The organism is Variovorax sp. KBS0712 (assembly GCF_006323185.2).
GTDB classification, from domain to species: Bacteria; Pseudomonadota; Gammaproteobacteria; order Burkholderiales; family Burkholderiaceae_C; genus Variovorax; species Variovorax boronicumulans.
This window is the reverse complement of record NZ_VCCD02000001.1, coordinates 3,537,464-3,591,947: the sequence shown is the minus strand read 5'-3', so window position 1 is coordinate 3,591,947 and position 54,484 is coordinate 3,537,464. Positions and strand designations below refer to the sequence as shown.

Below are 54,484 nucleotides of genomic sequence, written 5' to 3'. Positions count from 1 at the left end.
CTGCCCGCGATGCTGCCGAAGCCGCCGAGGGTGATGACGATCAGTGCCGTCACGGTGTAGGGCTCGCCCATCGAGGGCGAGATCTCGTAGGTCATCGACAGCAGCGCGCCCGCCACGCCCGACAGGCCCAGGCCGATGCCGAACATCAGCGGGTGCAGCCGCCTGGTGTTGATGCCCACGAGCTGCGCGCCGGTGGGCGACTGCATCAGTGCGCGCACCGCCTTGCCCAGCAGCGTGAGCTTGAGCAGCGCGATGAGCACCAGGCTCAGCGCCAGCGCCACGCCGAACAGCACGAGCTTGTTGGCGGTGAAGCGCATCTCGCCCAGCTGCACCGGTTCGGCCAGGTAGTCGTAGCCGCGCAGGTCGCCACCCCACACGAGCAGGGCGGTGTTCTGTACGAAGAACATCAGGCCGAAGCCGACCATCAGGCTGCGCGCCTCGAACACGTCGACGTTCGGCGCGCGCGCCGCCACCTGGCGAAAGCACAGCCAGTGCACCGCCATGCCCAGCGCCATCAGCAGCACGAAGGCCGCCGGCATGAACGCCAGCGGCGAGATGCCCAGCGCCGTGTGCGCCCACCACGTGAGAAAGGCGCCGAGCATCAGGAACTCGCCGTGCGAGATGTTCATGATGCGCATCAGCCCGTACTGCAGGTTCAGCCCGATGGCGACCAGCGCATAGATGCCGCCCGTGATCAATCCGCCGGCCAGGAGCTCGGCCCATCCAGAGAACGACACGCTGTTATTTCCAGGCCGGCTTCGGCATCAGTTGCGCGGTGGCGCGGTCTTTGGGCCACACCACTTCGAAGTCGCCGCCCTGCCACTGCGACACGGTGCCGGGGATCGACGCGTTCTCGCTGCCTTCGAAGCGGATCGGCCCGAGGATGGTCTTGAACTCGTTCTTCGCGATCTGCTCGCGCAGCGCCTTGCGATCGAGGCCCACTTTCTCCACCGCCTGCTGCAGGATCTGCAGGCCCGCCCACGCGTGGCCGCTGGCCCAGCGGTCGGGCTCCTTGCCGAACTTCTTCGTGTGCGCATCGAAGTAGGCCTTGGCCTCGGGGCTGGTCTTGCCGTTCCACGAGCCCATGCCGATCACGCCCTCGGTGTTGGCCGCCATCACGTTCTTGTAGAGCTGGAAGGCCGTGCCCACCGAGGCGTAGAAGTACTTCGGGTTGAAGCCCACCTCGCGCGCCTGCCGGCTCGCCAGGATGGTGTCCGGCGGGTAGGTGATGCCGATGAAGGCGTCGGGGTTCAGGTCCTTCATGGTGCGCAGCACGGGCGCGAGGTCTTTCACGCCCAGCGGGTAGCTCTTGCGGTCGAGCACCTGGATCTGCGTCTTCTTCAGCGCGTTGTTCAGCGCCGCGAAGTTCTCCAGGCCGAACAGGTCGTCCATGTAGACGATGGTGATCGTCTTCACGTTCTGCGCCACCAGCATGTCGACCAGCGCGCCCATCATCTTGTCGGGCTGCTGCAGCAGCGAGAAGAAGAAGGGCAGGCGCATGTCGATGAGCTTGCGCGACAGGGCCGTGGGCGCCAGCAGTGGATAGCCGAAGCGGTTGGCCAGCGGCGCGACCGCGAAGTTGGCGCCCGACCCCCAGGGCGGCAGCACGAGATCGACCTTGTCGCTGCCCATGAGCTTTTCAAACGTGCGCACGCAGGTCTCGGTCTCGCTGCGGTCGTCGTAACCGATGAGCTCGATGGGGCGCTTGGCACCCTTCACCGACAGGCCGCCCGCGGCGTTGACCTGCTCGGCCCACAGCAGGTAGTTGGGTTCCTGGCTCACCTGCGCACCCGCGGCCCAGGGGCCGGTGCGGGCGATGGCGTAGCCGATGCGAACGGGCGCGCTTTGCGCGAACAGCTGCGGCGCGACGGCGGCCGCGCCCAGCGCGGTGGCCGTGCCCTGGATCCAGTGGCGGCGGGTGGGGTGAAGCATGGAGGTCTCCTTCCGGGCGTCGGTATGCGCCCGCTGACCGGGATCGTAGAAACGCACGCCCTTTGCCGCTGTGCCCGCCGCGCACAAAGCACTTGACGCAGCGTGCAGGCGCCTAGTGGTTAACCCGCAAAGGCGAGGGCTTTGCGGGCACTCCACAATGCGCGGCATCCTGCTGCCGTGTTGCAATCTTTCGTCTTCACTGCTTTCGCCCCATGACCGCGTCCCTGCTCCTGTCCACCGACGCCATCCCGCCGAAGGAACGCGGGCCGCTGTGGTGCGAGTGGGTGTGGCGCCACTTCGGCGGCCTCGGCTCCGACCTGTACGGCGACAGCGATTTCGACGGCCACCTCGCGTCCTCGCACGCGGGCGACGTGATCCTCACGCGGCTCGAAGCCAACCGCCATCGCGTGCTGCGAACCCCGCAGATGGCGCGCCTGAGCGATGCGCCCTACCTGAAGATCGTCGCGCCCTGGCAGGGCTCGGCCGAGGTCACGCAGCGCGGGCGCGCGGCGGCGGTGCGCGCGGGCGGCTGGACGCTGTACGACACCACGCTCGACTACACCGTGGCCAACCCCGAGCGCAGCGACCACCTCATCGTGATGCTGCCAAAAGACCAGATCGCCTCGCCCGCGCTGCCGCTGGGCGACCTCGTGGCGCGGCGCATCGGTGGCGACAGCGGCATCTCGCGCGTGGCGCTGGAGACCATGCGCAACACCTACCTGGAGCTGCCCCACATGAGCGAGGCCGCCGCGCGCGGCGCGGGCGAGCTGCTGATCCAGCTGGTGCGCCTGTCGCTCATGGAGCTGGCGGGCCGCAGCACCGCCCAGACCCAGCGCGAGGCGCTCAAAGACCGCATCCACCGCCACGTGGCGCAGAACCTGCGCGACCCGGCGCTGTCGATCGACGGCATGGCGCTGGCCCTGCGTTGCAGCAAGCGCCTGCTGCACCAGGCCTTCGCGGGCGACGACGACACGCTCACCGGCTACATCCAGCACCAGCGGCTGGCCGCCAGCATCCGCGACCTCATCGACCCCGCGAACGCCGCGCGCTCCATCACCGACATCGCGCTGGGCGCGGGCTTCGGCAACCTCTCGCACTTCAGCCGCGTGTTCCGCGCGCACACGGGCGGCAGCCCGAGCGAGTTCAGGCGGCAGGCGACGTTGCCGCGCTGACGATGCGCGCGTGCGCGATGTGCGCCGCGCCGGCCGGCTGCAGGCCGTTGCGCCCGGTCGGGTCGTAGCGCGCCAGTGCTGCGTGGCCGTCGATGTCTTCGAGCAGATCGAGCCCGGTGCCGCGCAGCAGCGCAGCCAGCGTCTTCGGATCGAAGCCCGACAGAAACTCTTCGCCGACCGAGGCCACGTCGCTGCGCAGCTTCTGGAAGGCCTCGGTGCCTGCGGGGCCCGCGTGCAACGTGGCCTCGTCGATGTAGGTGAAGACCAGTTCGCTGCCGGGCGCCGCGCAGGTGGCGATGTCGCGCAGCGCGGCAAGGTTGGCCTCGCGCGTCAGGTACACCGTCACGCCGAGCCATGAGAAGAAGGTCGGCTGCGCGGCGTTGAAGGGCGAACGCGCGAGCGCCGCGCCGAGGCTCTCGGCCGACAGGTCCGCTTCGACGAAATGCACCGATGCGGACGGTGCCACGCCACAGGCCGCGAGGCGCTGGCGCTTCAACGGCTGCGTGGCCGGGTGATCGACCTCGTAGATGGCCAGGCCCTGCGCCCACTCGGGGATGCGGCACACGAAGCTGTCGAAGCCGGCGCCGATCAGCACGTACTGGGCGACGCCGCGCGCGACCGCGTCCTTCAACGCGTCTTCCGTGTAGCGCGAACGCAGGATCACGTCGGGGTAGGCGGCGTTGGCGCGCATCGCGTCGTCGAGCGTTGTGTCGGGCGAGCCCGTCGAGGTGGCGTCGCGCCGTGCCAGCGCGCGTTCGAGGAACGCGGCGCGCACGCTGTCGGGCACCAGGCGCTCGCCCCACGGGTCGTGCAGCAGCGGCGCGGGTGCGCTGCGTGCATGGATGGCGCGCATGAGCGCGGTGGCGAGGGCGGTTCGGCTGGCTTGCGAAGAAGGATTCAAGGGCGGGGCTCCAGTGGTGCGAGGGCGCGAAGTTTCAACCCGCGCGAGGCGTCTGTACAGCATTCGTTCCGCTCACGGGCCACGATGCACGTACGGCACACCGCGCGCTGCTTGCAGAGTTGCCATGAATGCTTAAGCAGCGCTTGTGTCGAAGCGGGCATCAAACTTAAATCTTCTCGGTTAACTGATTTCGCAGCGGGCGTTTTCAGATCAAAAAAAAGATGCTTTAACGCGTGCGCAGCCTCGAGAGCGACGCTTCCCGCTGGTATGGTCGTGCGCGCAATTCAGCTCCACGCCATCACGCCCGTTGTCGACGCATTGGGTACTTGCTTCACATGCCCCTTCGTCACGACCGCATCTTTCCGCGCTACGCGTTCTACTGTGTGCTGGCCGGCCTGGCCGCGATCTATGTCTTCTGCGCCATGGTGCTGGTGCCGGCCAGGATCTACATCCTTCCGTACCTCATCACGCCGGACTTCGTGCGCTACAAGGGCGCCTTCTTCGTGCTGGTGCTGGCGATCCCGGCCGCGATCTATCTGATCGGCTGGAAGGGCAGCGACTTCTTCGCGTGGCTGCGCACCCCGCAGGTGCTGACGCTGACCGCGCACGGCCTGCAGCTGGGCACGCAGACGGTTGCCTTCGCCGACGTGACGCGGCTGCGCCATCGCCACAACCGCAACCACCTGCTGCTCACCACCCGCGACGGCCGCACGCTGCGCCTGCGGCTCGACCTGTGGGACGACCCGTATGCACTCGTCGCCGAAGTGGAAGAGGCCGTGGGCGAGGTGCTGCGCCACGACGTCGAGCGCCGCCTGCATGCGGGCGACACCGTGCCCTTCGGCGCGCTGGCACTGAATGCCGAAGGGCTGGTGCACAAGGGCCAGCTCATCGCGTGGTCGAGCATCGACACCATCCGCACGCAGTCCGATGCCGAAGCGATGGACGTCGACGAGCACCTGCTCATCGTTGCCAACGGCAAGACCCGCAAGATCGATCGCTCCAAGATCGACAACGAACCGGTGCTGATGAGCTGCCTCATGCAGCGCCTGCCGTCGGCCTGAGCCCCTTTTCTTTTTCTTTCTTCAATCTCCAAAGTACAGCGACTCCAAAATGGAAATCTACAGCTCCGCCAGCCAACAGGAAAAAACCCGCCAGGACCGCCCCGTCTTCTATTCCCGCACACGGCTGATCGCCGGTGCCACGCTCTGGGTGGTGGTGGCGGTCGTGCTGGCCGTGCTGTGCATCCGCGCGCAGGACAAGAACATCGGCATCCTCATCGCGGCGGGCTTCGGCCTGCTGGCCGCGTGGCTGGCCGTCAAGTGCATCCGCACGCTGGCCAACATCGCCACGCCCGCCTTCGTCATCGGCCACCAGGGCCTGACTTTCGAGAACGGCCTGCTGCTGCCGTGGCACAACATCGTCGAGAACACCTGGGTCAACCAGGACTACATGGGCATTCCCATCGGCAAGCAGATCCAGATCAAGACCGACCTGCCCAAGCCGAAGGCCCGCGTGCTGCGCCGCGCCACCGCGCTGGAGATTTCGGGCGACGAGTACCTCGCGCTGTGCGACGCCTACGCGGCGTGACGGGCAAACAACCGCGCGTTTGAGCCGCCCGGCACCTGCTGGTAGGCTGGCGGGCCGCCATCCTCCGGGCTCGCTGTCGCGGGCCCCACGCGCATGAACGCCTCCCACCGCCGGCCGGTTCCGTTGAACAAGGCCTACCGTCTCCTGAACCACGGCCCGACCGTCCTCGTGAGCGCCGCGCACGATGGCCGGCGCAACATCATGGCCGCGGCCTGGGCCATGCCGCTGGACTTCGATCCGCCCAAGGTGGCGGTCGTGCTCGACAAGAGCACCTGGACGCGCGTGCTGCTCGAAGGCGCGGGCACCTTTGCACTGCAGGTGCCCACGCGCGCGCAGCTCGACCTGACCGAGGCGCTGGGCAACAGCTCGGGCCGCGAGATCGCCGAGCGCGACGGCAGCGACAAGTTCGCCGCCTACGGCCTCTCGACCTTCGCGGGCGACGCCACCGGCACGCCGCTGCTCGAAGGCTGCGCGGCCTGGCTCGAATGCCGGCTGCTGCCCGAGCCGCAGATCCAGCAGCGCTACGACCTGTTCCTGGGCGAGGTGATCGCGGCGCAGGCCGATGCGCGCGTGTTCTCCGAAGGGCGCTGGCATTTCGAAGGACACGACGAGCTGCGCACGCTGCACCACGTGGCGGGCGGGCATTTCATCGTCGATGGCGAGGCGGTCGATGCGAAGGCGCTGCCGCGGTTGACACCGTAGCCTGCATGCCGGACCTGAACCAGATCATCACCGTCGCCGCCTACAGCCTCATGGGCCTGCTGGCGGCCATGATAGGGTCGCTGGGCCTGGCGGCGCTGTGGACCTGGCGCGACTGGCCCGGTGCCGACCGCCTGACCGGCCTGGCCGCGCGGCTGGCGATCCTCACGTGGATGGTGGGCGGCGTGATGCTGGTCGTCGGCGGGCTGGCGATGGCCGGGCTGGCGGCGTGGGTCATCTTCTGGGCGTCCAAGCCGCTGCCGTCCACGGCGCTCGGCATCGCGGGCTACGTGGCCTCGCGGGCCGTGCTCGTGGTCATGGCGGTGCTGCTGGTGCGCAAGGGCGTGCTGGTCCTCGCCAGCTGGTGGGGCGCGCGCGGCGAGGGCACGGGGACGACGGCAGACAAGCCGTAGCGGTTCAGGCCGCGGCCCGGTGCGGCACCTCGACCGGGGGCGCGCCGAGCCAGTGCGACAGCGGCGCCAGCACCACCTCGCCGGCACCGTCGGCATCCCGCACCGGAAACACCAGGTCGCGCAGCACCGCGTACTCGCGCAGCCGCGCGGGGCCGATCGGGTCGCCCGGCGTCAGGCCGGCGGAGGGGTGGCACATGAGCACGTCGCCCGTCTCGCTCGCCGCGATCCACGCGGTGAGGCGCTGCTGGTGGTCCTGCATGTCGCCCTCGAAGTCGTACACGCCGAGCAGGCGGCGGCTGGTGGGAATGCCGTGGCGGTGGGCCAGCGCCGACAGGCCCGCGGCGCCCAGCGCATGGATGAGGCCGGCCTTCAGCCGCTCGGCGCCCCGGCCCGGGCCCGGCGCCGTGTGGCGCAGCCAGGGCGGCGCCGCGCCGTAGCGCCGCACGATCTCTTCCACCAGCAGCTCGCGCACCATCGGCAGCTGGTGCACGTGGCGGTGCCCGTCGACGAAGGCGGGGGCGCGGTGCATGGCGTCCTCGAAGCGGGTGAACTGGTCGCGGATGTCGGCGCGCAGCCCCGGGGCGAAGGCGGTCCGCGTCCAGGTGCGCGCCACCAGGCCGGTCAGGGCCGGCTCGGGGCCGCCGGAGACCTCGGGCCGCGTGAGGTCCAGGTGCAGGCCGGCGTCGAAGGTGCCAGCGTCGAGGCGCCGCAGCGCCCGTGCGCCGGCCAGCCAGGCGCGGCGGCGCACCATGCCGCTGGTGGCGCAGACGATGCCGCGCTCGACCAGGTCGATGACGGCCGTGTTCACGCCGGCGCTCAGGCCGAAGTCGTCGGCGCAGATGCACAGGCTGCGGGACGAGGCGGTGGGGGTGTGCATGTCGTCAGTCATTGGCGCTGGCCGGGGCCGCCGGCGGGAGGTCGAGGCAGTGCGCGTCGCCCGTGGCGCTGCCCGGGAAGCGCCAGGCCGCGACGGCCGGGGTGAAGGCGACCAGCCGGGCCCGCGCGAGCCACGGGTGGGCAAGCTGCGCGTTGCTCGGGCCCACCAGCCAGGTGGTGCGCGGCGTGCACAGCGCGGCGGCCAGCTGCGTGCGGTCGACCAGCAGGTCGGCGGCGCGCGCGGGGTCGAAGCGGGCCGCGTCCGCGATCTCCTTGCGCCAGTTGTCGCGCGTGTCGGTGGCGGCGGCTTGCCAGTCGTCCGCGATCCGCACCGGCGTGCGCAGCTGCCAGTAGAACGGGATCTCGTAGAGGTAGCTGTCGAGCATCAGCACCTGATCGCCGGCCGCCACGGCCTGGCCCTCGGGCAGCCGCAGCCGCGTGCCCGGCGGCCGGGCGTACAGCGCCAGGCCGGCCACGCAGGCGATGCACACGAGGGCCGACGCCAGGGCCGTCGCGCGGACCTTGGGCAGCAGCGTGTCCAGCACGCGGCCCGCGAGCACGCGCTGCGCGATCAGGCAGGCCAGCGGCGGCAAGGCCGGCAGCACGTAGCCGACCAGCTTGGAGCGCGGCAGCGAGAAGAAGCCCACGATGACCACGAGCCAGATCCACATGAGCCAGTCGATGTCGGAGAAGCGCGTGCGCGGCGCCGCCGCGTCGTGGCCGCGCGGCACCAGGGCCCACGCGAACCACGGCAGCGTGAGGGCTGCCAGCACCGGCAGGTAGAACCACATGCCGTGCTCGTTGTTGAAGCCCGAGGACGCGAAGCGCCGGAAGTGCTGGGTGATCACGAAGTAGTCGAAGAACCCGGGGTACTTCATCTGCATCGCGACGAACCACGGGCCGGCCACCGCGAGCAGGATCGCCCAGCCCGGCAGCCACACGGCCAGGCGCAGCACGACGGCCTTGCGCGTCACCGCGCACCAGGCCAGCAGCACCAGCGTGGGCAGCAGCAGGCCGATGAGCCCCTTGGCCAGCAGCCCCGCCGCCGCCAGCAGGTAGGCGCCCGCCAGCAGGCCGCGCCACGGTTCCTCGCGCTCGCGCGCCAGCACGGCGCCAGCGCCGAACAGCACGGTGCCCGAGATGCAGCCGGCCACCAGCATGTCCAGGTTGGCGAACTGCGCGCCCAGGAAGAAGAAGGGCGTGGTGACGAGCACCACGGTGGACAGCAGCGCCAGCCGCACCGTCGACCAGCGGCGCAGGAACAGGAACAGCGCCGAGGCCGCGATGCCCGCGCCCAGCACGGACGGCAACCGCGCGGCCCATTCCACCGGCCCGGCCACCGCCATCGCGGCGGCGCCGATCCAGTAGAACAGCGGCGGCTTGTGGAAGAAGGGCAGGCCGTCCAGCCGCGGCACCAGCCAGTCGCCGGAGTGCAGCATGCCCAGCGCGATGCCGACGTAGCGGCCTTCGTCGGGCGCCATCAGCGGCCGGGCCCAGGCCGTGATGAGCAGCCAGGCGAAGATGCCCGCGATGAGCCACAGCGGCTGCGGTGCGGTCCACCAGGCGGGCGTGGTCGTGCGCGGTGTCATGGCTGCCCGGCCCCGAGGCCGGTTCCGCGCTCCTGGCGCACCACGTACAGCGGCCGGCCCTTGGCCTCCTCGTAGATGCGTGCGATGTACTCGCCGACGATGCCGGTCGAGATCATCTGGATGCCGATGAAGAACATCAGGCTCACCACGATGGTGGTCCAGCCGGAGACGGCGTTGCCGAACAGCAGGTGGTCGATGGCCACGAAGATGCCGTACGACAGCGCCGGCACCGCGAACAGCAGGCCGACCACGCTCACCATGCGCAGCGGCCAGGTGGTGAAGGCGGTGAGTCCGTCGATCGCCAGGCTCACGAGCCGCCGCGCGTTGAAGCTGCTGGCGCCCTGCGCGCGCGGGGCCGGCGTGTAGGGCAGCGCCACGGCGCGGAACCCGACCCACGCGTACAGGCCCTTCATGAAGCGGCTGCGCTCGGGCAGGCTCTTCAGCGCGTCGACCACCTTGCGGTCCATCAGGCGGAAGTCGCCCGCGTCCTTGGGCACCGAGAAGCGGTCCGAGTCGTTCATGAGCCGGTAGAACAGGCGGCTGCCGAGCTGCTTGAAGCGGCTCTCGTCATGGCGCGCCTCGCGCACCGCGTAGACCACCTCGGCGCCGGCGCGCCACTGCGCGAGCATGTCGTGGATGAGCTCGGGCGCGTGCTGCAGGTCGCCGTCGAGCAGCACCACCGCATCGCCGCCGGCGGCGGCCAGGCCCGCGGTGAGTGCGGCCTCCTTGCCGAAGTTGCGCGACAGCGAGATGCAGCGAAAGCCCGACAGGTCGCACCAGGCCTCGGCCACGGCGGCGGTGTCGTCGGTGCTGCCGTCGTCGACCACGATGATTTCCCAGTGCATCCGCGTGGCCCAGAGCACGTCTTCGAGCAGCGGCAGCAGGTGGCGCAGGTTGGCGCCCTCGTTGAAGCAGGGGATCACGCACGAGAGGCTGTGCGCGCCGGGCGGCGGCGTGTCGGGGTCGACGGTCCGCGGCGAGGGGGCGGCCGTGGCCGTGGCGTCGGTGTCCGGGCGCAGGGTCGAGGCGGTGGTCATGAGGGTCTCCAGGCGGAAGCCGTGGCACGGGTGGCGGCGCGCGCGGCCGCGCGGTGGGCCAGCCACTGCGCGGTGCCCAGCGCACCGACGAGCGCGGCGGCCAGCAGCAGGCCGGCCGCGATGTCGAACGGGAAATGAACCCCGGCGTAGACCCGGCCCCAGCCCGTCGCGGCAGCCAGCAGGAACAGCGGCACGCCGATGGCGCGCAGGCCGGCGCGCGCCAGGAAGGCCAGCGCGACCGTGAACATCACGCTGGCGTGCGTGCTCGGCAGCGAGCCGTTGACCGCGTGCGTGATGTAGGCCGGCACCAGCTCCTGCGTGAAGGGGCGCGGCACGTTCAGCCGCAGCGCGATGGCGTGCGACAGCATCGAGGCCAGCCCGGCCAGCAGCCCGACCGCGGCCAGGTAGGCGCGCTCGTCGGGCCGGCGCCACAGCATCGCAAGCGCGACGGCGGCGCACAGCCAGCTGCCGCCGAGCGCCAGCGTGCGGGCGCACACCAGCACCCATGGCGTGGGCTGCGCGCCGGCGGCGAGCCATTGCAGCAGGGCGAGGTTCAGCGCGTGCATGGCGGCACCTCGCTCGGCACACAGCGAACGGTGGGCGCAGGGCGATGCGCGCACGAAGACAAAGCGGACATGGTCGGACCTTTCGACAAAGACGAGGGGGCGCCGGCCGCGCGCAGGGCGCAGCACAGCCGCTCGGCGCGCGAGGCGCCGCTTCTCAGGTCGCGAAAGGTGGGGCGGCGGGGGGAGGCAGGCGCCGCCAGGGGGCGGACGGCGGCGGCGCGCCGGCATGCCGCGGCACGGGCTCGGGCACCGTGCGCCCGGCAGGGCCGGCATGCCGCATCAGCACCACGGCCAGCGGCAGCAGCGCCAGCAACAGGGCCAGCAGCGTGTCCAGCCCCAGGTTCAATGTGTCGGGCAGATGAATCCCCGCGGGGCCCTGGGCGAACACCGTGGTCTCGCGGTCGGTCGGGTGGTCCGCGCGGTCGTCCGCTTCGAACTGCGTCGTCTCGCCGACGCCGCGCAGCCGCAGCATCGGTTCGTCCTCGAGCCCATCGCAGTTGAAATGCACCGCGATGAAGGGCTGCAGCAGGCTCAGCAGCAGGGCCGCGAACCACCATGCCCGGCGATGGGCACGAGCGAGACGGCGGACGCGTGCGAGCAACATGCGCGAATGCTAGGAGCCTCGCATGAACGGAACCTGATCGTGCAGGTCAGCGTCCCGCAAGGTAGCGGGCGGTGCGCGGAAGGGGAGAAGGCAGGCCGGCGCTACCGGGCCGGCGCCGCGCTTACAGCAGGAACGGAATGAAGCGCCGCGTGCCGCGCATGTACGCGCGGTAGTCGTCGCCGAAATGCGCGAGGCATTCCTTTTCGTCGCGCAGCGCCGTCAGGAACAGGAACAGCGTGGCCATCAGCACCAGCGCCAGCGTGAGCCAGGTGAACTGCTTGAGGAAGGCGCCCCAGGCCAGCAGCATCAGCGCCGTGTACATCGGGTGGCGGATGTAGCGGAAGGCGCCGGTGGTCACCAGCGCCGAGGTCTTTTCAAAGCCGTACAGGGCCGGGTCGTCGTTGCGTGCCTCGCTCGGCTTGCCCTGCGCCTTGAGCAGCCGCACCGCGTGGATCGGCAGCCAGATCGACAGCGCCAGCAGCACGCACGAGAGCAGCTGCGTGAACGAGAGCGGATCGACATGCCACACTGGCAGGTTCAGCACGATCAGCACCAGCATGCATTCCCACGCGAAGAAGCGGTAGAAGCCGTGCGAGCCGGGCTGGCTCAGCGGCCCGCGCGACACGTACAGCAGCGCGGCCGTGCCGGCGACGAAAAGAAAGAGCTGGAACCAGAGGAGCATGGCGGCCGAATTTACACGGCCCGCAAGACTCAGCCGGAGATCGAAAACCCGCCGTCGACCGGGATGGCGGTGCCGGTCACGTAGTCGGAGGCGGCGCTGGCCAGGAACACGGCCGTGCCCGCGATGTCGCCCGGCTGGCCCCAGCGGCCGGCCGCGGCGCGCGCCTTCACGCGCTCGTACAGGCCCGGGATCTGGGTGCGCGCACCGTCGGTCAGCTCGGTCTCGAACCAGCCCGGCAGGATGGCGTTGACCTGGATCTGGTCGACCGCCCACGAGAGCGCGGTCGACTTGGTGAGCTGCACGATGCCGGCCTTGCTCGCGGCGTAGGCCGGGGCGTATGGCGCGCCGAAGATCGACATCATCGAGCCGATGTTGATGATCTTGCCGCCGCCCGCGGCCTTCAGGTGCGGGTGCGCGGCGCGGCTGCACAGGAAGGCGCTGGTGAGGTTGGTGTCCATCACCTGGTGCCACTCGGCCAGCGCGAGCTGGTCGACCGGCTTGCGCACCGTGGTGCCGGCGTTGTTGATGAGGATGTCGAGCCGGCCGCAGCGCGCGGCGACCTCGTCGAAGGCCTTCTGCACCGAGGCTTCGTCGGTCACGTCGAGCGCGAGCGCGAAGCTGTCGCTGCCCAGTGCCTTCAGCGATTCGACCGCGGCGGCCGACTTCTGCGCATTGCGCGCCGCGATGATGACGCGGGCGCCGGCCTTGGCGAGGCCCTGCGCCATGCCGAGGCCGATGCCGCCGTTGCCGCCGGTGACGAGCGCGACTTTTCCTGTGAGATCGAACATCAGGTGGAGCTTAGGTGGTGGTGGGTTTCTTGGAGACGAGCGTCAGGATATCGTAGCTCGCGACCAGCTCGCCGAGCTGGTTGGTCACCTCCACGTCCCAGGCCACCACGCCCTGGCCCTGGCCGCTCGCGTCCTTCTTGTTGCGGTCGATCTTGCGCTTGCAGGTCAGGCGCGCCTGGATGGTGTCGCCGATGCCCACGGGCTTGACGAAGCGCAGCGTGTCCAGGCCGTAGTTGGCCAGCACCGGGCCGGGCGAGGGCGACACGAACAGGCCCGCAGCCGCCGACAGCACGAAGTAGCCGTGCGCGATGCGCTTGCCGAAGGGCGAGGCCTTGGCCGCCTCTTCGTCGAAGTGCATGTAGAAGTAGTCGCCCGAGATGCCGCCGAAGGCGACGATGTCGGCTTCGCCCACCGTGCGGCGGTGCGTGAGCAGCGAGTCGCCGATGCGCAGTTCTTCGAAGTAGCGGCGGAAGGGATGCACCTCGCTCTCGCGCAGCGCGGCGCCGCGCACGTGCTCGCCGGTCACGGCCGCGAGCATGGTGGGCGAGCCCTGCAGCGCGGCGCGTTGCAGGTAGTGCTTCACGGCGCGCAGGCCGCCGAGCTCTTCGCCGCCGCCCGCGCGGCCCGGGCCGCCGTGCTTCAGCACCGGCAGCGGCGAGCCGTGGCCGGTCGATTCGGCGGCGGCCTCGCGGTCGAGCACCAGCAGGCGGCCGTGCCAGGCGGCCGCGACCGGGATGGCCTTGGCCGCGATGGCCGGGTCGCGCGTGACGAGCGTGCCCACGAGGCTGCCCTTGCCGCGCGCGGCCAGTGCCAGCGCTTCGTCGATGCCGTCGTAGGGCATGAGCGTGCTGACGGGGCCGAAGGCCTCGACGTCGTGCGCGGCGTCGTGTTCGAGCGGCTTGCGGCTCAAGAGCAGCGTGGGCGCGAAGAACGCGCCTTCGCCCACACCGTCGCCCACGGGCGCGAAGCCGTCGCGCTCGCCGTACACCAGCTCCGCGCCCTGCAGCAGCGTGGCGACGCGCTCGGCCACGTCGGCCTGCTGGTCGCGCGAGGCGAGGGCGCCCATGCGCACGTCTTCGCGCGAGGGGTCGCCGATGACGGTCTTGGCCAGGCGCGCGCGCAGCTTCTCGGCCACCGCATCGAGATGCTGGCGCGGCACGATCGCGCGGCGGATGGCGGTGCACTTCTGGCCGGCCTTGATGGTCATCTCGCGCGCCACTTCCTTCACGAAGAGATCGAACTCCTCGTCGTCGGGCGTCACGTCGGGCGCGAGGATCGCGCAGTTCAGCGAATCGGCTTCGGCGTTGAACGGGATCGACTGGCGCACCAGGTTCGCGTTCACGCGCAGCTTGGCGGCGGTGTCGGCCGAGCCGGTGAAGGTGACGACGTCGGGCCCTTCGAGGCGGTCGAGCAGGTCGCCCGTGCTGCCGATCACGAGTTGCAGGCTGCCCTCGGGCAGGATGCCCGACTGCACGATGAGCTTCATCAGCGCCTCGGTGAGGTAGCTGGTGGCCGTGGCCGGCTTGCCGATGCAGGGCATGCCCGCCAGGAAGCTGGGCGCGAATTTTTCGAGCAGGCCCCACACCGGGAAGTTGAAGGCGTTGATGTGCACCGCCACGCCGCCGCGCGGCACCAGGATGTGCGTGCCCGCGAAGCCGCCCTTCTTGCCGAGCGGGAAGGCCGGGCCTTCGTGCACGAGGTTGCCCGAGGGCAGCTCGTTGGTGCCGATGCTGGCGTAGGCGCTGAGCGTGCCGGCGCCGCCTTCGATGTCGATCCAGCCGTCGGCGCGCGTGGCACCCGTGTGGGCCGACACGGCATACAGCGCTTCCTTGTTCGCGGCCAGGTACTTGGCCAGCGCCTTCAGGCGCTCGGCGCGCTGCTGGAAGTCGAGCTTCATGAGCGCGGGAATGCCGACGCGGCGCGCATGCGCCAGCGCCTCGGCGAAGTCGATGGCCTCGGCGTGCGTGCTCGCGACGGCCTGGCCGTTGACGGCGCTGCGCAGCGATTGCGCGGCTTCCTGGCCGATCCAGCGGCCGGCGATGTAGCTTTGAAGGGTGGTCATGCGGATGTCCTTTCGAGGTGTTGCTCCTTCCCCCGCTGGGGGAAGGTTGGGATGGGGGCCAGCGGCTTTCGTTCGGCGCAGTGCGCCATCAAGCGCCGCGTGCCCCCACCCCGACCCTCCCCCGGAAGGGGAGGGAGAAAAACAGGGTCATTTCTTGTTCCCGATGCCCAGGTAGGTATCGATGATTCGCTGGTCGTGCAGCAGATCGCCGGCATTGCCTTCGAGCGCCACAGCGCCCATCTCGAGCACGTAGGCGCGGTCGGCCACCTGCAGCGCGGCGCGGGCGTTCTGTTCCACCAGCAGCACCGAGACGCCGTGCTTGCGCAGTTGCGACACCACGCGCAGCACCTCGCGCACCACCAGCGGGGCCAGGCCCAGCGAAGGCTCGTCGAGCATCAGCAGGCGCGGGCGCGCCATGAGCGCGCGGCCGATGGCCAGCATCTGGCGCTCGCCGCCCGAGAGCGTGGACGCCATCTGCGGACGGCGCTCCTTCAGGCGCGGAAAGATCTCGAAGATCTCGTCCATGCGCGCGCGCTGGTCGCGCTGGCCCTTGCGCCACTGGTAGAAGCCGCCGAGCAGCAGGTTGTCTTCGACCGACATCTCGCCGAACAGCTCGCGCCGTTCGGGCACCAGCGCCACGCCGCGCGCGACCATGGTCTCGACGCCGGGGCGCGCGATGCGCTCGCCGTCCAGCGACAGCTTGCCGGTCGACTGGAGCAGGCCCATGGCCGCGCACAGCAGCGTGGTCTTGCCGGCGCCGTTGGGGCCGATCACGGTGACGATCTCGCCCTCGTTCACGTGCAGGCGCACGCTGTGCACCGCCTCGACGGTGCGGTAGGCGACGCAGAAGTCTTCCAGTTGAAGAATCGGATGGCTGTTGCGTGCCCCCACGCTTGCCACTTCGTGTGCTGCGCTGCCCCCCGTGGGGGCTTTCGCTTCTTGGGGCGGCCCTGCGAAGCTCATGGTGCGTCCTCCAGCAATTCATCGTCGGCGCCGCCCAGGTAGGCCTCGAGCACGCGCGGGTTGGCCTGCACTTCGGCCGGCGTGCCGGTGGCGATCACGGTGCCGAACTCGAGCACGGTGATGCGGTCGGCGAGGTTCATCACGAACTCCATGTCGTGCTCCACCACGAGGATGCCCAGGCCTTCGGCGCGCAGCTGGCCCAGCAGCTCGGAGAGCGCGCGCTTTTCCAGGTGGCGCAGGCCGGCGGCGGGTTCGTCCAGCAGCAGCACCGAGGGCTGGCCGGCGAGCGCGCGTGCGATCTCGACCACGCGCTGCTGCCCCAGCGAGAGCGACGCGGCCGGCGTGTCGGCGTGCGCGCCCAGGCCGCAGCGCTCGATCTGCTTGCGGGCTTCGGCCATCAGTGCGGCCTCTTCGGCCCGGTCCAGCCGCAGCATCGCCGCGAGCCAGCCGCGTCTGGCGCGCAGGTGCGCGCCGAGCGCCACGTTCTCGACCACGCTGCGCTGGCCCAGCAGGCGCACGTGCTGGAAGGTGCGGCCCAGGCCGCGCGACGCGAAGGCGCGCGAGGGGCGGCCCGACATGGCATCGCCTTCGAGCCGCACTTGGCCCGAGCTGGGGTCGTCCACGCCCGAGATCATGTTGAAGAAGGTGCTCTTGCCGGCGCCGTTCGGGCCGATCAGCGCGTGGATCTCGCCGGCCTTCAGCGTCATCGAGATGTCGTTGTTGGCGATGAGGCCGCCGAAGCGCTTGCTGACCGCGTCGGCCTGCAAGAGCAGCGTGCCCGCCGCCGGCAGCACGCGCTGTGCGAGCTGCGCCGCCGGTGCGGCTGCGTTGGCTGCGGGCACCTTGGCCACCGGCCGCACCCAGCGGCTCACGAGCCGCGCCAGCGTGGGCCACAGGCCGTCGGCAAAGCGCTGCAGCACGAACAGCATCAGCAGGCCGAACACCACCACCTCGAAGTTGCCGCTGGTGCCCAGCAGCGCGGGCAGGATGTCCTGCAGCTTCTCTTTGAGCAGCGTGATCAGCGTGGCGCCGAGCACCGCGCCCCACAGGTGGCCCGCGCCGCCGACCACCGCCATGAACAGCATCTCGATGCCGATGTTCAGGTTGAAGGGCGTCGGGTTCACGAAGCGCTGCATGTGCGCGTAGAGCCAGCCCGACACGGCCGCCAGCAGCGCGGCCAGCACGAACAGCTTGATGCGGTGGCGCGCCGTGTCCACGCCCATCGACTCGGCCATGAGCCGGCCGCCCTTGAGCGCGCGGATGGCGCGGCCTTCGCGCGAGTCGAGCAGGTTGTGCAGCGCCCACAGCGCCAGCAACAGCACGGCCCAGATCACCACGCCAAGCGCGCGTGGCGAGGCCAGCGAGATGCCCGCGACCACCAGCGGCGGCACGCCTGTGATGCCGGTCTGGCCGCCCAGGAACTCCATGTTGCCGAGCAGGAAGTACAGGCTCAGGCCCCAGGCGATGGTGCACAGCGGCAGGTAGTGGCCCGACAGCTTGAGCGTGACCGCGCCGAGCGCCCAGGCCAGCGCGAAGGTCAGCACCAGACCGAGCAGCAGGCCGAGCCACGGCACCAGCGCCGAACCGGCGATGCCGCCGAGCCAGCCCGCGGCCGTGGGCGAGGTGCAGATCCACGCCGTGGCATACGCGCCCATGCCGACGAACGCGGCCTGGCCGAAGGAGGTCATGCCGCCCACGCCGGTCAGCATGACCAGCCCGGCGGCCACCAGCGCGTACAGGCCGATGTTGCTGAGCACCGCGACGGTGAAGTCGGGCAGCCAGCCCCAGGCCAGCGCGAGCGCCACGATGCACACCAGCGTGAGCGTGCGCGGCGTGATCAGCGGACGGCCCGCGTGCGCGGCGGTGGCGGGCGAAGATGAAGTCGACGGCGCGCTCATTCCTCGTCCTCCACGTGGTGGCTGCGCAGCGAACGCCACCACAGCACCGGAATGATCAAAGTGAACACCAGCACTTCCTTGTAGGCGCTGGCCCAGAACGAAGAGAAGGCCTCCAGCAGACCGACCAGCAACGCGCCCGCGAGCGCCAGCGGGTAGCTCGCGAGCCCGCCGACGATGGCGGCCACGAAGCCCTTCAGGCCGATGAGAAAACCGGTGTCGTAGTAGACCGTGGTGATCGGAGCGATCAGCAAGCCCGACACCGCACCGATGAGCGCCGCGAGCGCAAAGCTCAGGTCGCCCGACAGCTCGGTGGGAATGCCCGAGAGCCGCGCGCCCACGCGGTTGATGGCGGTGGCGCGCAGCGCCTTGCCGACCATGGAGCGGCCGAAGAACCAGAACATGGCGATCACCAAGAGCAGCGTGACGCCGACCACCACGATCGACTGGCCGCTCACGGGGATGCCGCCGATGTCGAAGCGCACGTCGGAGAACGGCGTGGTGCGCGAACCTTCGGCACCGAAGAAGAACAGGCCCAGGCCGACCAGCACGCCGTGCAGCGCGACCGAGACGATCAGCAGCATCAGCACCGTGGCATCGGCCAGCGGGCGGTAGGCCAGGCGATAGAGCAACGGGCCCAGCGGCGCGATCAGCACCAGCGTGGTCACCGCCTGCATGGTCATCGACGTGGGCTTGAGACCCAGCACCAGCACCGCGGCGATCGCGGGGAAGGCCACGCACCAGGTGAAGGCCGAGCGCCAGTCGATGGTCGCGCCGCGCTTCCAGCGCCACACCTCCACGGCCAGCGCCATGACGCCCAGCGCCACCAGCAGCCACAGCGTGGCCGGCGTGCGCCCGCCCTGCAGCGCCGCCATCGAGAGCGCGCCGAAGGCGACGAACTCGCCCTGCGGAATGAAGATCACGCGCGTGACCGAAAACACCAGCACCAGCGCGAGCGCCATCAGTCCGTAGACCGCGCCGTTCACGATGCCGTCCTGCCCCAGCAACAGGGCAATCTGCAAGTCCATATGAAAACCTTCGGGCGGGGCCCGTGCGTCAGATCAGATCAAGAGCGACCGTCGTTGCGGTCGTTGCCACGCACACCAGCGTGGCCTGTTCCAGAAACACCGAGGAACCGGCTTCGCCGGCCCTCAGGTGTTGCCCCTGGAAGGGGGATGGCTCAGGGCTGGAATTTCCAGGCGCCGTTTTCGATCTTGACCATCACGCGGGCGCGCTGGTCCAGGCCCAGGTGGTCAGCAGCCGTCATGTTGAACACGCCGTGCGCGCCCGACACGTCCTTGGTCTGCTCGAGCGCGTCGCGCAGGGCGGCGCGGAACTCGGGCGTGCCCGGCTGGGCCTTCTTCAGCGCGACCGGCACGGCCGAGCTCATCAGGAGGCCCGCGTCCCAGGCGTGCGCGCCGAAGGTCGAGACCGTGCCCTTGCCGTAGGCGGCTTCATAGGCGGCGACGTAGGCGAGCGCAGACTTCTTCACCGGGTTGCTGGCGGGCAGCTGGTCGGCCACGAGCACCGGGCCGGCCGGCAGGAAGGTGCCGTCCACGTCCTTGCCGCCCACGCGCAGGAAGTCGGCGTTGGCCACGCCGTGTGTCTGGTACATCTTGCCGGTGTAGCCGCGCTCCTTGAGCGTCTTTTGCGGCAGCGCGGCCGGCGTGCCGGAGCCGGCGACCAGCACCGCGTCGGGCTTGGCCGACATGAGCTTCAGTGCCTGGCCGGTGACCGAGGTGTCGGAGCGCGCATAGCGTTCGTTGGCCACGATCTTGATCTTCTTCAGCTCGGCGGCTTTCGCGAATTCCTGCGACCAGCCTTCGCCGTACGCGTCGGAGAAGCCGATGAAGCCGACCGTCTTCACGCCGTTGGCGGCCATGTGCTCGGCGATGGCCAGCGACATCATGATGTCGTTCTGCGGCGTCTTGAAGACCCACTTCTTCTTGGCGTCCATCGGCTCGATGATGCGGGCCGAGGCGGCCACCGAGATCATCGGCGTCTGCGCCTCGCTGGCCACGTCGATCATCGCGAGCGAGGCCGGCGTGGTGGTCGAGCCCAGGATCACGTCGACCTTGTTCTCGGCGATCAGCTTGCGCGTGTTGTTCACGGCGGCCGTGGTGTCGGAGGCATCGTCCAGCACGATGTAGTTGATCTTCTGCCCGCCGATCGTCTTGGGCATCAGCGCGATGGTGTTCTTCTCGGGGATGCCGAGCGACGCCGCCGGCCCGGTGGCCGAGATGGTCACGCCGACGTTGACGTCGGCCCAGGCCGAGAGGGCCGTGGCGCACAGGGCGGCGATCAGCAGGGGCTTGAAGAATTTCATGGTTGGTTTGTCTCCGGGTTGAAAGGGGAAAGGCCGAGGGAAAAGCCGTGCGTTCAACGCTCGTCGAAGGACAGCGTGACGCGTTCGGTCAGGGGGTGGGCCTGGCAGGTCAGCACGAATCCCGCGGCCACCTCATTCTTGTCGAGCGCGAAGTTTCTTTCCATGCGGACTTCCCCGTCCACGCACTTCGCGCGGCAGGTGCCGCACACGCCCGAGGTGCACGAGAACGGCACCTCGAGCCCGGCCGCCGACGCCGCATCGAGGATGCTGGGCTGGCCCTCGGTGTAGGTGATCTCGCGCTGCAGGCCGTCGCGCACGATGGTCACGCGCGCCTGCTTGGCGTCGCCCGGCTGCGCCTCGTGCACCACCGCGCCGACCTGGCTGGCCGAAGGCAGCGCGACGCCGAAGCGCTCGATGTGGATGCGGTCCTCGGGCACGCCCGCGGCGAGCAGCGCGGCCTCGGCCTCGTCGTTCATCTGGAACGGGCCGCACACGTACACGTGGTCGATCTGCGCGGCGGGCACGACCGAGGCCAGGAACTCACCGATCTTCTCGCGGTTCATCACGCCGAAGCCCAGCGGCGAATCGGTGTGCTCGTCGGAGAACACGTGCTGCAGCACGAGGCGCGTCATGTAGCGGTTCTTCAGGTCCTCGATCTCTTCCTTGAACATCGTGGACTGCAGCTGGCGGTTGCCGTAGATCAGCGTGAAGCGGCTCTTGGGCTCGCGCGCCAGCACGGTCTTCATGATCGACAGGATCGGCGTGATGCCGCTGCCGCCGGCGATGCCCACGTGGTGGCGCGCGGCCTCGGGCTCGATGGGAACGAAGAAGCGGCCTTGCGGCGCCATCACCTGCAGGCTGTCGCCGGGCTGCAGGTGGGCGTTGATCCAGTTGGAGAACACGCCGCCGCGCACCTTGCGCACGCCGACGCGCAGTTCGCCGTCGTCGAGGCCGGCGCAGATCGAATAGGAACGGCGCAGGTCCTGGCCGTCGATGTCATGGCGCAGCGTGAGGTACTGGCCCTGCGTGAAGCCGAAGACTTCGCGCAGCGCGGGCGGCACCTCGAACGAGACGATGACGGCCTCGTGCGTGTCGGGCTCGATGGCCTTCACGCGCAGGGGATGGAAGAGGGTGCTCATCGTGGGCGTGCCTCAGATAGGCTTGAAATGTTCGAAAGGTTCGCGGCAGGCCATGCAGCGGTACAAGGCCTTGCACGCCGTGGAGCCGAAGGCCGACAGGCGCTCGGTGCGCTCGCTGGCGCAGCGCGGGCAGGCGATGCGCTCGCCGGCCATGCGGCCGAAGAGCCTGATCGGCACGGCGGTGTTGGAGGCCTGCTCGGGTGTGAGGTGCGCGGGCGGCGCGATGCCGTAGGCCTTGAGCTTGTCGCGGCCTTCGTCGCTGATCCAGTCGCTGGTCCAGGCGGGGGCGCGGCGCAGCGTGGCGCGCGCGCGGCCCAGGCCGGCGTTCTCGATGGCGGCCAGCACGTCGTGTTCGATGGCTTCGGTCGCGGGGCAGCCGGAGTAGGTCGGCGTGAGCACGATCTCCAGGCCGTCGTCGTGCTCGATCACCTCGCGCACGATGCCCAGGTCGCAGACCGACACGGCCGGCACCTCGGGATCGGGCACGGTGTGCAGCACGGCCCACGCCGCATCGACACGCGACGCCAGTGCGTTCGTCACCACACGCCTCCGGGGAAGCTGCGCTGCAGGTGCTGCATCTCGGCCAGGATGTAGCCCATGTGCTCGCTGTGCACGCCGTGCTTGCCGGTACTGCGGAACGCGGCTTCCTTCGGCATGGCGAGGCCGGCGGCGTCGAGCACCTGCTGCATCTCTGCCAGCCACGGCTCGCGCAGTTCGCTCCAAGCCGGGCCGAGGCCGCTGGCGCTGGCCTGCGCATCGACGTCGTCGCTGTCGAACAGCTCGGGCACGTAGAGCCACAGCTGCTTGAGCGCCTTCTCGGTGCGGCGGCGCGATTCGTCGGTGCCGTCGCCCAGGCGCACGACCCAGTCGGCCGAATGTTGCTGGTGGTAGCGCGCTTCCTTCAGCGCCTTGCCGGCGATGGCGGCCACCTCGGCGTCGCTCGATGCGGCCAGGCGTTGCCACAGCAGCTTGAGCAGCGTGGCGACCATGGTGTTGCGCAGCACGGCAAAGGCAAAGTCGCCGCGCGGCAGCTCGACCAGCGTGAGGTTGAAATAGTCGCGCTCGTCGCGCAGGTAGGCGAGCTGGTCTTCGTCGTGCGCGCGGCCGGCGCCTTCGAGCTGGCCGGCGTGCGTGAGCACCGCGCGGGCCTGGCCGACGAGGTCGAGCGCGATGTTGGCCATCGCGATGTCTTCTTCGAGCACCGGTGCGTGGCCGCACCATTCGCCCAGGCGCTGCGCGAGCACCAGGCAGGTGTCGCCGATGCGCAGCAGGTAGTGCACGGCGGGCGTGCGGTTCAGTTCGATCGAGGCTTGCATGGCGTGCCGTTCCTGGCTCACATGTGGTCCACGGACTTGGGCAGTGCGTAGAAGGTGGGGTGGCGGTAGACCTTGTCTTCGGCCGGGTCGAAGAACATGTCCTTGTCGCCCGGGTCGCTGGCCACGATCTGGTCGGAGCGCACCACCCAGATGCTGCTGCCTTCCTGGCGGCGCGTGTAGACGTCGCGCGCCATCTGGATCGCCATCTTCGGATCGACCGCGTGCAGGCTGCCGCAGTGCTTGTGGTCCAGGCCGGCCTTGCTGCGCACGAACACTTCCCACAGGGGCCACTCTTGCTTCACTTCGGTGCTCATGCTGCTTCCTTCAAAGGTTGTTTGTTGGCGTGGGCCAGGGCGGCTTCGCGCACCCAGGCGCCGTCGTCCCAGGCGTCCACGCGGGCCTGCAGGCGCTCGCGGTTGCAGGGGCCGTCGCCGGCGATCACGCGCCAGAATTCGCTCCAGTCGATGACGCCGAAGTCGTGCGACTGGCGTTCTTCGTTCCACTTGAGGTCGGGGTCGGGCAGCGTCACGCCGAGGATCGCGGCCTGTTCGACGGTGGCGTCGATGAACTTCTGGCGCAGCTCGTCGTTGCTGAAGCGCTTGATGCCCCAGCGCATCGACTGCGCCGAGTTGGGCGACTGGTCGTCGGGCGGGCCGAACATCATGATCGAGGGCCACCACCAGCGGTTGACCGCGTCCTGCACCATGGCTTTTTGCGCCTCGGTGCCCTGCTTCATCATCGTCAGCAGTGCTTCATAGCCCTGGCGCTGGTGAAAGCTCTCTTCGCGGCAAATGCGGATCATGGCGCGCGCATACGGTGCGTACGAGCAGCGGCAGATCGGCACCTGGTTCATGATGGCCGCGCCGTCGACCAGCCAGCCGATGGTGCCCATGTCGGCCCAGCTGAGCGTGGGGTAGTTGAAGATCGAGCTGTACTTGGCCTTGCCTGTGTGCAGCGCGTCGAACATCTGGTCGCGCGAGGTGCCCAGCGTTTCGGCGGCGGCGTACAGGTACAGGCCGTGGCCGCCTTCGTCCTGCACCTTGGCCAGCAGGATGGCCTTGCGCTTGAGCGTGGGCGCGCGGCTGATCCAGTTGCCCTCGGGCAGCATGCCGACGATTTCCGAATGCGCGTGCTGGCTGATCTGGCGCACCAGCGTCTTGCGGTAGTGCTCGGGCATCCAGTCTTTCGCCTCGATGAAGTCGCCGGCGTCGATGCGCGCGTCGAAGCGTTCCTCGAGACGCAGCTCGTCGGCGGAGCGCACGGCCTTCTGCTTGCCGTCGCCTGCGTCCTTGCCCATCGTGTCCATGGCCTGGGTGTACATGTGCGTGTCCTTTCGGTGCGGTGTGTGGGGCGCGCGGGCGCTCAGCGCGGGCGCGTGTCGACGACGCGCCGGGCCTTGCCGGTCTGCGTGCGTTCCATTTCGTCGGGGCCGTGCACGACCACGCGGGTGGAGATGCCGATGAGCGTCTTCACGCGGTGCTGCACCCACTCGGAAATGGCGTTGCGGTCGGCCGCGGCGGCTTCGTGCGGTGTGAGTTCGCAGTGCACCTCGACCTGATCGAGCAGGCCTTCGCGGCTCACGCGCACCTGGTACAGGCCGGTGAGGGCGCTGTGCGCGAGCACGATCTCTTCCACCTGCGTGGGGAAGACGTTCACGCCGCGGATGATCATCATGTCGTCGCTGCGCCCGACGATCTTGCCCATGCGGCGGAACGACCGCGAGGTGGGCGGCAGCAGGCGCGTGAGGTCGCGCGTGCGGTAGCGCACGATGGGCATGGCCTCCTTGCTCAGCGAGGTGAAGACCAGTTCGCCTTCTTCGCCGTCGGCCTTCAGCTCGCCCGTTTCGGGGTCGATGATCTCGGGGTAGAAGTGGTCTTCCCAGATCACCGGGCCGTCCTTGCTCTCGACGCATTCGCTGGCCACGCCCGGGCCCATCACTTCGGAGAGGCCGTAGATGTCGACGGCGTCGATGCCGGCGCGCGTCTCGATGTCGCGGCGCATGGCTTCGGTCCACGGCTCGGCGCCGAAGATGCCGACCTTGAGCGAGCTGTCTTTCGCGTCGAGGCCCTGGCGCTCGAACTGCTCGATGATCACCTGCATGTAGCTGGGCGTGACCATGATGATGTCGGGCTTGAAGTCCTGGATGAGCTGCACCTGCTTCTCGGTCTGGCCGCCCGACATCGGGATGACGGTGCAGCCCGCGCGCTCGGCGCCGTAGTGCGCGCCCAGGCCGCCCGTGAAGAGGCCGTAGCCGTAGGCGACGTGGATCATGTCGCCGGGCCGTCCGCCCGCTGCGCGGATGGAGCGCGCGACCAGGTCGGCCCAGGTGTCGATGTCGTTCTTCGTGTAGCCCACCACGGTCGGCTTGCCGGTGGTGCCCGACGACGCGTGGATGCGCGCCACCTGCGTGCGCGGCACGGCGAACATGCCGAAGGGGTAGTTGTCGCGCAGGTCGGTCTTCACCGTGAACGGGAATTTCGACAGGTCGGCCAGCGACTTCAGGTCGTCGGGGTGCACGCCCTTGGCGTCGAAGGCCTGGCGATAGTGCGGCACGTTGTCGTAGGCGTTGCGCAGCGTGGCGCGCAGGCGCGTGAGCTGCAGGGCGGCGATCTCGTCGCGGCTGGCGGTTTCGATCGGGTCGAGGTCGCCGGGGGCGGGGCGTTTCACGGTCATGGTGGGGTGTCTCCTCAAGCGGCCGGGACGGCCGGCCGGCCCTTGGCGGTGTAGGAGCGACCGCGGAACATCGCGATGCGCTCGCCGCGCTGGTTGGTGATTTCGGTGTCGTACACGCCGGTGCGGCCGGCCTTGGAGACTTCGAAGCAGCGCGCGGTGAGCACGTCGCCTTCGCGCGCCGGCGCGAGGAAGTCGATGGCGAAGCCCGAGGCCACGGTCAGCTCGTTGTACGAGTTGCAGGCGAAGGCGAAGGTGGAGTCGGCCAGCGTGGCCATGAAGCCGCCGTGGCAGATGGCGTGGCCGTTGAGCATGTCGGGGCGCACGCGCATCTCGAGCGTGGCCTGGCCGGGGCCGACCTCCACGATGCGCATGCCCAGGCCCTTGCTGGCGTTGTCGTTCGCGAACATGCCGTCGCGCACGAACTCGGCGGTCTGTTGCGGGGTGCGGGAAGCGTCGGTCATCTCAGCGGTCCTTGAACACCGGGGCGCGCTTGGCGCGGAAAGCCTCGACACCTTCGCGGTAGTCGTCGGCATTGCCCATCTCGCGTTGGATGCGCGCTTCTTCGGCAAGTGCCGCGCCGAGGTCGAGGTTTTGCGCGGCGGCCATCGCTTCGCGGGTGGCCACGAGTGCGCGCGTGGGCATGCCGGCCAGGCGCGCCGCCAGCGCGGCGGCGGTGTCGGCCAGGGCCGCGTCGTCCACGCACTGCCAGATCAGGCCGATGCGCGCGGCTTCTTCGGCGGGCAGCTTGTCGCCCAGCATCGCGATGCCCAGCGCGCGCGCCGGGCCCACGAGGCGCGGCAGCAGCCAGGTGCCGCCGGTGTCGGGCAAGAGGCCGATCTTGGTGAAGGCCTGGATGAAGCTGGCCGAGCGGCCGGCCACGACGAGGTCGCAGCACAGCGCGAGGTTGGCGCCCGCGCCGGCCGCCACGCCGTTGACGGCGGCAACCACCGGCACCGGCATCGAGCGCAGGCGCGCGACCAGCGGGCCGTAGTAGGTAGAGATGACGTGGCCCAGGTCCTTGGGCGCGGCGCCCGGCGTGGGGTCGGGCGCGACCGACGGGTCGGCCAGGTCCTGCCCCGCGCAGAAGGCGCGGCCGGCACCGGTGAGCACCACGCAGCGCACGCTGCTGTCGGCGGCCGCGGCTTCGAGCGCAGCCAGCAACTCGGCATGCAGCCCGGTCGTGAAGCTGTTGAGCGCCGCGGGGCGGTTCAGGCTCAGCGTGCGGACGGCGCCGGCGTTGCTGATGAGTACCAAAGGCTCAGTCATGCGTGTCTCTTTCATCCTTTGTGGGGACGGTTCGGTGCGTAAACACTATTGACCGACCGTTCGGTTGATTTTAGGATCGACCTCGATTCCGGCACAAGCGGGGCGCATTCAGGGCAAACCCTGAGGCCTGCGAAAAAACAAGGAGACCGAATGCCCAGCTATTCCATCGACGGCGTGATTCCTGTCGTCGACCCGAGCGCCTACGTGCATCCCACGGCCGTGCTGATCGGCGACGTGATCGTCGGCCCCAACTGCTACGTCGGCCCCTGCGCCAGCCTGCGCGGCGACTTCGGCCGCATCGTCTTGCAGGAGGGCTCCAACGTGCAGGACCACTGCTGCATCCACGGCTTTCCCGACAACGACACGGTGGTGGAGGTCAACGGCCACATCGGCCACGGCGCGATCCTGCACAGCTGCATCGTGCGGCGCGACGCGCTGGTGGGCATGAACGCGGTGGTGATGGACGAGGCCGAGGTGGGCGAGAAAGCCATCGTCGCGGCCTGTGCCTTCGTGCCCGCCGGCATGAAGGTGCCCGCGCGCTCGCTCGCGGCGGGCATCCCAGCCAAGGTGCGGCGCGAGCTCAGCGACGAAGAGATCGCCTGGAAGCTCGAAGGCACGCAGACCTACCAGGCGCTGACGGTGCGCAGCCTGGCCAGCCTGCACGAGGTGGCGCCGCTCGCCGAGGTGGAAAAAGACCGGCCCCGCCTGCCTGCCACCGACGTGAAATCCCTGATCGCCACCCGCCGCGGATAGCCCTGCGGCTTCATGCAAGATCGAGCCTGCTGCATGCCAGCAACCGACAGATAACCCAGGAAGAAGACCCGATGCCGCGTGGAAGATCCGCCACCTACGACGACCAACGCGAACTGATCCTCGCGCAGGCCGCCCAGCTGTTCGCCCGCCGCGGCTACCCCGCGACCTCGATGAACCAGGTCGCCGAGGCCTGCAATCTCTCGAAGGCCACGCTCTACCACTACTACAAGGACAAGAGCAGCCTGCTCATCAGCATCGCCGAGACGCACGTCTCGAAGCTGGCGGCGCTGGTGGCCGAGGAAGAGGCCCAGCCCTCAACCGACGAAGAGCGCCTGCGCCGCTTCATTTACCGCATCGTCGAGGAGTACGCCGGCGCACAGGACGCGCACCGCGTGCTGACCGACGACGTGCGCTTTCTCGAGGACGAAGACCGCGAGCGCGTGCTCGACCAGGAGCGCGCCGTGGTCGCCGGCTTTGCGCGCGCCGTGTCGGCGCTGCGCCCCGGCGCGCCGAGCGACGAGCTCGCCAAGCCGCTGACCATGCTGCTGTTCGGCATGATCAACTGGATGTTCACCTGGATGAAGCCCGGCGGCCGGCTCGACCACGCGGCCATCGCGCCGATCGTGGCCGACCTGTTCCTGGGCGGGGTGGGGGCGGTGAAGCTGCCGCCCGCGGTGGCACAGGAAGAAAACGCCGCTAAAGAATCCGGTTGAACCAGAGCAGCGACAGCCCCGCCGACAGCAGCGTGAGCACCGCCGCGCCCAGCGCGAACAGCGCGGAGATCTCGGTTTCCTTCTTCTCGACGGTGAGCTTGGAACTCAGCGTCTCGTAGACCTTCTTCAGGTCGCTCGCCGTGCCGGCGTAGAAGTACTCCGCGCTGGTCTTGTTGGCGATGGCCTTGAGCGTTTCTTCGTCCAGCCGCACGCGCATCGACCAGCCTTCGAAGCCGATGGTCTCGCCGTCGACCGTGCCCACGCCCACCGTGTAGATGCGCACGCCGCGGTCGGCCGCGGCCTTGGCGGCGTCCAGCGGGTCGACGCCGGTGGTGCGCTGGCCGTCGGTCAGCATGATGATCGCGGCCGAGGTGAACGAGCCGGGCGCCACGGGCGTGAACTCCTTGAGCTGCTTCTCGTTCTGGTCGATCGGGATGCCGCGCTGGCGGCTGGGTGCGCTGAACTGCGAGATGTCGATGCCCGCGTCAGGGAACAGCGTGGCCAGCGACACCACGATGGCATTGCCCGTGGCCGTGGCGCGCTGCAGCTGGAAGCTGTCGATGGCCGTCACGAGGTCGTCGTGGTTGGTGGTGGGCAGCTGCGCCACCTGCGCGCTGCCCGCGAAGGCGACGATGCCGACCTTCACGTGGCGCGGCAGGTCCTTGATGAAGCTCTTGGCCGCCTCCTGCGCCGCCACCAGCCGGTTGGGCTGCACGTCGGCCGCGCGCATGCTGCCCGACACGTCCATCGCCAGGATGATGGTCTGCTGGTTCGACGGCAGCACCACCACCGCCATCGGCCGCGCCGCCGCCACGAGCATCGCGGCCATGGCCACCAGGAACAGCAGCGGCGGGATGTGGCGCCGCAGGCTCTGGCCCGGGCCCATGGCCTCGCGCACGATCGACAGGCTGGCGTAGCGCACCGCCATCTTCTTCTTGCGGCGGATCAGCCAGACATACAGGAGCACCAGCAGCGGCAAGGCCGCCAGCAGCCAGAGGAATTGAGGCCAGAGGAATGTCATGCCGCCACCACCGCCTTCCCGCCACCCGCTGCGACGCCGCGGACCCGGCGCTTGCGCAGGTCCGCGAATCGCACGATGGCTTCGACCAGGTCGTCATTGGTCGAGAGTTCGAGGGCGTCGACGCCGGCCCGGGCCAGCGATTCGCGCAGGGCGGTCTCGCGCTCGGCGGCCAGCCGCGCGAAGCGTTTGCGGAACCCCGCGTCATGGGTGTCGACCCACAGCTGCTCGCCGGTCTCGGCGTCGCGCAGCGGCACCAGGCCGAGGTCGGGCAGCTCGAGCTCGAGCGGATCGAACAGGCGCACGGCAATCACTTCGTGCCGCTGCACCAGCTGGCCCAGCGGGCGCTCCCAGCCGGGCTCGCTGAGAAAGTCGGACACCACGAACACTGTGGAGCGGCGCGGCATCAGCGAGGCGGCGGAGGTCAGCAGGTCGGCCAGGCGCGTCATGCCCTTCTGCGCGGGCGCGGCTTCGGCCTGGTTCGCGCGCTTTTCCATCGCGTGCAGCAGGTGCAGCACATGGCGGCGGCCGGTGCGCGGCGGGATCACGGCCTCGAGGTCGCGGCCGTAGACCAGCGCGCCGACGCGGTTGCCGTGCCGCGTGAGCAGCCGCGCGAGCACGCCGACGAAGCCGGCCGAGATCTCGCGCTTGGCCTTCAGGCCGGAGCCGAAATCGACCGAGCGGCTCAGGTCGAGCACGAACCACGCGGCCATCTCGCGGTCTTCGGTGAACACGCGCACGTGCGGCGTCTGCAGCCGTGCGGTGACGTTCCAGTCGATGTGGCGCACGTCGTCGTGGTGCTGGTACTCGCGCAGGTCGGCCAGGTCCAGGCCGGTGCCGCGCATGAGCGTGCGGTAGTCGCCCTGCAGCAGGCCGTCGAGGCGGCGGATCACGGTCCATTCGAGCCGGCGCAGCGCGCGTTCGGCCCCGCCGGCTTCGATCGCGAGCCGGTCGTCGTTCGCGGCCTCGGGGGCCTTACGCCACCAGCTTTTCATGTTCGAGGGGCTTGGGAGGAGCGGGGACGGCCTTCATGATCTTCTCGATCAGCCCGTCGGGCGTGAGCCCTTCGGACAGGCCTTCGTAGGACAGCGTCACGCGGTGGCGCAGCACGTCGGGCACCAGCGCGCTCATGTCTTCGGGCAGCGCGTAGCTGCGACCGCGCAGCAGCGCCAGGGCGCGCGCGCCTTCGGTGAGGCTGATGCTGGCGCGCGGGCTGGCGCCGAAGGTGATGAAGCGGCGCAGGTCCTTCAGGCCATGCTTCTCGGGCGTGCGCGTGGCCGACACGAGTTTGACGGCGTACTGGATCAGCGAAGGGTCGACGTACACGCGCCGCGCCTCGGCCTGCAGCTCGGCCAGCTGTTCGGTGGTGGCGACCGGCGTGGCCGTGACCACCGGGCCGATCACGCGCTGCACGATCACGAACTCTTCCTCGTCGCTCGGGTAGTCGACCATCACCTTCATCATGAAGCGGTCGACCTGCGCCTCGGGCAGCGGGTAGGTGCCCTCGGTTTCGATGGGGTTCTGCGTGGCCATCACGAGAAAGGGGCGCGGCACCTTGTGCGTCTCGCCGGCGATGGTGACCTGGCGCTCCTGCATCACCTCGAGCAGCGCGCTTTGCACCTTGGCCGGCGCGCGGTTGATTTCGTCGGCCAGCAGCAGGTTGGCGAACACCGGGCCCAGCGAGGTGCTGAACTCGCCCGTCTTCTGGTTGTAGATGCGCGTGCCCACCAGGTCGGCCGGCACCAGGTCGGGCGTGAACTGGATGCGCTTGAACTGGCCGCGCACGGTGTCGGCCAGCGTCTTGATGGTGAGCGTCTTGGCCAGCCCCGGCACGCCTTCGACCAGCAGGTGGCCGCCCGCGAGCATCGCGACCATCACGCGCTCGAGAAAGCGGTCCTGCCCCACGACCACGCGCTTCACCTCGTAGAGGATCTGCTCCATCAGCTCGGCGGTGGCGGGGGCTGTTGCAAAGGTCGACGAGGTCGGGTTTTCTGTGCTCATGCGAAGGGCTTTCGAAGAAATCAGAAAGGCGGCGAGCCGGCCGCGGAGGCGGCGTTCTCGATTGGCACCGCGAAGCCGATGCCGATGAAGGTGCGCTGCTGCGTCGGGTTGAGGATGGCGGTGACGATGCCCAGCACCTCGCCGTCCATGTTGATGAGCGGCCCGCCCGAGTTGCCGGGGTTGGCGGCGGCGTCGAACTGGATCAGGTTACCCAGCTCCTGCTTGCCCTCGGGCGAACGGAAGGAGCGCTTCAGGCCCGACACCACGCCGGCCGACACCGAGGGTCCGATGCCGAACGGAAAGCCCACGGCCGCCACCTGGTCGCCGGAGCGCAGGTCGGCGGTGGAGCGCATCACGGCGGGGATCAGGTCGTCGGGGATCTTCTGCGCCTGCAGCACCGCGAGGTCGTTCTCGGGCTGCACGCCGGTGATGACGGCGATGGCCTCCAGGCCGTCGGCGAAGGTGACCTTGATCTTCTCGGCGCCGGCGACCACGTGCAGGTTGGTGAGGATCACGCCCTTGTCGACGATCACCACGCCCGTGCCCACGCCGCGCTCGACCTCGCCCGGCGTGCCGCCGTCGGCGGGCGCCTCGGGCGGCTTGCCCTTGGCCATGTTGCGCCCGCGCTTCTGGGTCTTGGCTTCGGGCGTGGCCTTCTCGGGGCCGTAGCCGACCACGCGCACCACCGAGGGCCGCACGATGTCGGCGGCCTTGGCCGCGGGCGAGGGCAGGGTGGCGGTCTGCAGCGTGCGCAGCACGGCGGCGTCGATGTCTTTCTGCGTGAGCGCCTTGGCGCCCTGGCGCGGTGCCCAGAAGGCGCCGCCGGCGGCGATGGCGATGCAGCTGACGGTGAGCAGGGCGAAGGCGCGGCGCCCGGGCTGCCAGCGTGCGCGAGGGGGTGGGGCTTGCACGGCGTCGGCCTCGGCCACAGCCGCGGCATCCGCCGGCGACCCGGCCGCCGGTGCTGCGGCCGGCGGCAGCGTGCGGGGCGAGCGGCTGTAGAAAGCGGGCCTGCGCATCGGAGCACCTCCGGCAAAAAAGGACGCGTGAAGGAGTTCACAGTAGCACGCTTTCCGCGCCTGTGCATCCCTTCGGGCATCATCGCGCGATGGCTGCGTTTGTCGATACCCACTGTCACCTCGATGCGCCCGAATTCGGTGCCGAGATGCCCGTCATCCGCGCCCGCGCGGCGGCGCAGGGCGTGGTGCTGTGCGTCATCCCGGCGGTGGCGGCCTTCAACTTCGCCACCGTGCGCGAACTGGCCCACGCGCAGGGCGACGCCTACGCGCTGGGCGTCCACCCGCTGTGCACGGGGCAGGCGAGCGATGCCGACCTGCAGACGCTCGACGACGAGCTGCACGCGCGACGCGACGATCCGCGCCTGGTGGCGGTCGGCGAGATCGGGCTCGACTACTTCGTCGAAGGCCTGGACGCCGATAGACAGGAACGCTTCTTTCACACTCAGTTGCAACTGGCGCGCAAGCACGGGCTGCCCGTGCTCATCCATGTGCGGCGCTCGGTCGACAAGGTGCTCAAGCATCTGCGCCAGACCGCGGGCGGACGGCCCTGGCACGGCATCGCCCACGCGTTCAACGGCAGCGAGCAGCAGGCGCAGGCCTGCATCGAGATCGGCCTGAAGCTGGGCTTCGGCGGCGCCGTGACCTTCGAGCGCGCGCTGCAGCTGCGCCGCCTCGCGGCCACCTTGCCGATGGACGCGTTGGTGATGGAAACCGACGCGCCCGACATCCAGCCGCACTGGCTGTACCGCACGCAGGCGCAACGCGACGCGGGCGAAGCACAGGGCCGCAACGAGCCCGGCGAGCTGCCGCGCATCGCCGAAGTGGTCGCGCAGCTGCGGGGCATCGACATCGCGTCGCTGGCCGAAAACACCACGCGCAATGCGGTGGCAGCCCTGCCGAAGCTCCAAAGTCTGCTGAACGTGTCGGAGGGGCGTCCGCCCAGCGCGTAGGCCAAGTTCCCGAGTTGCGCCAGCGCAGGCCATCGGGCCGGTTTTGCTGTCATCCTTGAAGTTCGAAGTGGCGTTGGTTGTCCAGTGGCACTGTCGTCACTCCGCACTTCACTCAAAAAAGGAGTCTTTCATGACCACATCTTTTGTTCGTACCCTGCCCGTCGCGCTCGCACTGGCGCTGGCCTCCATCGGTGTGTCGGCCATCGCGCAGACCACCGCGGCCGAGCCCACGACCACCGAAAAGGTGAAGGAAGCCGGCAAGGACGCCGTCGATGCGACCGCACGCGGCACCGAAAAGGCCTGGGACGCCACCAAGAGCACGACCAAGAAGGCCGTGAACGCGACCGAAAGCGGCGCCGAGAAGGCCTGGGATGCCACCAAGAGCGGCACCAAGAAGGCAGCCAACGCCACCGAGCGCGGCACCAAGAAGGCCTGGAACGCAACCAAGAACACCACCAAGAAGGCCACCACCGCCACCAAGAAGGCGGCCGTGAAGACCGGCGACGCGGTGGAGACGGCCGGCCACAAGACGGCCGACGGCATGCGCAGCGCCGGCAAGGCGATCGGCGAGAAGGTGCCGGGCACGGCCGAGAACGAAGCGGCCAAGAAGCCGTAAGCGGCTCCCTCCATCGGGGCTTCGGCCCCGTCCTCGAAAGAACCCGCTTCGGCGGGTTTTTTCATGGGCGTTCAGGCACACCGCGTGGCAATGCCAAGATACCGCCCATGAAACCGACCGCCGTCCCGTCCCCGACCGTTGCCGACAGCGCCGGCACGGTGCTGACCGGCCTCGCGCCCATCGTCTCGCCGAACACACGTGTGCTCATCCTCGGCAGCTTCCCGGGCGTCAAGTCGCTCGAGCGGCAGCAGTACTATGCGCATCCCCAAAATCAGTTCTGGAAGATCTTGCAAGCCCTCTGGCCCGACCCCCTGCTTCCGACGGGCGCAGACAGCTACCGCGCGCGCTGCGACTGGCTGCTCGATCGCGGCCTCGGCGTGTGGGACGTGTACGGCGCCTGCGAGCGCGAGGGCAGCCTCGACACCGCGATCCGCTCGCCGGTCGTGAACGACATCGCCGGCCTGCAACTGCCGAAGCTCGCCGCCATCGCCCACAACGGCGGCGAGAGCTTCAAGCATGCACGCCACACGCGCACCCTCGGGGTGCCGGTGTATTCGCTGCCCTCCACCAGCCCCGCCAACGCGTCATGGTCCTTCGAGCGCAAGCTCGCGGCCTGGCGCGAGGTCTTCGTTGCTCACCACCTTCTCTGATGGCTTCCTCTTCCGCTGCTTCCAAGAAAACCCTCGTCCTGCCCGAAGTCAATTTTTCCGACTGGGGCGACATCCGCTACCTGCACCTGGGCACCGAATGGGTCCAGGGCTCGATGAAGCTCGACGCGCCCTTCGAGATCGAGCTCGAGTACGTGCAGCGCATGATGGCCTGGCTGCTGTTCGTCGACAGCAAGGGCGTGGGCAACCGCCACGCGATGCAGCTGGGCCTGGGCGCGGCCACGCTCACCAAGTTCAGCCGCAAGACGCTGCGCATGCGCACCACCGCGGTCGAGCTGAACCCGCAGGTGGTGTCGGCCTGCCGCGGCTGGTTCAAGCTGCCGGCCGACGACCTGAAGCTGCGCGTGGTGATCGCCGACGCGGCCGAGGAAATCCGCAAGCCCGAATGGCAGGGCACGGTCGACGCGCTGCAGGTCGACCTGTACGACCACGAGGCCGCCGCGCCGGTGCTCGACAGCGAGGACTTCTATGCCGACTGCCGCGCGCTGCTCACCGAAGACGGCTGCATGACGGTCAACCTCTTCGGCCGCTCGTCGAGCTATGAGCGCAGCCTCGAGAAAATCGCCGCCGCCTTCGGTGCCGATGCCGTCTGGGCCTTCAAGCCGACGCGCGAAGGCAACACGGTGGTGCTGGCCCAGCGCACACCGTCGCGCCCGAAGCGCGAGGTGCTTGCCGAGCGCGCCCAAACCATCCAGACTCGCTGGGGCCTGCCCGCGCCGAAATGGCTGCGGGTGTTCAAGCCGATGACGCTTTCCCTCACCACCTGATCACCTGACCTCCGGTTCATGAGCGCTGTACCCGCCGCCGCTTCCGCCTCTGCTGCCCGCCACGAAGGTCCGCTCGACCTGCGTCGCCTGATCGAATGGCTCGCCACCGACGGCGTGATCTCGCCGATGGAGGCCAAGCGCACCATCGCGCGCTGCGCCCAGGCCGAGAGCCGGCAGGCGCCGCTGGTGCGCCTGGCCAACGTGGCCATGACGCGCGAGGCCGATGGCAAGCCGCTCGACCTCGAGGCGCTCACGCAATGGCTCGCCGGCCGCGCCGGCCTGGCCTACCTGCGCATCGATCCGCTCAAGGTCGACGTGGGCAAGGTGGCCGACACCATGAGCGCCGGCTACGCCGAGCGCCACAAGGTGCTGCCCGTGCAGGTGCTGCCGAACGAGGTGGTGGTGGCCACGGCCGAACCGTTCCTCATCGACTGGATCGCCGAGGTCGAGCGCCAGTCCAAGCGCACCGTGCGCCGCGTGGTGGCCAACCCGTCGGACATCCAGCGCTACACGGCCGAGTTCTTCGCGCTCGCCAAGTCGGTGCGCGCCGCGCAGAAGGCCGGCGGCAACACCGGCGGCGCGAGCTTCGAGCAGCTGGTCGAGCTGGGCAAGAGCACCAAGCAGCTCGACGCCAATGACCAGAGCGTGGTGCAGGTGGTCGACTGGCTGTGGCAGTACGCCTTCGACCAGCGCGCCAGCGACATCCACCTGGAGCCGCGCCGCGAGCAGGGCGTGATCCGCTTTCGCATCGACGGCATCCTGCACCCCGCCTACCAGATGCCCATGGGCGTGATGAACGCGATGGTCGCGCGCATCAAGCTGCTGGGCCGCATGGACGTGGTCGAAAAACGCCGTCCGCTCGACGGCCGCATCAAGACCCGCAACATGCGTGGCGACGAAATCGAAATGCGTTTGTCGACCTTGCCGACCGCCTTCGGCGAGAAGATGGTGATGCGCATCTTCGACCCCGACACCGCCGTGAAGGACCTCGACGCGCTGGGCTTCGCGCAGCACGACGCGCAGCGCTGGGAGCAACTGGTCACGCGGCCCAACGGCATCATCCTGGTGACCGGGCCCACGGGCTCGGGCAAGACCACCACGCTGTACTCCACGCTCAAGCGCGTGGCGACCGAAGAGGTCAACGTGAGCACGGTCGAAGACCCGATCGAAATGATCGAGCCTTCGTTCAACCAGACGCAGGTGCAGCCGCAGCTCGACTTCGGTTTCACCGAGGGCCTGCGCGCGCTGATGCGGCAGGACCCGGACATCATCATGGTCGGCGAAATCCGCGACCTCGCCACCGCCGAGATGGCGGTGCAGGCCGCGCTCACCGGCCACCTCGTGTTCAGCACGCTGCACACCAACGATGCGCCCAGCGCCATCACGCGGATGATGGAACTGGGCGTGCCCTCGTACCTGATCACCGCCGTGATGCTGGGCGTGCTCGCGCAGCGCCTCGTGCGCACGCTGTGCCCGCATTGCAAGCAGCCCGACGACGCGGTCACGCGCGAGAGCCTCGAGGCCATCGTCAAGCCGTGGCAGATCACCGGCCCCGTGCGCGCCTACAAGCCGGTGGGCTGCGTCGATTGCCGCATGACCGGCTACATGGGCCGCATGGGCCTGTACGAACTGCTGAGCGTGACCGAGCCGTTCAAGGACCAGGTCACCAAGGAACCCAACCTCACGGGCCTGCGGCGCCAGGCCGTGATCGACGGCATGCGGCCGCTGCGCCTGGCCGGCGCGCTGCGCGTGGCCGAAGGCGTGACGACCATCGAGGAAGTGCTCAGCGCAACGCCTCCTCTGGAATAGGTCCTCCCCCAGGCTTCGCGCACTTCGTGTCGCTACGCCAACCCCCTCGCCGGGGGCAACACCAGCGGCCCGGCAGAGCCGGTTCCGCGGTGTTTCTTGAAGGGATCCCATGAGTCATTTCGGGTTATCCCTAGTCCTTCGGTTAGTGGAATCCACATCGGCCTGACCGGAGGCTGACTCGACAATCCCGCATCGAAATTGTTCGAGGAGACTGTTCGTGAAAATCAAAAGTCAGAAAGACTTTTTCTCGGGACTGATGTTCACCGTCGTGGGCGTGGCGTTCGCATGGGGCGCCACCACCTACAGCGTGGGCAGCGGCGCCCGCATGGGTCCGGGTTACTTCCCGCTCATGCTGGGCATCCTGATGGCGCTGATCGGCCTGGGCATCATGTTCAGCGGGCTCACCGTTGAAACGACCGATGGCGAAAAGATCGGCAAGTGGGCCTGGAAGCAAGTGGTGTTCATCCTGGGCGCCAACCTCGCCTTCGGCGTGCTGCTCGGCGGCCTGCCGAGCATCGGCGTGCCGGCCATGGGCATGATCATCGCGATCTACGCGCTCGTGATCATCGCCAGCCTCGCGGGCCACGAGTTCAAGCTGCCCACCGTGCTGATCCTGGCCACCGTTCTGGCCATCGGCAGCTACGTTGCATTCATCTGGGCGCTGAAGCTGCAGATCCAGGTCTGGCCGACCTTCATCGGTTGAGAGAAGAAAGCTGCTCACATGGAACTGTTTGAACACCTCTCAATGGGTTTTGGCGTTGCCTTTACCTTCACGAACCTGCTGTACTGCCTGGTCGGCTGCATTCTGGGCACGCTGATCGGCGTGCTCCCGGGCATCGGCCCGGTCGCGACGATTGCGATGCTGCTGCCCGCCACGTATGCGCTGCCGCCTGTGTCGGCGCTGATCATGCTGGCCGGTATTTATTACGGCGCACAGTACGGTGGCTCGACCACCGCGATTCTGGTGAACCTGCCGGGCGAATCGTCGTCGGTGGTGACCGTGATCGACGGCTACCAGATGGCGCGCAAGGGCCGTGCAGGTCCGGCACTCGCTGCGGCCGGTCTGGGCTCGTTCTTCGCGGGTTGCGTCGGCACGCTGATTCTTGCCGCCTTCGCACCGCCGCTGACCGAGCTGGCCTTCAAGTTCGGCCCGGCCGAATACTTCTCGCTGATGATCCTGGGCCTGATCGGCGCCGTGGTGCTGGCCTCGGGCTCGCTGCTCAAGGCGATCGCGATGATCGTGCTGGGCCTGCTGATGGGCCTGGTCGGTACCGACGTGAACTCGGGTGTCGCACGCTACAGCTTTGACATCCCTGAACTCACCGACGGCATCGGCTTCGTGGCCATCGCCATGGGCGTGTTCGGCTACGGCGAAATCATTGCCAACCTCTCGCGTCCGGACGACGAACGCGAAGTGTTCACCGCCAAGGTCTCGGGCCTGTTCCCGACCAAGGAAGACTTCAAGCGCATGGTGCCTGCCGTGCTGCGCGGCACGGCGCTGGGTTCGGCCCTGGGCATCCTGCCTGGCGGCGGTGCGCTGCTGGCGGCTTTCGCGGCCTACACGATCGAGAAGAAGACCAAGCTGAAGCCGGGCGAAGTGCCCTTCGGCAAGGGCAACATCCGCGGCGTGGCGGCTCCCGAGTCGGCCAACAACGCCGGCGCGCAGACCTCCTTCATTCCGCTGCTGACGCTGGGCATTCCGCCCAACGCCGTGATGGCGCTGATGGTGGGCGCGATGACCATCCACAACATCCAGCCGGGCCCGCAGGTGATGACCAGCAACCCCGAGCTGTTCTGGGGCCTGATCGCCTCGATGTGGCTGGGCAACGCGATGCTGATCGTGCTGAACCTGCCGCTGATCGGCATGTGGATCAAGCTGCTGTCGGTGCCGTACAAGTTCCTGTTCCCCGCCATCGTGCTGTTCTGCGCGATCGGCGTGTACTCGACCAACAACAACACCTTCGACATCTGGATGGTGGGCATCTTCGGTCTGGTGGGCTACACCTTCTTCAAGCTGGGTTGCGAACCTGCACCGCTGCTGCTGGGCTTCATCCTGGGCCCGATGATGGAAGAGAACCTGCGCCGTTCGCTGCTGCTGTCGCGTGGCGACTGGAGCGTGTTCGTCACGCGTCCGATCTCGGCCAGCCTGCTGGCGGCCGCGGCCCTGCTGCTCATCATCGTGCTGCTGCCGGCCGTGAAATCGAAGCGCGAAGAGGCCTTCGTCGAAGACTGATCGACGGGCTTTCTTTCTCTGAACGCACAAACGGCGCCCTCGGGCGCCGTTTTTCTTTGGGGGGATGCCGTCGTCCCTATCTGCCCAGCGCGCTGAGCACCGCCACGGTCATCGCGTGCACGCCGGTCTTGATCGACGGCTCGGGCACTGGCGCGAAGAAGGGCGAATGGTTGCGGGCCAGCGGCTTGCCGCCGGGTTGGGCGGAGGCCGCGATGTCCCGCGCATCGAGCACGCCGATCGTGAAGTACATCGATGGCACGCCGGCGTTGATGAAGGCCGAGAAGTCTTCGCTGCCCGTCGAGGGCACTGTGGATTGAACGACCTGCGCCGCGCCCAGCGCCTGCTGGAGCGCGGCGGCCGCGCGGGTCACGACCGCTTCGTCGTTGACCAGCGCTTCTCCGCCCGGCACCAGCTTGACCACGGGTTCGGGCGCGCCGCTCGTCGCGGCGGCGGCCATGGCCATGCGGCGCACGCCGGCCAGCAGTTGCTCGCGCACCTGCGGCTTGTACGAGCGGATGGTGCCGCGCAGCGTGACCGTGTCGGGAATGATGTTGCCGGCGGTGCCGCCCTGGATGGCGCCGATGGTCACGACACCGAATTCGGCCGGGTCTTTCTCGCGGCTCACCACGGCCTGCACGTCGGTGACGAAGCGCGCGGCGATCACGATCGGGTCGATGGTGGTGTGCGGCCGCGAGCCGTGGCCGCCGCGTCCCTTGAAGACGATTTCCAGCGCGTCGGAGTTGGAGCTGCTGATGCCGACGCCGTAGCCGATGGCGCCGTGGGGCGTGGGCGCCGTGTGCAGCGCGAACGCGGCGTCGGGCTTGGGAAAGCGCGTGAACAGGCCGTCCGCGAGCATCGCCTTGGCGCCCGAAACGGTTTCTTCGGCGGGCTGGCCGATGAACATCAGCGTGCCTTTCCATTGGTCCTTGAGCGCGACCAGCGTGCGCGCGGTGCCGAGCCAGCTGGCCATGTGGATGTCGTGGCCGCAGCTGTGGGCCACGAAGCTGTCGCGCCCGCCCCAGTCGGTGCGGGCCTGGCTGGCGTAGGGCAGGCCGGTCTTTTCTTCCATCGGCAGGCCGTCCATGTCGGTGCGCACCATCACGACCGGCCCGGGGCCGTTGCGGTACAGCGCCACGACACCGGTGCCGCCGACCTTCTCGGTCACCTCGAAGCCGATCGCGCGCATCTCGGCGGCGAGCAGGGCGGCGGTGCGCGTTTCCTTGAAAGCAAGTTCGGGGTGGGCGTGCAGGTCCTTGTAGAGGGCGTCGAGCCGGGGGTACATCGCATCGACGAGCGGCGGGATCGTCGACGCCTGCGGTGATGGGGCGGGCTGGGCCTGTGCGCCTGCGCCGAAGGCGAGGAGGGCGGCCACGGCCAGGGAACGAAGGGCAAAGGTGGAGGTGTGGGTCAACATGGAATGAATGCAGGGGCGCATGAAAACGAAGATCAGAAGATGTGGCGGATGCCGAAGTCGTAGCCCGTGGCGCTGCGCGGGCGCCAGCCGCTGGTGGCCAGGTAGCCCGGATAGGGCGCGTCGCTGGCGCTCGTCACAGCGCCGATCGCCTTGTCGTTCTGGCCGTCCCGGATGCGAACGCGCGCGAACGTGGCGTACAGCGCCGTGCGGCGGGACAGGTGGTGCACGTAGCCCAGCGCCCATTGGCTGGCGCTGGCGCCTTGTGCGGCGTCTCCCGGCAGGCCGGTGGCGCCGGCCTTGTAGCTGACGCGACCGAACGACGCGCGGACGAGTCCCGGGCCCACGGGCACCGTGGCGCCCACCAGGTAGCCGTTGTATTTGTCGGTGCGATCCTGCATCCACGGCTGCGCCTGCGCGCGCCGGTGCCGCAGCTGCGACAACTCGCCCAGCAGCTTGACGGGGCCGAAGTCGTAGGTGGCGCTGAGGCTGAGGGTCTTCAGCCGGTCCTCGCCGCCGGCGTCGACGGGCGGCTTGGCTGCCGAACCCGAGGGCAGGCGGTCCTTGTTGTCTTCGCCGAACGCCAGCGCCACGTTGAGCGGCCCCTTGGCGTAGCCGAAGCGCCCGCCCAGGTAGCGCCCACGCGCGTTCGTCGGCGTCACGTCCGGGCTGTAGCGGACGTTCTCGGGCAAGGCGTACTGGAGCTGCCCGTGGAAGCCGCCGAGGTCCGGCGGCAGGAAGTAGCCGATGCTGTTGCTGGCGCGCGCGTAGTTGTCGCCGGCCGCCACCCCGGCCGGTGCGCCGCCCAGGAGCGTGGACGAGGCGCTGTTGACGCGCGCGATCACCGACAGGCCCGCGCCCTGCACGGCGAAGGGGTCGGCCAGCGAGTCGTTGCGAAAGATCGGCGTGTAGTCGCGGCCCAGCCGCAGCTCGCCGAAGCCGCCCGACAGGCTCAGCGTCGAACGCTTGGCGAAGGAGGCCAGGCCCGTCTTGCCGTCGTCATTGGCGATGTTCGACTCCAGCCAGAAGCTCGCCGCCAGGCCGCCTCCCAGGTCTTCCGTGCCCCGAAAACCCAGGCTGCTGCCGCGGTAGCCGCCGCGCGACAGCGTGGACTGGCTTTGCGTCACCCGCGGCACGGCCGCGGCGAGCAGGGCGGCGGCAGGGCGCCGCGGATCGAACGCCGGGCGGTACTCGCTGACGGTCTCGAAATGGCTGACGCCCGCATCCATGACGCCGAACAGCGTCACCGAGGACTGCGCCGAGGCCGCGCCGGCCAGCGCCAGCAGGGCCAGGCCGAGCGGGCGCCGCTTCACGCGAAGAACGCGCGAGCTGAAGCAGAGGGCGCCGGCATCGGCGCCCTCGAGGGAGGGAAAGTTCAAGGGGAGGTCTCCTGTGCGCCACTTCTGTGTCGAGTGGACTGGCGCGACTATCGGACGGCAGGGCGCCCGGGAGGAAATACCGTTTGCTGATGCGACCCCATCGCTATTTCTGATGGTCGGGCGCAAGGCCGCGCGCCGCGTGATGGCCGTGGCAACATTGATGCGCCAGATTCATATATCTATCCGATAAATCCATTTCCCTTTTCAATGCCCCGCGTGTCCAATCCTGCGGCCACGTCGGACAAGGCGCGCTCCCGACACACCACCTCGGACACAATGAATTCCATGAAACGAACCACCCGCGCCGCGCTTGCCGCGGCTGCGCTGGTGCTGGCCGCGGTGCCCGCACTGGCCCAGAACTACCCGAACCGGCCCATCCGCCTGATCGTGCCGTTCCCGGCGGCCGGCGCCACCGACCTCTTTGCCCGCACGCTGGGCCAGAAGATGGGCGAGAAGCTCGGCGCTACGCTGGTGGTCGACAACAAGCCCGGTGCCGGCGGCGCGATCGGTTCCGACCTCGCGGCCAAGGCGCCGCCCGACGGCTACACGCTGCTGCTCGCGACCACGAGCACGCACGCCATCGGCCCGGCCATCACGCCCAAGCTGCCCTACGACACGGTGCGCGACTTCACGCCCATCGCCCACGTGGGCGATGCGCCGAGCATCATGCTGGTGCCGATCAACACGCCCGCGAAAACGGTGCGCGAATGGATCGACAACGCGAAGAAGAACCCCGGCAAGCTCAACTACGCATCGAGCGGCAACGGCACCATCGTGCAGCTCACGGCGGAGCTGTTTAAGGCGCAGGCCGGCGTGTTCGTCACGCACATTCCCTACCGCGGCACGGCGCTGGCGGTGCCCGACCTCATCAGCGGCAAGGTCGACGTGCTGTTCGACTCGCTGCCCACCGGCATGCCGCACGTGCGCGACGGCCGCCTGCGCGCGCTCGGCGTGACCTCGCTCAAGCGCAGCCCGCTCGCCCCCGAGCTGCCGCCCATCGCCGACACGCTGCCCGGCTTCGAGTCGACCACCTGGTTCGGCTTCTACGGCCCGAAGGGGCTGCCGGCCGACATCGTGGCGCGCGTGAACAAGGCCGCCAACGAGGCGCTGGCCGATCCGGAGCTGAAGGACAAGCTCGCCCGCCTGGGCATCGAGCCGGCGAACGCGGGCACGCCCGAGCAGTTCGCAAAGATGGTGGCCATCGACGCCGCCAAATGGAAAAAGATCGTCGTCGATCGCAAGATCACGAACGACTAACGAGAGCACGCCGACATGAACTTCGACTTCAACAATCCCTACCTCTCGACCCGCCTCCCGGTCTTCGCACGCAACGTGGTCGCGACCTCGCACCCGCTGGCCGCGCAGGCTGGCCTGCGCATCCTGCAGCAGGGCGGCAACGCGGTCGATGCGGCCATTGCCACGGCCGCCGTGATGACGCTGGTCGAGCCCGTGAGCAACGGCCTGGGCAGCGACGCCTTCTGCATCCTGTGGGACGGCAAGGAACTGCACGGCCTCAATGCCTCGGGCCCGGCGCCCAAGGCCTGGACGCCCGAATACTTCAAGGCCAAATACGGTGCCGACGCCGCCACGCCGCCGATGCGCGGCATCGACTCGGTCACGGTGCCGGGCGCGGTGCGCGGCTGGGTCGCGATGAGCGAGCGCTTCGGCAAGCTGCCTTTCGCCGACCTGATGGCGCCCGCCATCGACATCGCCGAGCGCGGCTACCTCGTGCCGCCGGTGGTGCAGGGCAAGTGGGCGGCGGCCACGCCGATCCTGCAATCGCAGCCCGGCTTCGCGCAGGCCTTCCTGCCCTGGGGCCGCGCGCCCGAGGTCGGCGAGCTGTTCCGCTTCACCGCGGCGGCACGCGCGCTCAAGGCGATTGCCCGCACCAAGGGCGAGGCCTACTACAACGGCGAGATCGCCGAAGCCATCGCCAAGTTCTCGAAGGAGCAGGGCGGCGCGCTCACCGTGGCCGACATGGCGGCCTACCAGCCCGAGTGGGTCAAGCCCATCTCGCGCGACTACCGCGGCCACACGCTGCACGAGATCCCGCCGAACGGCCAGGGCATCGCGGCGCTGATCGCGCTGGGCATCCTCGAGAAGTTCGACATCGCCTCGCTGCCGGTCGACTCGGTGCAGTCGCAGCACCTGCAGATCGAAGCCATGAAGCTGGCCTTCGCCGACGTGTACCGCTACGTGTCGGAGCCATCGTCGATGACGGTGACCCCCGCGCAAATGCTCGATGACGCCTACCTGGCTTCGCGTGCGAGACTCATCGACGTGAACAAGGCGCAGGACTTCAAGGCCGGCAACCCGGTCAAGGGCGGCACCATCTACCTCACGGCCGCGGACGAGAGCGGCATGATGGTGAGCTTCATCCAGAGCAACTACATGGGCTTCGGCTCGGGCTGCGTGGAGCCCGAATTCGGCATCAGCCTGCAGAACCGCGGCCACGGCTTCAGCCTCAAGGCCGAGAGCCCGAACGTGGTGGCACCGGGCAAGCGCCCGTTCCACACCATCATCCCGGCCTTCCTCACCAAGGACGGCCAGCCGGTGATGAGCTTCGGCGTGATGGGCGGCAACATGCAGCCGCAGGGTCACATGCAGACGCTGGTGCGCATGCTTGACTACGGCCAGAACCCGCAGGCCGCGTGCGATGCACCGCGCTGGCGCTTCAACGCGGGGCTCGAGATCAACGTCGAGGCCGCGATGAATGCCGACACCTTGCAGGGCCTGCGCGACCTGGGCCACCACCTCGAGGTGATCAACGACTCCTACCAGGACTTCGGCGCCGGCCAGTTCATCTGGCGCGCGGGCGAGCCTTCGGTGGAAGGCTACGTGGCCGCGAGCGACCCGCGCCGCGACGGCCTCGCTGCAGGCTACTGAGGATCAAGGGATGATCGGGGGATGAACAAGACAGCCGCATCGGTCGGCATTCCCCCGCACGGACACGAGGCCGCCCGCAAGGGCTACGCCACCGGCCTCGTCCTGGCCACGCTGGGCGCCATCGCGTTCAGCGGCAAGGCCATCATCGTCAAGCTGGCGTACCGCTACGGCGTCGACGCCATCACGCTCATCATGCTGCGCATGCTCTTCGCGCTGCCGCTGTTCGCGCTGATGGCGTGGTGGGCCGGGCGCGGCAAGCCCGCGCTCACGACGCGCGACTGGCTCGGCATCCTCGGGCTCGGCTTCTCGGGCTACTACCTCGCGAGCTTTCTCGACTTTGCCGGGTTGGCCTACATCTCGGCCAGCTTCGAGCGGCTGATTCTTTACCTCAACCCCACGCTGGTGCTGTTCTTCGGCTGGCTGCTGTACCGGCGCCGCCCGACGCGTCCGCAGGTGTTCGGCATGGTCGTGAGCTATGCCGGCGTGCTGCTGGTGTTCGGCCACGAGCTGTGGACCGGGGGCGGCGGCAAGGGCGGCGGCGCGGCCGCGTGGGGCGCGTTCCTCGTGTTCCTGAGCGCGGTGAGCTATGCGGGCTACCTCGTGTACAGCGGCGAGTTCGTCAAGCGGCTGGGGTCGCTGCGGCTCGTGGGGCTGGCGACCACCGTCGCCTGTGTGCTGTGCATCCTGCAGTTCGTGCTCACGCGGCCGATGAGCGCGGCGATGGCGGTGGCGCCCGAGGTGATCTGGCTGTCGGTGCTCAACGCCACGCTGTGCACGGCGGTGCCTGTCCTCATGGTGATGATGGCCATCGAGCGCATCGGCCCCGCCATTGCGGCGCAAACCGGCATGATCGGGCCCCTGTCGACCATCCTCATGGGGGTGGTCATACTGGGTGAGCCGTTCACCGCGTGGATCGCGGCCGGCACGGTGCTCGTCATCGCGGGCATCTTCGTTTTCACACGCAAGGGGCGTTAGCCCCTGCAGCATCGATCAATCGATCGACGGGAGCAAACACATGGATCTGGGCATTGCAGGCAGGACCGCACTGGTGTGCGGCGCGAGCAAGGGGTTGGGCTACGGCTGCGCCGAGGCGCTGGTGCGCGAAGGCGTGAACGTGGTGATCGTGGCGCGCGGCGCCGAGGCGCTCGACGCGGCTGCGAAGCAACTGGTGGCGGTGGCCGGCCCGTCGGGGCCGTTCGTCAAGCACGTGGCAGCCGACATCACCACCGAAGCCGGCCGCGCGGCCGTGTTCGCGCTGGGCCATGACTTCGACATCGTCGTCACCAACGCCGGCGGTCCGCCGCCCGGCGACTTCCGCAACTGGGACCGCGAGGCGTGGATCAAGGCGGTCGACGCCAACATGCTCACGCCCATCGAGCTCATCAAGGCCACGGTGGACGGCATGGCCAAGCGCGGCTTCGGCCGCATCGTCAACATCACGTCGAGTTCGGTGAAGTCGCCGATCGACATCCTGGGCCTGTCGAACGGCGCGCGCAGCGGCCTCACGGGCTTCGTGGCCGGCGTGGCGCGCACGTCGGTGGCGGCGCAGGGCGTGACCATCAACAACCTGCTGCCGGGCTCCTTCGAGACCGACCGCCTCAAGGGCACGATGGCCGGCGCGGCGCAGAAGTCGGGCCAGGACTTCGACACGGTGTGGGAAGCGCGCAAGAAGAACATTCCGGCCAAGCGCTTCGGCAACCCGGCGGAGTTCGGCGCGATCTGCGCGTTCCTGTGCAGCATGCAGGCCGGCTACATGACGGGCCAGAACGTGCTCGCAGACGGCGGCGCCTACCCGGGCACTTACTGATCGACGCAGCGGCGCGCGCTCAGCGCCGCGACGACACCACGATCCCGCCCACGATCAGCACGAAGGCGGCGCCGTGGTACCAGTACGGCGCCTCGCCCAGGAAGGCCGCCGACAGCACGGCCGCGAACAGCGGCGTGAGGTTCATGAAGATGCTCGCCGCCTGCGGCCCTGCGCGCTGCACGCCGGTGCCCCAGCAGCGGTAGGCCAGCACGGCGGGGCCGATGCCGATGAACAGCATCGCCGCAATGAGCGGCCAGCCCAGGTCGATGTGGGCATCGGTCAGCGTCCATTCGCCGGCCGCCAGTGCGCCCGACCACGCCACGCCGAACACCAGCTGTGCCATGAGGAAGGCGGCCCAGTCGCCGCGTACGTTGGCAGGCTCGTGCGTGCGCGCTAGCAGCCAGCTGTAGAAGGCCCAGGCGATGGTGCCCGCGATCATGTACAGGTCGCCCGGCACCAGCCGCAGCGCCAGCAGTTGCTGCCACTCGCCGCGGCTCAGCACCAGCAGCACGCCGAGCATCGACAGCAGCGCGCCGCCCAGCGCGCGCCGGCTGACGCGCGCGCCGAAGCACAACGTGCCCACGGCCAGCATCCACAGCGGCAGGCTGGAGCCCACCAGCGTGACGTTGATCGGCGTGGAGGTCTGCAGCGCCAGGTACTGGAAGGCGTTGTACAGGCCGATGCCCAGCAGGCCCAGCAGCGCATAGCGCCGCCAGTGCGCCCACAGCGGGCTGTCGCGGCGCAGCACCCACGCCGCCAGCGGCAGCAGCAGCACGAACGCGATCACCCAGCGCACGAAGTTGAGCGTCAGCGGCGACACCAGCGCGCGCACCAGCCGGCCGACCACGGCATTGCCGGCCCACAGCAGCGGCGGCACGGTGAGGAGCAAGGCGGTGAGGGGCGTGAGGCGGTGGTGCGATGCGGACGACATGGCCGCCGACTCTACCGGGCCCGCGCAGTGTCCGTGGCCCGTCGAGAAATGGTCAAACGTGGCACGATGCCCGTCCCATTCTTTTTTCCCCTGCGTGGAGACAGCAACGATGTTGAGCAAAGCCGTCCGTATCGACCGCCACGGCGGTCCCGAGGAACTGAAGGTCGTCGAGGTCGAGGTGGGCGAGCCCGGCCCCGGCGAGATCCGCATCCGCCACAAGGCCGTGGGCCTGAACTTCATCGACACCTACCAGCGCACCGGCCTGTACCCGTTCCAGATGCCGCTGCAGCTGGGCATGGAAGCCTCGGGCATGGTCGAGGCAGTGGGCGAGGGCGTGACGCACCTGAAGGTGGGCGACCGCGCCGCCTACGCGAGCCAGCCGCCCGGCGCCTACTGCGAACTGCGCGTGATGCCGGCCAAGTGCGTGTGCAAACTGCCCGACGACATCTCCTTCGAGACCGGCGCGGCCATGATGCTCAAGGGCCTCACGGCCCAGTACCTGCTGAAGAAGACGCTGCCCGCCGAAGGCCTGCAGCCCGGCGACTTCGTGCTGTTCCATGCGGCGGCCGGCGGTGTCGGCCTCATCGCCTGCCAGTGGGCCAAGGCGCTCGGCCTGCAGCTCATCGGCACGGCTGGCAGCGACGCCAAGTGCCAGCTCGCGCTGGCGCACGGCGCGGCGCACGCCATCAACTACAGCACCGAGAACTTCGCGGCGCGCGTGAAGGAGATCACCGGCGGCCAGGGCGTGAAGGTGGTGTACGACTCGGTGGGCAAGGACACCTTCGAAGGCTCCATCGACAGCCTGCGCCCCTTCGGCCTGCTGGCGATCTTCGGCAACGGCTCGGGCCCGGTGCCGCCGGTCAACCTCGGCCTGCTGGCCTCGAAGGGCTCGCTCTACGTGACGCGCCCGACGCTGTTCACGCACATCGCCACGCGCGAGCGCACGCAGGCCATGGCCGACGACCTGTTCGCCGTGGTGCAAAGCGGCGCGGTGAAGATCCCGATCGACCAGCGCTACGCCCTGGCCGACGTGCAGCAGGCGCACCGCGACCTCGAGGCGCGCAAGACCACGGGCTGCACGATCCTCACGCTCTGAGGCCGACGGCGGCCGGCGGGTGATGTCCTACGCGCGGTGGGGTGTCACACCTTCGACTTGTGGCGGGCGCAATTTGTAGCCTGCACTTGTCCCTTTGCAGAGTCCGCCATGACCACCGTCCGCGCCTTCATCGTCGAAGACAACCCCGCCCAGCGCGCCAGCCTGGCGGGCACGCTGCGCGAGATGGCGCGCATCGATCCGGTCGGCCAGGCCGAATCGGAGGCCGAGGGCACGCGCTGGCTCACGCGCAACCCGGCGCTGTGGGACCTGGCCATCGTCGACCTGTTTTTGGGCGACGGCACCGGCTTCAGCGTGCTCGAGGCCTGCCGCAACCGCGACCCGAGGCAGAAGATGGTGGTGCTCAGCAACCACGCCACGCCCGAGACGCGCCGCAAGTGCGCGCAGCTCGGCGCCGACGCGGTGTTCGACAAGGCCACCGAGGTCGAGGAGCTGATCGACTTCTGCGTGCGCCAGCGCCAGGAGCGCTTCTTCAGCGCGCCTTCGTCGGCGGGGCCGCGGGCGCCTCACTGAGCGCCGCCGTCTCGCGCACCATGCGCCAGACCCGCTGCGCCAGCGGCGACAGCTCGCGGTTGCGGCGCCGGATCAGCATGATCGCGCGCTGCACGTTGGGCACCAGCGGGCGCACCACCAGCCGCGCCAGCCCTTCGGGCGGCAGCGACAGGCCCGGCATCACGCTGATGCCGATGCCGGCCTCGACCATGCGGAACACGGTGGTCGCGTGGCCCAGCTGCTGCTTCACGTCGCAGCGCGCGCCGTGCCGCTCCAGCGCCTGGTCGATGAGGCGCCGGCTGCCCGAGGCGTGGTCGAGCAGCACCAGCGGCTGGCCGTCGAGCGCCGACCAGTTCACCGAGGCCTTTTTTTCCGTCAGCCGGTGGCCGGGCAGCGTGACCACCATGAAGGGGTCGTTGAGGATCGACTCGCAGTGCAGGTCGTCGGCCTCGGAGGGCTCGATCACCACGCCGAAGTCGACTTCGCCGCTGCGCACGCTGTCCAGTACGTCCTGCTGGATGCGGTCGAGCAGCAGGAACTGGATGCCCGGCGCCTGCACCGCGCAGGCCGCGATGCAGTCGGGCATGAGGTTGGCCGAGAGCGTGGGGCTGCTGGCCACGCGCACCTTGCCGCCGCGCGCGCTGGCCAGGCCGGCCACGTCCTGCAGGGTCTGGTCGAGTTCGTCGAGCACGCGGTCGAGCCGGGCCGCGAACGAGTGGCCGGCTTCGGTCAGCACCACCTCGCGCGTGGTGCGGTCCAGCAGCTTGAGGCCGAGCTGGGCCTCGAGTTCCGAGATCGACCGGCTCACCGCCGGCTGGCTCAGGCCGACCTGATCGCCGGCGCGGCTGAAGTTGCGGCCCTCGGCCACCGAGCGGAAGACGCGGAGTTGGCGCAGCGTGACGTTCATGCGCTCAAATCATATATCCATCCGATAAATCCATTTCTCTTTTGAATGGGCGAAAGGTCCAATGCAGGGCATGGCACGTTCACGCTTTCTCCCCGACAACTTCACGCTCACGCTCGTCGCGGTCGTCACCCTGGCCAGCCTGCTGCCCGCCAGCGGCCGCGTGGCGCATTTCTTCGAGGGCCTGACCACGGTCGCGATCGGGCTGCTGTTCTTCCTGCACGGCGCCAAGCTGTCGCGCGAGGCGATCCTTGCGGGCATCACGCATTGGCGGCTGCACCTGCTGGTGTTCGCCTGCACCTTCATCCTGTTCCCGCTGCTGGGGCTCGCGCTGCGGCCTGTGCTGGGGCCGCTGGTGACGCCGCAGCTGTACACGGGCGTGCTGTTCCTGTGCGTGCTGCCGGCCACGGTGCAGTCGGCGATTGCGTTCACTGCGATGGCACGCGGCAACATGCCGGCCGCCATCTGCAGCGCTTCGGCCTCGACGCTGCTGGGCGTGTTCATCACGCCGGTGCTGGTGAGCCTGGTGGTCTTGCCTGAAGGCGGTGCGGTGGCGTCGTCTTCGTCGCTCGATGCGATCGGTCGCATCCTGCTGCAGCTGCTGGTGCCGTTCGTCATCGGTCACCTGTCGCGTCCGTTGATCGGCAAGTGGATCCAGAAGCGCGCCGCGGTGCTGAAGTTCGTGGACCAGGGCTCGATCCTGCTGGTGGTCTACACGGCCTTCAGCGCGGCGGTGATCGAAGGGCTCTGGAAGCAGATTCCCGTGAGCGCGCTGCTGGGGCTGCTGCTGGTGTGCGGCGTGTTGCTGGCGCTGGCGCTGGGTCTCACGACGTTCATGGCGCGGCGCTTCGGCTTCAACATCGAAGACGAGATCACCATCGTCTTCTGCGGCTCCAAGAAGAGCCTGGCGAGCGGGATTCCGATGGCCAAGGTGCTGTTCGCCTCGCACGCCGTCGGCGCGATCGTGTTGCCGCTGATGCTGTTCCACCAGATGCAGCTGATGGTGTGCGCGGTGCTGGCGCAGCGCTATGCGCGGCGCGCAGCGACGTCCCCGGCGCCTGCGCTGCGTACGGCCGAGTAGCCTGCCCGGCGCCGAGCGTTCATGCGCCGGCCGGCGCGTGAACGCAAAACAACACCCGCGCGGGGGGGGGCTGGCGTCCACCAGATTCCTCCAATTTTGAACAGGACCATCCGGTCAGCGGCTCGATGAAGAGCAGCTGAAAACCCCGGAGAAACCTGAATGAAGAAATCCCTCACGGCACTCGCCGCGCTGGCCGTCACCGGCCTGGCTTCTGCCCAATCGTCGGTCACCCTGTTCGGCGTCGTCGATGCCGGCGTGAGCTACCAGAGCGCCACGTCGCGCAACCCTGTCACGGGCACCACCAGCAAGCAGAGCCAATGGAGCCTGGCCAACTCGGGCTACAACTCCAGCCGCATCGGCTTTCGCGGCACGGAAGACCTGGGCGGCGGGCTCGCCGCCAGCTTCTGGCTCGAGGCGCCGATCAGCAACGACGACGGCGCCACCGGCATCGCCAACTTCAACCGCCGTTCCACCGTCAGCCTGTCGGGCGGCTTCGGCGAAGTGCGGCTGGGCCGCGACTACACGGCCACGTTCTGGAACGACACGGTGTTCGACCCGTTCGGCACCAACGGCTCGGGCTCCAGCGTGATCAACACGGTCAGCGGCAGCACCGCGCTGGGCAACACGAACTACGTGCGCGCCAGCAACATGGTCGGCTACTTCCTGCCGCCCAACCTCGGCGGCTTCTACGGCCAGCTGCAGTACAGCCTGAACGAGAACACGAAGACCAGCGCCACCGACACCACGGCAGCCACCAGCAGCAGCGCCGGGCGCTATGTCGGCGGGCGTTTCGGCTATGCGAACGGTCCGCTGGACATCGCACTGGCGGTGGGCCAGAACGTCGCGGTCGACACCACCACGCTCACGCGCAAGGTGCAGACCATCAACCTCGGCGCGTCGTACGACTTCGGCCCGGTCAAGCTGTTCGGCGAGCTGTCGAACGTGAAGAACAAGTTCGACCTCGCGGCGCTGGGCAACAGCCATGACAGCTACAACGGCTACCTGATCGGCGCGAGCATGCCGGTGGGCGCGGGCCTGATCCGCGCGTCGTACTCGACCGTGCGCTACAACGAAGGCGCGGTCGGCGTTACGGGCGACGACCCGCGCGCGAACAAGCTCGCGATCGGCTATGTGCACAACCTGTCCAAGCGCACCGCGCTGTACGCCACCGTGGCGCGCGTGAGCAACCGCAACGACGCGAACTACACGGGCAGCCTCACGGCCGCCAGCACCACGGGCTACGGCAGCACGGGCGTGGGCTACACGGGCCTGCCGCGTTCGTCGACGGGCTACGACTTCGGCATTCGCCACGCGTTCTGATCGGCTTCCGTTCGCGTGCGGCGGCGCTGCCGGCGCGCGCGAACGGTCCCTGCCGTCGAACACGCAACGCATCGATCCACATGATCCGGATTCACCACCTCGCGGGCGTGCTGGCAGCACTCGGCCTCTCCGGCTGCATCGTGCTGCCGCCGCCTCTTTTTCCGCCCGGGCCACCGCCGGGGTTTCGCGGCGAGGGGCCGCCGCCCCCGCCACGCTGCGGGGCCCCGAGCGGCTGCGCGCGGCCGGCCTTTCCTGAAACGCGCTGAGGACTGTCGACCGTGTACGGCAGTTCACTCGGCCTGATCATTGCCACGCTCATCGGCCTTGGGCTGGCTGGCGTGCTCGCGCTGATGGGCGCGCTGTTCGTCGCCAACGCCCGCGCGGCCGTGCACGCCCGTGGCCTCGCGCAGCAGGCCCGCACGCAGCAGCGCCAGCAACTGGCGGACAGCCGCGTGCAGGACCTGCGGCCATTGCTCGGCACTGAATCTGGCGATGCAACATCGCTGCACCTCGATGTGGACCTGCCCGCGGAAGCGGTGCCGGTCTTCGGCATTCCGTCGGAGTTGCGCGAGCTGCTGGCCAAGGTGGCTGCGCATGCCGCGCGCGTGATGGCCGCGGGCGCGACGCTGCAGGTGCGCGCGCGCATCGAAGGCACGCAGGCCGTCGTTCACTGGCGCGACCTCGACGCAGACAGCGAACGCCCACCGCTGGCGCGCTTCTTCGACGCGCTCGACGCCGCCTCGCTGACCAGCGCGCGCATCTGCGAGCGCATCGCGGGGCGCCACGGCGGGCGCATCTATTCCGCGCCGGACGACGGCGGCGTGCTCGGCCTGACGCTGCGCCTGCCGCTGTACGCGCCGGCGGTGACCGCTGGATCAGTCGACTGAGGTGCGCGTCGGCGCCGACGCGGCCGATACGCCCGAAAGCTCGAGGGCCTCGAGCGCCTCGTACTCCACCGCCAGGAAGTCCACCAGCTTGCGCACCGACGGCAGCAGGCCGCGGCGCGAGGGGAACACCGCATGCACGATGCCGCTGCGCGGCGCCCATTGCGGCAGTGCGTCGACCAGGCGGCCGGCCTGCAGGTCGTCGCGCACCATCATCGTCGGCATCTTGGCCACGCCCACGCCCTGCAGGGCGGCATGCCGCAGCGCGGCCATGTCGTCGGTCACCAGGCGGGGCTGGTGGCGCACCTCGGCGCTCGCGCCGTCGGGGCCTTCGAGCGACCAGGTGTGGTGCGGCTGGGCCGGGCCGAGGTCCAGGCTGGGCAGCAGGCCGATGTCGGCGGGGCTGGCCGGCGCCGTCAGGCCTTCGAGCAGGCGCGGGTGGGCCACCAGCCGCTGCGTGCTGTGGCCCAGCACCTTCATCACCAGGTCGGTGTCCTCGAGCGGCGGAAAGCGCACGCGCAGCGCGAGGTCGAAACCTTCGCGGATCACGTCGACGCGGCGGTTGGTGCTCTCGAGCTGCACGGTCACGCGCGGGCACTCGGTCATGAAGCGGGCGAGCATCTCGGCCACCTGGTAGTACACCAGCGCCGGCGGGCACGACAGCCGCACCAGCCCCTGCGGCTGGGCCTGCAGGCGGTCGATGGCCTCCTGCGCGGCGTCGGCCTCGACCAGCATGGCCACGCAGTGCTCGTAGTACTGGCGGCCGATGTCGGTGACGCTGAAGCGGCGCGTGGAGCGCTGGATGAGGCGCACGCCCAGCCGCTCCTCGAGCAGCGCGATGCGCCGGCTCAGGCTCGACTTGGGCACGCTGAGCGCGCGGCCGGCCGGGGCAAAACCGCCGTGGTCAACCACCTGGGCGTAGTAGTAGAGATCGTTCAGGTCGCGCATGGCTGGGAGGCCCTCCGTGCCGTTGATCGTTCGCCAGATGGAACGATGAGGGCGAATTCTGGCATCTACTCAAAGCATCGTTGCGGCCCCATCCTTGATCCATGGCTTTCCCGTTCCGGGCGAGCCGCCAGATGGAAAGGAACACAGACCATGAAGAAGATCCTCGGCACCTACAGCGCACCGCGCCCGCACTGGGTGGGCGACGGTTTTCCCGTGCGCTCGCTGTTCAGCTACGACACGCTGGGCCGCCACGCCAGCCCCTTTTTGCTGCTGGACTACGCCGGCCCGGCCCAG

General features: G+C 69.2%; 56 protein-coding genes (2 of these 56 cut by a window edge). 24 read left to right on the top strand and 32 right to left on the bottom strand.

Going from position 1 to position 54,484, the window contains the following annotated elements; genetic code table 11:
* Positions 1-737, bottom strand: the 5' portion of a protein-coding gene (locus FFI97_RS16755; RefSeq protein WP_139700033.1) for a branched-chain amino acid ABC transporter permease. It extends 142 nt beyond the left edge of the window; the window shows 737 of its 879 coding nt (coding positions 1-737); its start codon is at positions 735-737; its stop codon lies beyond the left edge, outside the window.
* Positions 738-741: 4 nt separating this feature from the next.
* Positions 742-1,932: an amino acid ABC transporter substrate-binding protein gene (locus tag FFI97_RS16750; RefSeq protein ID WP_095949421.1), complete on the bottom strand. Its 1,191-nt coding sequence runs from the start codon at positions 1,930-1,932 to the stop codon at positions 742-744.
* Positions 1,933-2,144: 212 nt separating this feature from the next.
* Here FFI97_RS16750 and FFI97_RS16745 point away from each other — a divergent pair, with 212 nt between their 5' ends.
* A complete protein-coding gene (locus FFI97_RS16745) occupies positions 2,145-3,104 on the top strand; it encodes a helix-turn-helix domain-containing protein (protein ID WP_139700034.1) in 960 nt (319 codons plus the stop codon).
* On the opposite strand, the gene FFI97_RS16740 is transcribed toward FFI97_RS16745, so the two are convergent.
* Positions 3,076-4,005, bottom strand: coding sequence for a class I SAM-dependent methyltransferase (locus FFI97_RS16740; protein WP_185993622.1), 930 nt, complete (start codon positions 4,003-4,005; stop codon positions 3,076-3,078). The genes FFI97_RS16745 and FFI97_RS16740 overlap by 29 nt on opposite strands.
* Before the next feature lie 335 nt (positions 4,006-4,340).
* Between FFI97_RS16740 and FFI97_RS16735 the strand changes: the two genes are divergently transcribed.
* The 4 genes from FFI97_RS16735 (at position 4,341) to FFI97_RS16720 (ending at position 6,704) form a co-directional block, all read left to right on the top strand.
* Positions 4,341-5,066, top strand: coding sequence for a hypothetical protein (locus tag FFI97_RS16735; RefSeq protein WP_139700038.1), 726 nt, complete (start codon positions 4,341-4,343; stop codon positions 5,064-5,066).
* 49 nt (positions 5,067-5,115) lie between these two features.
* Positions 5,116-5,592 (top strand): hypothetical protein, encoded by a 477-nt coding sequence (locus FFI97_RS16730; RefSeq protein WP_139700040.1) that lies wholly within the window; start codon positions 5,116-5,118, stop codon positions 5,590-5,592.
* 93 nt (positions 5,593-5,685) lie between these two features.
* Entirely contained in the window at positions 5,686-6,294 is a 609-nt protein-coding gene (locus FFI97_RS16725) for a flavin reductase family protein (protein WP_139700042.1), read from the top strand.
* Positions 6,295-6,299: 5 nt separating this feature from the next.
* Positions 6,300-6,704, top strand: coding sequence for a hypothetical protein (locus FFI97_RS16720; protein WP_139700044.1), 405 nt, complete (start codon positions 6,300-6,302; stop codon positions 6,702-6,704).
* Positions 6,705-6,708: 4 nt separating this feature from the next.
* On the opposite strand, the gene FFI97_RS16715 is transcribed toward FFI97_RS16720, so the two are convergent.
* The 20 genes from FFI97_RS16715 to FFI97_RS16620 form a co-directional block, all read right to left on the bottom strand.
* Complete coding sequence (locus FFI97_RS16715) at positions 6,709-7,581, bottom strand: ChbG/HpnK family deacetylase (protein ID WP_260685012.1); 873 nt, start codon at positions 7,579-7,581, stop codon at positions 6,709-6,711.
* Positions 7,582-7,585: 4 nt separating this feature from the next.
* On the bottom strand, positions 7,586-9,169 hold the full coding sequence (locus FFI97_RS16710; protein ID WP_139700049.1) for an ArnT family glycosyltransferase: 1,584 nt from the start codon (positions 9,167-9,169) through the stop codon (positions 7,586-7,588).
* On the bottom strand, positions 9,166-10,206 hold the full coding sequence (locus FFI97_RS16705) for a glycosyltransferase family 2 protein (RefSeq protein WP_139700051.1): 1,041 nt from the start codon (positions 10,204-10,206) through the stop codon (positions 9,166-9,168). The genes FFI97_RS16710 and FFI97_RS16705 overlap by 4 nt, the downstream gene beginning before the upstream one ends.
* Positions 10,203-10,772: a phosphatase PAP2 family protein gene (locus FFI97_RS16700; protein WP_139700053.1), complete on the bottom strand. Its 570-nt coding sequence runs from the start codon at positions 10,770-10,772 to the stop codon at positions 10,203-10,205. The genes FFI97_RS16705 and FFI97_RS16700 overlap by 4 nt, the downstream gene beginning before the upstream one ends.
* 154 nt (positions 10,773-10,926) lie before the next feature.
* Positions 10,927-11,376, bottom strand: coding sequence for a hypothetical protein (locus FFI97_RS16695; protein WP_139700054.1), 450 nt, complete (start codon positions 11,374-11,376; stop codon positions 10,927-10,929).
* A gap of 121 nt (positions 11,377-11,497) precedes the next feature.
* A complete protein-coding gene (locus tag FFI97_RS16690) occupies positions 11,498-12,058 on the bottom strand; it encodes a methyltransferase family protein (protein ID WP_139700056.1) in 561 nt (186 codons plus the stop codon).
* Positions 12,059-12,087: 29 nt separating this feature from the next.
* Complete coding sequence (locus tag FFI97_RS16685; RefSeq protein WP_139700058.1) at positions 12,088-12,846, bottom strand: SDR family NAD(P)-dependent oxidoreductase; 759 nt, start codon at positions 12,844-12,846, stop codon at positions 12,088-12,090.
* Between the two features lie 10 nt (positions 12,847-12,856).
* Positions 12,857-14,908 carry a phenylacetic acid degradation bifunctional protein PaaZ gene (gene paaZ / locus FFI97_RS16680; RefSeq protein WP_139700060.1) on the bottom strand — a complete coding sequence of 684 codons (2,052 nt, stop codon included), beginning with the start codon at positions 14,906-14,908 and terminating at the stop codon, positions 12,857-12,859.
* A 147-nt stretch (positions 14,909-15,055) separates the two neighbouring features.
* Positions 15,056-15,799, bottom strand: coding sequence for an ABC transporter ATP-binding protein (locus tag FFI97_RS16675; RefSeq protein ID WP_139700062.1), 744 nt, complete (start codon positions 15,797-15,799; stop codon positions 15,056-15,058).
* Positions 15,800-15,867: 68 nt separating this feature from the next.
* Positions 15,868-17,769 carry an ABC transporter permease subunit gene (locus tag FFI97_RS16670; protein ID WP_139700064.1) on the bottom strand — a complete coding sequence of 634 codons (1,902 nt, stop codon included), beginning with the start codon at positions 17,767-17,769 and terminating at the stop codon, positions 15,868-15,870.
* Entirely contained in the window at positions 17,766-18,794 is a 1,029-nt protein-coding gene (locus tag FFI97_RS16665) for a branched-chain amino acid ABC transporter permease (protein ID WP_139700066.1), read from the bottom strand. Before FFI97_RS16665 ends, FFI97_RS16670 begins: the two co-directional genes overlap by 4 nt.
* Positions 18,795-18,946: 152 nt before the next feature.
* Positions 18,947-20,092, bottom strand: coding sequence for an ABC transporter substrate-binding protein (locus FFI97_RS16660; RefSeq protein WP_139700068.1), 1,146 nt, complete (start codon positions 20,090-20,092; stop codon positions 18,947-18,949).
* A gap of 53 nt (positions 20,093-20,145) precedes the next feature.
* Positions 20,146-21,231 (bottom strand): 1,2-phenylacetyl-CoA epoxidase subunit PaaE, encoded by a 1,086-nt coding sequence (gene paaE / locus FFI97_RS16655; protein ID WP_062478643.1) that lies wholly within the window; start codon positions 21,229-21,231, stop codon positions 20,146-20,148.
* Positions 21,232-21,243: 12 nt separating this feature from the next.
* Positions 21,244-21,774, bottom strand: a complete 531-nt coding sequence (gene paaD, locus FFI97_RS16650; RefSeq protein WP_409574625.1) for a 1,2-phenylacetyl-CoA epoxidase subunit PaaD — start codon at positions 21,772-21,774, stop codon at positions 21,244-21,246.
* A complete protein-coding gene (gene paaC / locus FFI97_RS16645; protein WP_095949436.1) occupies positions 21,768-22,547 on the bottom strand; it encodes a 1,2-phenylacetyl-CoA epoxidase subunit PaaC in 780 nt (259 codons plus the stop codon). Before paaC ends, paaD begins: the two co-directional genes overlap by 7 nt.
* A gap of 17 nt (positions 22,548-22,564) precedes the next feature.
* Positions 22,565-22,861 carry a 1,2-phenylacetyl-CoA epoxidase subunit PaaB gene (gene paaB / locus FFI97_RS16640; RefSeq protein WP_056578133.1) on the bottom strand — a complete coding sequence of 99 codons (297 nt, stop codon included), beginning with the start codon at positions 22,859-22,861 and terminating at the stop codon, positions 22,565-22,567.
* A complete protein-coding gene (gene paaA, locus FFI97_RS16635) occupies positions 22,858-23,868 on the bottom strand; it encodes a 1,2-phenylacetyl-CoA epoxidase subunit PaaA (protein WP_139700072.1) in 1,011 nt (336 codons plus the stop codon). Before paaA ends, paaB begins: the two co-directional genes overlap by 4 nt.
* 41 nt (positions 23,869-23,909) lie before the next feature.
* A complete protein-coding gene (gene paaK, locus FFI97_RS16630) occupies positions 23,910-25,220 on the bottom strand; it encodes a phenylacetate--CoA ligase PaaK (RefSeq protein WP_139700075.1) in 1,311 nt (436 codons plus the stop codon).
* A gap of 14 nt (positions 25,221-25,234) precedes the next feature.
* Entirely contained in the window at positions 25,235-25,681 is a 447-nt protein-coding gene (gene paaI, locus FFI97_RS16625; protein WP_056578139.1) for a hydroxyphenylacetyl-CoA thioesterase PaaI, read from the bottom strand.
* Position 25,682: 1 nt separating this feature from the next.
* Entirely contained in the window at positions 25,683-26,486 is an 804-nt protein-coding gene (locus FFI97_RS16620; protein ID WP_139700077.1) for an enoyl-CoA hydratase-related protein, read from the bottom strand.
* Positions 26,487-26,636: 150 nt separating this feature from the next.
* On the opposite strand from FFI97_RS16620, the gene FFI97_RS16615 reads away from it, so the two are divergent.
* The gene (locus FFI97_RS16615; RefSeq protein WP_095743881.1) at positions 26,637-27,239 is read left to right on the top strand and encodes a phenylacetic acid degradation protein PaaY; all 603 of its coding nucleotides are present in this window, start codon (positions 26,637-26,639) and stop codon (positions 27,237-27,239) included.
* A gap of 71 nt (positions 27,240-27,310) precedes the next feature.
* Positions 27,311-27,952 carry a TetR/AcrR family transcriptional regulator gene (locus tag FFI97_RS16610; protein ID WP_139700079.1) on the top strand — a complete coding sequence of 214 codons (642 nt, stop codon included), beginning with the start codon at positions 27,311-27,313 and terminating at the stop codon, positions 27,950-27,952.
* Here the strand turns inward: FFI97_RS16610 and FFI97_RS16605 are convergent.
* From FFI97_RS16605 to FFI97_RS16590, 4 genes are read right to left on the bottom strand one after another with little or no spacing between them, the layout of a single operon-like run.
* Positions 27,936-28,973, bottom strand: a complete 1,038-nt coding sequence (locus tag FFI97_RS16605) for a VWA domain-containing protein (protein WP_070063646.1) — start codon at positions 28,971-28,973, stop codon at positions 27,936-27,938. The two genes, FFI97_RS16610 and FFI97_RS16605, sit on opposite strands and share 17 nt — an antisense overlap.
* On the bottom strand, positions 28,970-29,965 hold the full coding sequence (locus FFI97_RS16600) for a DUF58 domain-containing protein (RefSeq protein ID WP_139700081.1): 996 nt from the start codon (positions 29,963-29,965) through the stop codon (positions 28,970-28,972). The genes FFI97_RS16605 and FFI97_RS16600 overlap by 4 nt, the downstream gene beginning before the upstream one ends.
* Positions 29,946-30,971 carry an AAA family ATPase gene (locus FFI97_RS16595; protein WP_095949404.1) on the bottom strand — a complete coding sequence of 342 codons (1,026 nt, stop codon included), beginning with the start codon at positions 30,969-30,971 and terminating at the stop codon, positions 29,946-29,948. The genes FFI97_RS16600 and FFI97_RS16595 overlap by 20 nt, the downstream gene beginning before the upstream one ends.
* A gap of 20 nt (positions 30,972-30,991) precedes the next feature.
* A complete protein-coding gene (locus FFI97_RS16590) occupies positions 30,992-31,990 on the bottom strand; it encodes a S1C family serine protease (RefSeq protein ID WP_139700083.1) in 999 nt (332 codons plus the stop codon).
* Between the two features lie 89 nt (positions 31,991-32,079).
* On the opposite strand from FFI97_RS16590, the gene FFI97_RS16585 reads away from it, so the two are divergent.
* From FFI97_RS16585 to FFI97_RS16555, 7 genes are all read left to right on the top strand, one after another.
* On the top strand, positions 32,080-32,940 hold the full coding sequence (locus tag FFI97_RS16585; RefSeq protein WP_139700085.1) for a TatD family hydrolase: 861 nt from the start codon (positions 32,080-32,082) through the stop codon (positions 32,938-32,940).
* Between the two features lie 130 nt (positions 32,941-33,070).
* The gene (locus FFI97_RS16580) at positions 33,071-33,556 is read left to right on the top strand and encodes a hypothetical protein (protein ID WP_062479399.1); all 486 of its coding nucleotides are present in this window, start codon (positions 33,071-33,073) and stop codon (positions 33,554-33,556) included.
* Between the two features lie 107 nt (positions 33,557-33,663).
* On the top strand, positions 33,664-34,206 hold the full coding sequence (locus FFI97_RS16575; RefSeq protein ID WP_139700087.1) for a DNA-deoxyinosine glycosylase: 543 nt from the start codon (positions 33,664-33,666) through the stop codon (positions 34,204-34,206).
* Positions 34,206-34,991, top strand: a complete 786-nt coding sequence (locus FFI97_RS16570; RefSeq protein ID WP_139700088.1) for a spermidine synthase — start codon at positions 34,206-34,208, stop codon at positions 34,989-34,991. Before FFI97_RS16575 ends, FFI97_RS16570 begins: the two co-directional genes overlap by 1 nt.
* Positions 34,992-35,009: 18 nt before the next feature.
* Positions 35,010-36,800, top strand: a complete 1,791-nt coding sequence (locus FFI97_RS16565; protein WP_062479407.1) for a GspE/PulE family protein — start codon at positions 35,010-35,012, stop codon at positions 36,798-36,800.
* 217 nt (positions 36,801-37,017) lie between these two features.
* The gene (locus FFI97_RS16560) at positions 37,018-37,503 is read left to right on the top strand and encodes a tripartite tricarboxylate transporter TctB family protein (RefSeq protein ID WP_062479410.1); all 486 of its coding nucleotides are present in this window, start codon (positions 37,018-37,020) and stop codon (positions 37,501-37,503) included.
* Between the two features lie 18 nt (positions 37,504-37,521).
* Positions 37,522-39,033 (top strand): tripartite tricarboxylate transporter permease, encoded by a 1,512-nt coding sequence (locus FFI97_RS16555; RefSeq protein WP_062479412.1) that lies wholly within the window; start codon positions 37,522-37,524, stop codon positions 39,031-39,033.
* Between the two features lie 76 nt (positions 39,034-39,109).
* Here FFI97_RS16555 and FFI97_RS16550 read toward each other — a convergent pair whose 3' ends face one another.
* Positions 39,110-40,447, bottom strand: coding sequence for an amidohydrolase (locus FFI97_RS16550; protein WP_185993621.1), 1,338 nt, complete (start codon positions 40,445-40,447; stop codon positions 39,110-39,112).
* Between the two features lie 32 nt (positions 40,448-40,479).
* A complete protein-coding gene (locus tag FFI97_RS16545; protein ID WP_139700382.1) occupies positions 40,480-41,757 on the bottom strand; it encodes a porin in 1,278 nt (425 codons plus the stop codon).
* 351 nt (positions 41,758-42,108) lie between these two features.
* Between FFI97_RS16545 and FFI97_RS16540 the strand changes: the two genes are divergently transcribed.
* Genes FFI97_RS16540 through FFI97_RS16525 form a run of 4 tightly spaced genes read left to right on the top strand, consistent with a single transcriptional unit; the run spans position 42,109 to position 46,516 of the window.
* Positions 42,109-43,080 carry a tripartite tricarboxylate transporter substrate binding protein gene (locus FFI97_RS16540; protein WP_139700092.1) on the top strand — a complete coding sequence of 324 codons (972 nt, stop codon included), beginning with the start codon at positions 42,109-42,111 and terminating at the stop codon, positions 43,078-43,080.
* 15 nt (positions 43,081-43,095) lie between these two features.
* Entirely contained in the window at positions 43,096-44,709 is a 1,614-nt protein-coding gene (locus FFI97_RS16535) for a gamma-glutamyltransferase family protein (protein ID WP_139700094.1), read from the top strand.
* A gap of 21 nt (positions 44,710-44,730) precedes the next feature.
* Complete coding sequence (locus FFI97_RS16530; RefSeq protein WP_139700095.1) at positions 44,731-45,684, top strand: DMT family transporter; 954 nt, start codon at positions 44,731-44,733, stop codon at positions 45,682-45,684.
* A 40-nt stretch (positions 45,685-45,724) separates the two neighbouring features.
* Entirely contained in the window at positions 45,725-46,516 is a 792-nt protein-coding gene (locus tag FFI97_RS16525; RefSeq protein ID WP_062479426.1) for an SDR family oxidoreductase, read from the top strand.
* 19 nt (positions 46,517-46,535) lie between these two features.
* Here FFI97_RS16525 and FFI97_RS16520 read toward each other — a convergent pair whose 3' ends face one another.
* On the bottom strand, positions 46,536-47,447 hold the full coding sequence (locus tag FFI97_RS16520) for a DMT family transporter (protein ID WP_139700097.1): 912 nt from the start codon (positions 47,445-47,447) through the stop codon (positions 46,536-46,538).
* Positions 47,448-47,556: 109 nt separating this feature from the next.
* Here FFI97_RS16520 and FFI97_RS16515 point away from each other — a divergent pair, with 109 nt between their 5' ends.
* Both FFI97_RS16515 and FFI97_RS16510 read left to right on the top strand, forming a co-directional pair.
* Positions 47,557-48,543: a quinone oxidoreductase family protein gene (locus tag FFI97_RS16515; RefSeq protein ID WP_139700099.1), complete on the top strand. Its 987-nt coding sequence runs from the start codon at positions 47,557-47,559 to the stop codon at positions 48,541-48,543.
* A gap of 108 nt (positions 48,544-48,651) precedes the next feature.
* A complete protein-coding gene (locus FFI97_RS16510; RefSeq protein WP_095743895.1) occupies positions 48,652-49,074 on the top strand; it encodes a response regulator transcription factor in 423 nt (140 codons plus the stop codon).
* On the opposite strand, the gene FFI97_RS16505 is transcribed toward FFI97_RS16510, so the two are convergent.
* A complete protein-coding gene (locus FFI97_RS16505; protein ID WP_062479435.1) occupies positions 49,034-49,960 on the bottom strand; it encodes a LysR family transcriptional regulator in 927 nt (308 codons plus the stop codon). The two genes, FFI97_RS16510 and FFI97_RS16505, sit on opposite strands and share 41 nt — an antisense overlap.
* Positions 49,961-50,030: 70 nt before the next feature.
* On the opposite strand from FFI97_RS16505, the gene FFI97_RS16500 reads away from it, so the two are divergent.
* The 3 genes from FFI97_RS16500 (at position 50,031) to FFI97_RS16485 (ending at position 53,245) form a co-directional block, all read left to right on the top strand.
* Positions 50,031-51,038 carry a bile acid:sodium symporter family protein gene (locus tag FFI97_RS16500; RefSeq protein ID WP_139700101.1) on the top strand — a complete coding sequence of 336 codons (1,008 nt, stop codon included), beginning with the start codon at positions 50,031-50,033 and terminating at the stop codon, positions 51,036-51,038.
* A 159-nt stretch (positions 51,039-51,197) separates the two neighbouring features.
* Positions 51,198-52,358, top strand: coding sequence for a porin (locus FFI97_RS16495; RefSeq protein WP_095949392.1), 1,161 nt, complete (start codon positions 51,198-51,200; stop codon positions 52,356-52,358).
* Positions 52,359-52,636: 278 nt separating this feature from the next.
* Positions 52,637-53,245, top strand: coding sequence for an ATP-binding protein (locus tag FFI97_RS16485; protein ID WP_139700105.1), 609 nt, complete (start codon positions 52,637-52,639; stop codon positions 53,243-53,245).
* Here FFI97_RS16485 and FFI97_RS16480 read toward each other — a convergent pair.
* Positions 53,234-54,190, bottom strand: a complete 957-nt coding sequence (locus FFI97_RS16480; RefSeq protein WP_139700107.1) for a LysR family transcriptional regulator — start codon at positions 54,188-54,190, stop codon at positions 53,234-53,236. The two genes, FFI97_RS16485 and FFI97_RS16480, sit on opposite strands and share 12 nt — an antisense overlap.
* Before the next feature lie 150 nt (positions 54,191-54,340).
* Here FFI97_RS16480 and FFI97_RS16475 point away from each other — a divergent pair, with 150 nt between their 5' ends.
* Positions 54,341-54,484, top strand: the beginning of a protein-coding gene (locus FFI97_RS16475) for a pirin family protein (RefSeq protein ID WP_139700109.1). Its footprint extends 735 nt past the window's final position; only the first 144 of its 879 coding nucleotides appear in the window; it begins with the start codon at positions 54,341-54,343; the stop codon falls past the right edge of the window.

What these genes read in the sequence shown, in the direction of transcription:
- FFI97_RS16750 (WP_095949421.1), bottom strand. Translation starts at nt 1,932, where the DNA reads ATGCTTCACCCCACCCGCCGCCACTGGATCCAGGGCACGGCCACCGCG.
- FFI97_RS16745 (WP_139700034.1), top strand. Translation starts at nt 2,145, where the DNA reads ATGACCGCGTCCCTGCTCCTGTCCACCGACGCCATCCCGCCGAAGGAA.
- FFI97_RS16735 (WP_139700038.1), top strand. Translation starts at nt 4,341, where the DNA reads ATGCCCCTTCGTCACGACCGCATCTTTCCGCGCTACGCGTTCTACTGT.
- FFI97_RS16730 (WP_139700040.1), top strand. Translation starts at nt 5,116, where the DNA reads ATGGAAATCTACAGCTCCGCCAGCCAACAGGAAAAAACCCGCCAGGAC.
- FFI97_RS16725 (WP_139700042.1), top strand. Translation starts at nt 5,686, where the DNA reads ATGAACGCCTCCCACCGCCGGCCGGTTCCGTTGAACAAGGCCTACCGT.
- FFI97_RS16720 (WP_139700044.1), top strand. Translation starts at nt 6,300, where the DNA reads ATGCCGGACCTGAACCAGATCATCACCGTCGCCGCCTACAGCCTCATG.
- FFI97_RS16715 (WP_260685012.1), bottom strand. Translation starts at nt 7,581, where the DNA reads ATGCACACCCCCACCGCCTCGTCCCGCAGCCTGTGCATCTGCGCCGAC.
- FFI97_RS16710 (WP_139700049.1), bottom strand. Translation starts at nt 9,169, where the DNA reads ATGACACCGCGCACGACCACGCCCGCCTGGTGGACCGCACCGCAGCCG.
- FFI97_RS16705 (WP_139700051.1), bottom strand. Translation starts at nt 10,206, where the DNA reads ATGACCACCGCCTCGACCCTGCGCCCGGACACCGACGCCACGGCCACG.
- FFI97_RS16700 (WP_139700053.1), bottom strand. Translation starts at nt 10,772, where the DNA reads ATGCACGCGCTGAACCTCGCCCTGCTGCAATGGCTCGCCGCCGGCGCG.
- FFI97_RS16695 (WP_139700054.1), bottom strand. Translation starts at nt 11,376, where the DNA reads ATGTTGCTCGCACGCGTCCGCCGTCTCGCTCGTGCCCATCGCCGGGCA.
- FFI97_RS16690 (WP_139700056.1), bottom strand. Translation starts at nt 12,058, where the DNA reads ATGCTCCTCTGGTTCCAGCTCTTTCTTTTCGTCGCCGGCACGGCCGCG.
- FFI97_RS16685 (WP_139700058.1), bottom strand. Translation starts at nt 12,846, where the DNA reads ATGTTCGATCTCACAGGAAAAGTCGCGCTCGTCACCGGCGGCAACGGC.
- paaZ (WP_139700060.1), bottom strand. Translation starts at nt 14,908, where the DNA reads ATGACCACCCTTCAAAGCTACATCGCCGGCCGCTGGATCGGCCAGGAA.
- FFI97_RS16670 (WP_139700064.1), bottom strand. Translation starts at nt 17,769, where the DNA reads ATGAGCGCGCCGTCGACTTCATCTTCGCCCGCCACCGCCGCGCACGCG.
- FFI97_RS16665 (WP_139700066.1), bottom strand. Translation starts at nt 18,794, where the DNA reads ATGGACTTGCAGATTGCCCTGTTGCTGGGGCAGGACGGCATCGTGAAC.
- FFI97_RS16660 (WP_139700068.1), bottom strand. Translation starts at nt 20,092, where the DNA reads ATGAAATTCTTCAAGCCCCTGCTGATCGCCGCCCTGTGCGCCACGGCC.
- paaE (WP_062478643.1), bottom strand. Translation starts at nt 21,231, where the DNA reads ATGAGCACCCTCTTCCATCCCCTGCGCGTGAAGGCCATCGAGCCCGAC.
- paaC (WP_095949436.1), bottom strand. Translation starts at nt 22,547, where the DNA reads ATGCAAGCCTCGATCGAACTGAACCGCACGCCCGCCGTGCACTACCTG.
- paaB (WP_056578133.1), bottom strand. Translation starts at nt 22,861, where the DNA reads ATGAGCACCGAAGTGAAGCAAGAGTGGCCCCTGTGGGAAGTGTTCGTG.
- paaA (WP_139700072.1), bottom strand. Translation starts at nt 23,868, where the DNA reads ATGTACACCCAGGCCATGGACACGATGGGCAAGGACGCAGGCGACGGC.
- paaK (WP_139700075.1), bottom strand. Translation starts at nt 25,220, where the DNA reads ATGACCGTGAAACGCCCCGCCCCCGGCGACCTCGACCCGATCGAAACC.
- paaI (WP_056578139.1), bottom strand. Translation starts at nt 25,681, where the DNA reads ATGACCGACGCTTCCCGCACCCCGCAACAGACCGCCGAGTTCGTGCGC.
- FFI97_RS16620 (WP_139700077.1), bottom strand. Translation starts at nt 26,486, where the DNA reads ATGACTGAGCCTTTGGTACTCATCAGCAACGCCGGCGCCGTCCGCACG.
- FFI97_RS16615 (WP_095743881.1), top strand. Translation starts at nt 26,637, where the DNA reads ATGCCCAGCTATTCCATCGACGGCGTGATTCCTGTCGTCGACCCGAGC.
- FFI97_RS16610 (WP_139700079.1), top strand. Translation starts at nt 27,311, where the DNA reads ATGCCGCGTGGAAGATCCGCCACCTACGACGACCAACGCGAACTGATC.
- FFI97_RS16605 (WP_070063646.1), bottom strand. Translation starts at nt 28,973, where the DNA reads ATGACATTCCTCTGGCCTCAATTCCTCTGGCTGCTGGCGGCCTTGCCG.
- FFI97_RS16600 (WP_139700081.1), bottom strand. Translation starts at nt 29,965, where the DNA reads ATGAAAAGCTGGTGGCGTAAGGCCCCCGAGGCCGCGAACGACGACCGG.
- FFI97_RS16595 (WP_095949404.1), bottom strand. Translation starts at nt 30,971, where the DNA reads ATGAGCACAGAAAACCCGACCTCGTCGACCTTTGCAACAGCCCCCGCC.
- FFI97_RS16590 (WP_139700083.1), bottom strand. Translation starts at nt 31,990, where the DNA reads ATGCGCAGGCCCGCTTTCTACAGCCGCTCGCCCCGCACGCTGCCGCCG.
- FFI97_RS16585 (WP_139700085.1), top strand. Translation starts at nt 32,080, where the DNA reads ATGGCTGCGTTTGTCGATACCCACTGTCACCTCGATGCGCCCGAATTC.
- FFI97_RS16580 (WP_062479399.1), top strand. Translation starts at nt 33,071, where the DNA reads ATGACCACATCTTTTGTTCGTACCCTGCCCGTCGCGCTCGCACTGGCG.
- FFI97_RS16575 (WP_139700087.1), top strand. Translation starts at nt 33,664, where the DNA reads ATGAAACCGACCGCCGTCCCGTCCCCGACCGTTGCCGACAGCGCCGGC.
- FFI97_RS16570 (WP_139700088.1), top strand. Translation starts at nt 34,206, where the DNA reads ATGGCTTCCTCTTCCGCTGCTTCCAAGAAAACCCTCGTCCTGCCCGAA.
- FFI97_RS16565 (WP_062479407.1), top strand. Translation starts at nt 35,010, where the DNA reads ATGAGCGCTGTACCCGCCGCCGCTTCCGCCTCTGCTGCCCGCCACGAA.
- FFI97_RS16555 (WP_062479412.1), top strand. Translation starts at nt 37,522, where the DNA reads ATGGAACTGTTTGAACACCTCTCAATGGGTTTTGGCGTTGCCTTTACC.
- FFI97_RS16550 (WP_185993621.1), bottom strand. Translation starts at nt 40,447, where the DNA reads ATGTTGACCCACACCTCCACCTTTGCCCTTCGTTCCCTGGCCGTGGCC.
- FFI97_RS16540 (WP_139700092.1), top strand. Translation starts at nt 42,109, where the DNA reads ATGAAACGAACCACCCGCGCCGCGCTTGCCGCGGCTGCGCTGGTGCTG.
- FFI97_RS16535 (WP_139700094.1), top strand. Translation starts at nt 43,096, where the DNA reads ATGAACTTCGACTTCAACAATCCCTACCTCTCGACCCGCCTCCCGGTC.
- FFI97_RS16530 (WP_139700095.1), top strand. Translation starts at nt 44,731, where the DNA reads ATGAACAAGACAGCCGCATCGGTCGGCATTCCCCCGCACGGACACGAG.
- FFI97_RS16525 (WP_062479426.1), top strand. Translation starts at nt 45,725, where the DNA reads ATGGATCTGGGCATTGCAGGCAGGACCGCACTGGTGTGCGGCGCGAGC.
- FFI97_RS16520 (WP_139700097.1), bottom strand. Translation starts at nt 47,447, where the DNA reads ATGTCGTCCGCATCGCACCACCGCCTCACGCCCCTCACCGCCTTGCTC.
- FFI97_RS16515 (WP_139700099.1), top strand. Translation starts at nt 47,557, where the DNA reads ATGTTGAGCAAAGCCGTCCGTATCGACCGCCACGGCGGTCCCGAGGAA.
- FFI97_RS16510 (WP_095743895.1), top strand. Translation starts at nt 48,652, where the DNA reads ATGACCACCGTCCGCGCCTTCATCGTCGAAGACAACCCCGCCCAGCGC.
- FFI97_RS16505 (WP_062479435.1), bottom strand. Translation starts at nt 49,960, where the DNA reads ATGAACGTCACGCTGCGCCAACTCCGCGTCTTCCGCTCGGTGGCCGAG.
- FFI97_RS16500 (WP_139700101.1), top strand. Translation starts at nt 50,031, where the DNA reads ATGGCACGTTCACGCTTTCTCCCCGACAACTTCACGCTCACGCTCGTC.
- FFI97_RS16495 (WP_095949392.1), top strand. Translation starts at nt 51,198, where the DNA reads ATGAAGAAATCCCTCACGGCACTCGCCGCGCTGGCCGTCACCGGCCTG.
- FFI97_RS16480 (WP_139700107.1), bottom strand. Translation starts at nt 54,190, where the DNA reads ATGCGCGACCTGAACGATCTCTACTACTACGCCCAGGTGGTTGACCAC.